This window comes from Rhodococcus sp. IEGM 1408 (genome assembly GCF_033142235.1).
Taxonomy (GTDB): Bacteria; Actinomycetota; Actinomycetes; order Mycobacteriales; family Mycobacteriaceae; genus Dietzia.
In genome coordinates this window covers 228,030-284,120 of record NZ_JAWLRW010000005.1, presented here as the reverse complement: position 1 = coordinate 284,120, position 56,091 = coordinate 228,030, and the positions used below count along the sequence as shown (strand labels likewise).

Below are 56,091 nucleotides of genomic sequence, written 5' to 3'. Positions count from 1 at the left end.
TGCGGTGCAAGCACGCCGCCGCGCTCATGCTCTACGCGGGCGCCGAGCCGAGCAGCGGGGTGGACGCCGGCGCGGAACCCGTGCCCGAGTGGCGGCAGCGGGTCGAGGAGGCGCTGCACGGGCTGGGGTCCGAGCCCCCACAGCGGGAGTCCGAGGTCTACGGACTGCAGTTGTCGGTGGTCGCGGACGAGGACGTGGACGACGACTGGGCCGGTGGGCTCCGTCCGGGGCTCGGCAACCGGCTCCGCGCGCGGATCGTGGTCCCGGGCCGGGGCGGGCGGTGGAAGTCGGCGGGCGTGGAATGGGACCGGCTGCGCTACGGCTGGAACGGGGAGATGACCGCCGCGCAGACCAGCTGGTTCCGCGCCATGGACGCCCTGGCCCGCAGCCGCCGCCAGGCCAGGGTCTGGCTGGACCTGTGCGACGCCGAGGTCCCCGCACTGTGGCCGCTCATCTCCACGGCGGCGGAGGCCGAGGTCGAGATCGTCCCCGATGACGGCCTGCACGACGTCCGGCCCGGGCCGCCCCGCCGCGTGGGCCTCACGGCGTGGTCGCCCGACGGCCGGGACGTGGTGGTGACCGCCGCGGCGGAGTTGCTGCCGGACTCGGACGGCGACCGAACGATGCCCGACGACGACGAGGAGCTCAGCAGCCCGCTGCCGGGCGCTCTCGTGGGGGAGCGCGGGGACCTGGTCGCGGTGGTCCGGGACAGGGTGCTGGAGCTGAGCCCGGTCGGCCGGCTCGACCCCGGGGTGGCCCGCGGTCTGCGCGGCTGGCAGCAGCTGACCATCCCGGACGAGGCCGTGCCGGAGTTCTGCGGCGAGTTCCTCCCGGGGTTGGTCGACGCCTTCCCGGTGGTCGATCGCGTCGGTCGGCTGGAGCTGCCGGAGCCGGACCGCGTCGAGTTCGAACTCGTCATCCGCCGCTACGCGGGCCCCGACTCCGCGGGCGGGCCGGACCTCGTCGTGGAGTGGTACCGGCTCGACGTGCTGCGGATGAGCGACGGCACCGAGACCGTGCGGCGCCGGCCCCTGACCGTCCTGGACCTGGGCGACGCCGGACCGATCACGGCGGACCCGGATTCGCTCGACCTCGCGGCGCGGGTCGAGGCGACCGACTGGGGGTGGGTGATAGAGGCCGCGCCCATGCGGGTGACCGGCCACGACGCCGCGGTGCTGCTGGCCGACGGGGTGGCGGACCTGCGTGCTCTCGACGGCGTCCGGGTGACCGTGCGCGACGGGGTCCCGGAGATCCGCCGCGCGAGCGAGGGGCCGCGGATCAGGGTGGCGGCCGAGGACGACCGGTCCGGGATCGACTGGCTGGGACTGTCGGTGGGCGTGACCGTCGAGGGGCGCCCGGTGCCGTTCGCGACCGTGTTCCGGGCGGTGGTGAGCGGGCAGGCGGAGTTCGTCACCGACGACGGTGTGCTGGTTCCCGTGGACCTCGAGCGCTTCGGTGAGCTGCGCACCCTGCTCGACGAGGCGCTCGCGGCCTCGACCGCGCGGGCCGGGCAGGCCGCGGGCGGGGGCGACATCCGGATCGGACTGGGGCAGGCCGGGTTGTGGTCGGACCTGGCCGAGCTGGCCGACGATCTCGCGCCGCCCACCGGGCGGGCCGCGGCCCTGCTCGAGCTGGCCTCGGACACCCCCGAGCCTGTCCCGGTCCCGGCCGCGTTGCAGGCCGAACTGCGGCCGTATCAGCAGCAGGGGTTGGACTGGCTGGCGATGCTGTGGCGGCACCGGATCGGCGGGATCCTGGCCGATGACATGGGTCTGGGCAAAACGGTCCAGTCACTCGCGCTGATCGCGCACGTGCACGAGACCGCCGGCTCCCCGCCGGGGCCGTTCCTGGTGGTGGCGCCCTCGTCGGTCGTGCCCAACTGGGAGGCCGAGGCCCGGAGGTTCGTGCCCTCGCTGCGCGTGGCGCGGCGGTCGTCGACGCAGTCCAAGTCGGTCACCACGGTGGCCGAGGACGCCGCCGCCCACGACATCGTGGTGACCTCCGCGACCGTCCTGCGGCTGGACGCCGGGGCGTATGCGGGAATCGAGTGGGCCGGGGTGATCCTGGATGAGGCGCAGCAGGCCAAGAACCCCACGTCCAAGCTGTTCGCGGCCCTCGCCGGTCTGCGGGCGGATTTCCTCCTGGCCGTCACCGGCACGCCCATGGAGAACAACCTCACAGAGCTGTGGGCGGTCGCGGCCCTGTCCTGCCGCGGGGTGCTGCCCGACGCCAAGGAGTTCCGGACCCTGTTCCGCACGCCCATCGAGAAGCACGGCGACGCCGAGGCGTTGCATCGGCTGCGCCGCCGACTGCGGCCGTTCCTGCTGCGGCGCCGCAAGGAACTGGTGGCGAGCGAGCTGCCCCCGCGGACCGATGCGGTGATGGAGGTCGAACTCTCGGCCGCGCACCGGCGGGTCTACGAGCGTGAACTGGCGCGGCAGCGGGCGTCGCTGCTGGCGCTGCTCGACGACTTCGACTCCAACCGCATCACCATCCTCGCCGGGCTCACGGTGCTCCGCCGACTGTGTCTGGACCCGTCGCTGGTCGACCCCGCGCACGCATCGATCCCGTCGGCCAAGACCGACGAGCTCATCACCTCGTTGCGTGAGGTCGTGGCCGAGGGGCACCGGGCGCTCGTGTTCAGCCAGTTCACCACCTACCTCGACACGGTGGTCGACAGGCTGCGCGCGGAGGGCATCACGGTCGCTCACCTGGACGGCAAGACCACCGACCGGGCCGGCGCGGTCGGCGAGTTCACGGAAGGCGGCGCCCAGGTGTTCTGCCTGAGCCTCAAGGCCGGCGGCGTGGGCCTGAACCTGGTGGGCGCCGACTACGTCTTCCTGCTGGACCCGTGGTGGAACCCGGCCACCGAGGCCCAGGCCGTGGACCGGGCCCACCGCATCGGGCAGACCCGGCCCGTGCTGGTCTACCGGATGGTCGCCCGCGACACCATCGAGGAGCGGGTCGTGGAGCTGCAACACCGCAAGGCCCAGCTCTTTGCCTCGGTACTGGACAGCGGCGAGCACTTCTCGGCCGCGCTCACGGCCGACGACCTGCGGGGGTTGTTCGACTAGCGGTGATGTCGTCAGGCGGGCTCGGCGAGCGCCAGCCCGGCCGCGACGGCCGCCCCGAAGAGGGCGGTGTCCCGGGAGGGCGAGTACACGACGCGGGGGACCGAGACCGAGATCGGGAGCGACTGCAGCTGCTCCGCCACCGGGCCGTGCAGTGCCTCGCCGAGGCCCGCGACGATCCCGCCGGTGAGCAGGACCGTCCGGGGCCGGAACAGCTGCACGGTGTCCACGAGGAAGGACCCGAGCCGGTAGGCGTAGATCTCGGCGGCGCCGTCGCCGTGTTCGCGCTCGAGGTCGTACAGGCCGTGCCCGCCGAGCGCCCACCAGGCCTCGGTGTTGGCGCCGTCGCCCACCAGCCGCCAGTGCCCCAGGTCCCAGCCGGTGTGGCCGCACGGGTGGATGAGCGCGCCGTGATGGTTGAGGGCGCCGAAGCCCAGGGAGGCGCCGAGGGAGATGGCGATCCCGCCGTACTCGACGTCGGGGAGCCGGGTCAGGGCGAGCGCGTGGGCGTCTCCGTCGCCGATCACCGAGACCGGGGTGTCGAGCAGGCCCAACAGTTCGGTGCGGAGTCCACCCTCCGCCCACGCCGCGGCCCGGGAGGCCTCCACGCGACCCCGGTCGGCGTCGATGCGGCCGTTGATCGAGACCCCCACGCCGGCGGGGGAGGGGTCGACGGCGAGGATCGCCGAGGCGAGATCGTCGGCGGTGGCCACCTCGACCCCGTGGACACCCACGACCTTGCCGTCGATCACCGCGCCGATCCGGGTGCCACTACCGCCGATATCCACGACGACGCCGTTCCTCATTGCCCCACCTCTCGCTCCACAAGGTCCATTGTGGCGAAGATCCGGGGGCGGCGGAGCGCCAGGTGTTCCCGGGGGTCAGGTCGACCCCGTCCGGGTGACGACCCGATCGCGCCCGACTCAGTCGCATCCGACGAGGTGGAGCGCGAACCGATCGCCGTAACCGAGGGTCAGCTGGGGGTACGACCCCGGCCTCTCCGCCATGATCTCAGGCCGGTGCTCGACCGCGTGGTCGATTCCCACCGCGTGCATGAGCTCGTGCATCGTCAGTGCGCGGGTCCACGGGTCGCCTGGAACCGGGTTGATCTGGTCCGGCCGGAGCGTGACGGACCCGTGCCGGATCAGGCCCTCGGGCCAGATGGTGGGGCCACCGACACCCGCGATCTCCGGGTCGTCGAACATCGGATGGTCTCCGTAGTTCACGGAGATGGCGCCTTCGCTCTCCCTGTTGTCCCGGGAACCGGGTCCGGCGTACCGGAGGGGCAATCCACTGGCGGACGCGAGCGTCTCGACCGCCCAGACCAGATCCGTCCCGCTGCCCGGTGGCGCATCGAATGACCACACGGGGATGTCGTGCTCGCAGGGCCAGTGCGGGATGTAGACGTCGTCGGTGATCTCTACTGCGAAGTCGACTCCGGGGACCAACCCCGCCGGCGGCGAGTAGTCGTCGAAGCGTCGCGGCGACCACTGTCCCTGGTGGGGCACCGGTGCGCCCGGGGGCGCGTTCCGGGTCAGACCGGCGTCCCCCGTCGACAGGGAGAGGCCACCCGCCTGACCGGACAGTCTCGCCGCGCCGGCGCTGAACGCGGCGACAGTGTCCCGGTGCTGCTCGGGGACGACCTTGTCCAGAAGAAATGGAGAGGAGCCGACGATCGCCAGGCTGAGGACCACGGGCACGGCGAGCGCCACGAGGTAGACGAGGAAGGTGACGACCGATGGGGCGGCGCGTCGATACGAGTTCTGGTTCACGAGGCTCCGAGTCGGACGGCACTGGCTACCGGCGGTACGTGGAAAAGAACGGACAGCTCGGTCACGGTGCCTGCCTGGGGTTCACGGGTGACGGTCAGCGCGGAGCGGACCGCCCAGTCGGATAAGAGACTACTCATATGACGGCGGCGCCCAAGGGGTCACCTGCCGCCCACTCTGGTCATCTCCTCTAGGCCTGTGTCGAGGATCACAGTGGGGGACGGTATGCCTCGACTGCCGGGGACGTTAGTAGTGGACATGACCACATCTATCGAGAACGACATCCTGCTGCAGCTCGACGAGCAGGCCCAGAACCTGCTCTTCCGCGAGGCACGGAGTGCCAACGCCTTTACTGACGAGCCGGTGACCGACGAGCAGATCCGCGCGATCTTCGACCTGGTCAAGTGGGCTCCGACCTCGATGAACATCCAGCCGCTGCGAGTGGTCGTCCTCCGCTCGGAGGAGGCCAAGGCCCGGCTGGTGCCGCTCCTCGCCGAGGGGAACCAGGCCAAGACCGCTGCTGCTCCGGCCGTGGCCCTGTTCGCCGCCGACGTGGACTTCCACGACGAGCTGCCCAAGCTCTTCCCCCACTTCCCGGGTGCCCGCGACCTGTTCGCCGGTGACGAGGCTGCGCGGGCCAGCACCGCGGAGCTCAACACCGGGCTGCAGATCGGCTACGCCATCCTCGGTATCCGCGCCGCCGGCCTGGCCGCGGGCCCGATGACCGGCTTCGACGCGGCGGCGATCGCCGAGGAGTTCTTCCCGGACGGCCGCCACCGCGTGCTCGTCGCGATCAACATCGGCAAGCCGGCCGAGAACGCCTGGTTCGACAGGCTTCCGCGGCTCGAGTTCGACGAGGTCGTCGAGACGCTCTGACCTGCCGTTCTGACACAACTCCATAAGCGCGACCCCGCCTGCCTCCCCCGCCGCCGCGGGGGAGGCAGGCGTCGTTCGGGGCGGCCGCCCCGCCCGGATCGGCCTCGCACAACTTGAGCGGAATAGACTCAACCCGTAAGGGGTTACATCTATTGTCCGGCCTCACCACGGTCGAGTATTGACTCAAATACGCTCAACATCACGTCAGCGAAAGGATCGGTCGATGAGCCAGTTCAACCCCACGACCAAGACCCAGGCGGCCCTGTCAGCCGCCGTCCAAGCCGCCTCCGCGGCGGGGAACCCGGATGTCCGTCCGGGGCACCTGCTGGTGGCATTGCTCGAGCAGCAGGACGGGATCGCGGGGCCCCTGCTCCAGGCGTGCGGGATCGACCCGCAGCTGGCGCTCACCCAGGCCAAGAACCTCACCGCGAGTTACCCCAGCGCATCCGGCTCGGGACTGGCCGCCCCCAACTTCAACCGCGACGCCCTCGCCGTCATCAGCTACTCCCAGACCCTCGCCTCGGAGATGGGGGACTCCTACGTCTCGACCGAGCACGTCCTGGTCGGCATCGCCGCGGGCCACGCCGGTGGCGACGCGGCCAAGTTGATGACCGAGCTCGGTGCCACCGAGGACACCCTCAAGCAGGCCTTCACGGCGGTCCGCGGTACCACCCGCGTGACCACGGACAACCCCGAGGACCAGTACCAGGCGCTCGAGAAGTACTCCACGGATCTCACAGCGCGGGCCCGCGAGGGCAAGATCGACCCCGTCATCGGCCGCGATTCGGAGATCCGGCGCGTGGTGCAGGTGCTGTCCCGGCGCACCAAGAACAACCCTGTCCTGATCGGCGAGCCCGGCGTCGGCAAGACCGCCATCGTCGAGGGGCTGGCCCGGCGGATCGTCGACGGCGACGTCCCGGAGTCGCTCAAGGGCAAGACCCTCCTCTCGCTGGACCTCGGGTCCATGGTCGCGGGTGCCAAGTACCGCGGCGAGTTCGAGGAGCGGCTCAAGGCCGTGCTCGACGAGATCACGGCCTCCGAGGGGCAGATCATCACCTTCATCGACGAGGTCCACACCATCGTCGGCGCCGGCGCGTCCGGTGAGGGTTCGATGGACGCGGGAAACATGATCAAGCCGATGCTCGCCCGCGGTGAGCTGCGCCTGGTCGGCGCCACGACGCTGGACGAGTACCGCAAGTACATCGAGAAGGACGCCGCGCTGGAGCGCCGCTTCCAGCAGGTCTACGTGGGGGAGCCGAGCGTGGAGGACACGGTCGGCATCCTGCGCGGGCTCAAGGAGCGGTACGAGGTGCACCACGGCGTGCGCATCACCGACTCCGCGCTGGTCGCCGCGGCCACCCTCTCCGATCGCTACATCACCCAGCGGTTCCTCCCCGACAAGGCCATCGACCTGGTCGACGAGTCCGCGAGCCGGCTCAAGATGGAGATCGACTCCCGGCCGGAGGAGATCGACGCCGCGGAGCGCATCGTGCGCCGCCTCGAGATCGAGGAGGTGGCGCTGCAGAAGGAGACCGACGCCGCGTCCAAGGACCGGCTGCTCGCGCTCCAGGCCGAGCTCGCGGATTCCAAGGAGAAGCTGGCCGAGCTCACCGCCCGGTGGCAGAACGAGAAGACCGCCATCCAGGGCGTGCAGAGGGTCAAGGAGGAACTCGAAGCGCTGCGCACCGAGTCCGAGAAGGCCGAGCGTGACGGCGACTACGCGCGGGTCGCCGAGATCCGCTACGGCCGGATGCCCGAGCTGGAGAAGCAGCTCGCCGTGGCCGAGGAGAGCGACGTCGCCTCGAACGCCATGCTCAAGGAGGAGGTCGGGCCGGAGGACGTCGCCGAGGTGGTCTCCGCGTGGACCGGGATCCCCGTGGGCAAGATGCTCCAGGGCGAGACCGAGAAGCTGCTCCGCATGGAGGACGACATCGCCAGGCGGGTCGTCGGCCAGCGCGACGCCGTTCAGGCGGTCTCCGACGCGGTCCGGCGCGCGCGGGCCGGGGTCGCCGACCCCAACCGGCCCACCGGCTCCTTCCTCTTCCTCGGCCCGACGGGCGTGGGCAAGACGGAGCTGGCCAAGGCGCTCGCGGAGTTCCTGTTCGACGACGAACGGGCCATGGTCCGCATCGACATGAGCGAGTACTCGGAGAAGCACAGCGTTGCGCGGCTGGTCGGTGCCCCTCCCGGGTACGTCGGCTACGAGGCCGGCGGCCAGCTCACCGAGGCGGTGCGCCGGCGTCCGTACACGATCGTCCTGCTCGACGAGGTCGAGAAGGCCCACCCGGACGTCTTCGACATCCTGCTGCAGGTGCTCGACGACGGTCGCCTCACCGACGGTCAGGGGCGCACCGTCGACTTCCGCAACACGATCCTCGTGCTCACCTCGAACCTGGGCGCGGGCGGTTCGCGGGAGCAGATGATGGACGCGGTCAAGCGCGCCTTCAAGCCGGAGTTCATCAACCGGCTCGATGACGTGGTGATGTTCGACCCGCTCAGCGAGGAGCAGCTCGAGCACATCGTCGACATCCAGATCGACGAGCTCGCGCGGCGACTCAAGGGGCGGCGACTGGTCCTGGAGGTCGACGACGCGGCCAAGGGGTGGCTCGCCCGCCGCGGTTACGACCCGGCCTACGGCGCGCGTCCGCTGCGCAGGCTGGTCCAGCAGGCGATCGGCGACAAGCTCGCCCGGGCCCTGCTCGGCGGCGACGTCCGGGACGGCGACACCGTCCGGGTCGCGCTCGCCGAGGACGGGGAGTCGCTCAGCCTGAACTGATCCGTCTAGTACCGAACGGGCCCGATCACCCCCGTGGTGGCCGGGCCCGCTTCGCTACTCCCGAGCGTCGATGACGAACGGGAGTCCGGCGGGGAGGATCGCGGCGTCTGCCGTGACAAATTGCAGCCTCTCGACGCGAGCCTGCGCCACGAGCATGTGGTCGAACGGGTCCCGGTGCGGAAGAGCCGTGGTGTCGACGGCAGCCACGTGGGCTGCCGATACGGTCAGCTCCACCAGCCCCGCGGCGAGAACCGCATCGGAGAAGCCGCCGGGCAGCTGCAGCTTTCCGCCTGGGGGACCAGGTCCGCGATGGGGCGACCGGCGTCGCCCGCCGCCCCTGTGCCGAGGTTGTTCGGTCGGTCTGGTCACCGCCCGATCTTCCGTGGGGACCACCTCGTCGTCGTACGGACTATCCTTGCCACGTGACCAGAGAACCCGCCCCCGCCCCCGCCACCAAGGTCAGTCCCCTCCTCGTCACGGCGCGTGAGCTCATCAGCGACGTCGCAAACCTGCCCACCCCCGTCATCCTGGACGTGCGCTGGCAGCTCGGCGATACCCGCGGCCGGGAGCACTACTACTCGGGCCACATCCCCGGCGCGCAGTACATCGACCTGTCCTCCGACCTCGCGGGTCAGCGCAACGTGCGGGAGGGCCGCCACCCGTTGCCCTCGCCCGAGGACTTCGAGACGTCGCTGCGCCGCGCCGGGGTCAACAACGACGACCGCGTGGTGATCTACGACGACCTGGGCAACACCTCCGCCGCCCGCGCCTGGTGGCTGATGCGCTGGGCGGGCAAGGAGAACGTGTTCCTGCTCGACGGGGGCCTCAAGGCGTGGATCGCCGAGGGCGAGGACCTGGCGGTGGGGCCGGGCAACCCGGTCGAGCGCGGCGACTTCACCTTCGAGCTCGATCACATGCGCACGGCCGACATCGACGAGACCGAGGCCAGCCCCGCCCGGGGCGTGCTGATGGACGTCCGCAGCCCCGAGCGCTACGCCGGCCGCACCGAGCCGATGGACTCGCGGGCCGGCCACATCCCCGGTGCCATCAACCTGCCCACCGCGTCCTTCCTCGACGACCGCGGTCGGTTCCTTCCCGCCGAGCGGATCCGGCAGATGCTGGCCGACATCGGGGTGACCAGCGGCCAGGACACGGTGGTGTACTGCGGATCCGGGATCCACTCCTGCCACGCCCTCGCGGCCATGGAGGTGGCGGGGCTCGAGGCGGGGCGGCTGTTCCCGGGGTCGTGGTCGCAGTGGTCGGCGGATCGCAAGCGGCCCATCGCGATCGGCGAGTCCCCCCGCTAGATCCCTCCAGGTCCGCACAGCGCCGCGGTGCCTGGCGGGGAACCCCGCCGCCGCTGACTATCCTCGGTGGATATGGTCCTGTTCTGGTTCCTCCTGGCTCTCGTGCTGCTCGCGGCGGCGCTCGTCCTCCTCCGTCTCGACTCGAGGCAGCGCGGCTCCGGGCGTGAGACACCCCCGGCGGTAGGTGTCGGCCCGTCGGGGGAGAAGGGCGGGACCGGCGACGACGACGAGGTCCCGCCCGTCGCCGCGCCGGCGGACGAGGTCGACGACGCCCCGGGCGCGCAGCGCCAGGAGCCCGGGACTCCGCAGCTCGCGCCGTTCCAGCAGGCAGCTCGCACTTCCGACCAGCCGCAGCCGGACGCCGATCGGCACGCCCACGGCGCCCGTCCCGCGGCAGGAGCCGAATCCGGGGACGCTGACGCATCCGATCAGGCCGAGGTCGATCCCGTCGTCGACGACGCGGCTACCGCGGATTCCGCTGTTGCGGTCGAATCCGCTGCCGCCGACCCGGCTTTCACGGACCCTGCTGTCACTGACCCGGTTGCAGTCGACCCTGCCGTGGTCGATCGAGCTGCCACCGACGCCGCCGCCGTCGATCCTGCTGAGCCCACCGCCGAGCCGTCCCCGCGTCTGCTCGACCGGGTGCGCGCGTTCCTGCCCGCCCGCCGCCAGACCGGGCGCCTCCCCGAGGCGACGCCGGAGGCCGCCCCTACCGATCCTCTCGCCGGTTCGCCCGTGGTGCGCTGGCTGGAGGACCGTGAGTTCGAGCCGACCCCCACCCCGGCGCCGGAGTTCCGGCACGGGGACTTCGCCGGCGGGCTGAGCGCTCTGGGCACGGTCTCGCACGGGATGTTCCGGGGTCGCCGCGCGATCATGGGCGTCACCGGCGGGCGCACGGTCCTGGCGCTGCGCCGCGACACCGCCTCGGACGTGGTGCTGGACCTCAGCCGCCCCGATGTCGACGCCGAGCCCGGCTTCCACGACGCCGGTGAGGTGGCGGCGCTGGAGGCGCGGACCTCGGACTACGGGCGGCTCGACCTGATCGACCGCGAGCGCCTGGCCGACGCCGTCCGCGACGTGCCCGCCGACGTGCGCCGCGTCTGGGCCGAGGGCGAGTGGCTGGCCGCCACCGTGGACGGGGTGAACAACCCCTCGACCTGGGACGATGTGGTGATGGCACTCCACGCCGCGGCGGATGTGCTGGCCCCGTTCCCGCCGATCGGTGGCCGGGCCCGCGCGCTCCCCGCCGAGATCGACCCCGGGTCGCCCGGCGCGGCCGCCGGCCCCGAGGCCGATCCCACGGTGGGGATGGGCGGTGAGGTCGGCACCGGTGCGGCCGCGGCCGGCACCCCCGCGCGCACTGCTCCGCATCGGGAGGACCGGGCGCAGGACGACACGGAGCACGAAGCAACAGAGCACGAAGCAACAGAGCACGAAGCGCCGAGCGGTGAGGACCTCGACCCGGGCACCGCGAGCTCAGAGCCGGCCGACTCCTCGGCTCCCGAGCCTGAGTCGCGGCGGGCGGGCCACCTCCGTCTGGTTCCCGACCGCACGGGCGTGCGTGATCTCTCGGACGTTTCGGTGGTGGCCGACCGCGGCGACCAGACCCACGATCCCGCCACCGGCGATCCCGCTACCGACCACCCCGCCACCGATGAGGCCCCCGGTGGTGACGAGCAGTCAGCTGCGGAGCCGACTGTCGAGGCGCCTCTGCCCGAGGAACCCGATCCCTTCGGCGAGATCATGGAGCCCTCCGGCCCCGTGCCCGAGCGCGGCGACGTCGCGGCCGATCACCTGGCGTCTCGGCCGCCGCTGTCCCGGCCCACCCGCGGCGCCGGGCACGCCTACCCCGAGGACGCCTCGGTCCCGCCGCTCGCCGCCGGCGTTACCACGGGCGGGGCCGGCATCAAGCCGCTCGGCTCGGAGGATGACGAGGATGAGATCCGCACCGAGGTCGAGCGCTTTGACGCCGCCCGCATCGACGGCGGCTCGGACCTGGACACCGGGTCGGGCGGCCGGCACTCCCAGCCGGCGCCGGAGGAGACTCCCGTCTGGCTGCGGCCCGACGTGACACCGGAGCCCCCGCGGGCCGGCAGCGGTCGGCACCGGCGGGCGGCGGAGGACCCGGACGAGGTGGACGCGACCGACGAGTCAACCGCGACGGACGTCGGCCGCGAGCGCCCCGGCGCCGAGCCGGACGTCGAGACGACGACCCGCATCCAGCTCCCGCCGGACATCCGGGACTGACCCGGCCAGAGCCGAGGACCCGTCCGCGCAGCCTGCGCGGACGGGTCCTCGGCTCTGCGGGATGGGGTCAGCTGGCGGAGCTCAGCAGCCCGGTGACGGTAGGGCTCGACAGCGGGGCGACGTCGTAGCCGACCAGGTCGGTCAGGCTCGAGATGACCGGGTTGGTGAGGGACCCGAGATCGAGCGAACCGGTTTCGGGCTGGGGGGCGACGGTCTCGCCTACCGTTCCCGCGACCACGACCACGGCCGGGTTCTGGGTGGACCCCTTCCAGTCGTTGTAGTCGAACCAGATCGTCACCAATTCGACGGTGTACCGGTGGGTGCCCGTCCGGTCGGCGCGCTCGATCTGGTCGGTCGGGAAGGCGATCGAGGTCCCGGTCGCCGGCATCGAGACGGGTTCGCCGACGGGCAGTGCGTCGCGGTAGAGCTGGACCAGGGTGCCCGCGGGGAAGTTGAGCCCGGGTCGGACAAAGGTGGCCGTGACGTTGACCGGCAGCGACTCCGCGCCGAGCTGGCCGACGTCGGCGCGGACGGTGAAGTTCGTGTTCCAGAACACCGTGGGCTTGTCCGTGAGGGTGAGGACGATGGTGTCCTGGCTCGGGCTGATGTTCCCCGTCACCCCCAAGTACTCGGCGATGACTGTCCGGGGCTGGTCGGGCTCACCGTCCGGGATGCGCGGGAACGTGTGCTGGATGGTGGCGAAGCCCTGGGCGTTCGGGCTGGCTGTACCGATGACCAGGTTGGTCGCCTGATCCCGGAAGGTGACCGACCCCTGCGTGATCTCAGCTGCGGTCGCGTACGGGGCCGCGACCTGGGCCTGGAGCGTGACAGGGAGGGATGAGTCGGCGGTCTGGTCGCCGCCGACGATGTTGGTCGTCGAGTCGAGCACGTTCGGTGCGACGTCCGCGACGGTGGTCACCGCGAGGCGGGCCGCGTTGTCACTGACCGCGCACTCGACCTGCGTTCCGTTGCCCGTCGCAGCCGTGTGACGGACGTACTGGAACTGGGCGGTTGCCGCCGTGCCCGGAGAGACCGCGCCTGCTCCGGGGAGTCCGAAGACCACCTCGGCCCCCGGCGTCAACGGCGCACGCATGGTGAAGTCGACCTTGGGGAGGCGGAAGGGGGTGTTGGCCGCCTGGACCTGGAGTCCGGAGTTGACCGAGGTACCGGTCGAGCTGCCGAACTTGGCGGAGGTACCGCCCCAGATCCGGAGGGCGTTCTGGTCGGCGGCGGTGACCTTGGTGGTCGGGTTCACGCGGGTGATCGCGGCGGTGCCGGCCGTGAATCCCGTCTGGCCACCCGCGAGCGTGTGGGTGAGGTTGGTCACGTTGGACGGCAGCTGGATGTCGTAGGTGATCCGGCCGGCGCGGTGACCCGTCTGCATCTGGCCCGGCTGGATCGAGACGTCGAAGATCTCGCCCGGCGCGACGGTCTCCGGGTAGGTGACCGTGACCGCGTTGGTCCAGGTGGCGGCCCCGCCGATGTTGTTCGGACTGGACTGGGTGCAGGTGTAGGTGAGCGAGGCGGTCTCGGTCACCGGAGCGGGAGGCTCGGTCTGTGCGGTCGCGGAAGGGGCGAGCGCCAGGGTGGTGGCGAGTGGTAACGCGGCGCCGGCCATCACCGCCAATGCGCGTGTGAAAAACATAGAGAATCCTTATCTTTAGGGGTCTCGGCCGGATCACGAACGTGCCCGTGGAGTCCCGGTCGGCGGCCCCGGAAAGGGCCTTCGGCCGCCTGTGCGTGTGCTGAGCGAAGGGTATGACGCTAGAAGTGTGACATAAACCACTCGGCCAATCCAGTGGGTGAGGGGTCGAAAAGAATGGTGTGTCCAGTTCGGGGACGGCAACCCCCGCTGTCCAACCGTCTCTATGCGCAGGTAAGCGCGGTCTCTCACGGATCGATCGCGCCGTGACGGGAGTTGCAGTTGGTAACTAAGTGAAATATCTCCTTATGATGTTATTGAAATGAGACAATAAGTCCTCCGTAATCGGCGTGTGGGCCATGTCACACTGGACGGGTCTACAACTTCGGGATGGGACTGGCCGGCACGCCGCCGAAGCGTGGTGCGGATCCCCCCCAGTTCTCAGCCTATGTTTAAGGAGTTCACCCAATGGCACGCTCGTTGCACCCGTCAGTCAGGGTCGCGTCTCTCGGCCTGGCCGCGGCTTTCGTCGTCGCCGCGGCACCGACCGCCGGCGCCCAGATCCCCGGCAACAACCCGCGTACGACGATCTATCCCGTCGATGACACCCGCATCCAGCTCGCGGTGGACCCGGTGGATCTCGCCACCGGGACCGTCCGCGTGGTCATGCAGAACAACACGGCCTCGACGCTCAGCTGCACCGGTCTCAACAACGGCCCGGCGGCCACCGTCACCACCGCCGAGGTGGTGGCCAGGTCGGTCGACTTCTACAGCCGGTACCCGCAGTCCCAGCTCGCCGACCTCACCCTCAACCTTCCCTCTGCGGCGGGAGGTGCCCAGACGATCCCGATCGGGTCCGTGCAGACCCAGCTCGGCAGCGCAGGGGAGTTCATCAACCCCGAGTGGGCCGCGTTGTCGGCGAACGGGGACGCGCTCGAGAAGGCCCGGCTCGCCGGCCACTACGGCGTGGCGGGAACGAACATCTCCATCCCGGCGACCCAGGCCTTCACGCAGGTGGTGCGTCTCGAGCACGCCGTGGAGGGCCCCCGTGCGGATTTCCAGACCGGGGTCTTCATGACCTGTGCGGTCGGCGGCCAGCGCTACGCCTTCCACGCCTACGAGGGTGAGGTGAAACCGGTCTACGGAACAGAGGGATCGACGGGCAGCCTCGCCGGCGCCGGCCTGGGCAGCTGAGCGAAGTCCGTCGACAGTGCGTCCGCATCCAACGCAACAGAACGCGACCGGTCCCTCGGGGAGCCGGAATGACAGGAGTAATGAAGACATGAACTCAACCACCACCGCCGCGACACGCGGAGCCGTCGCGGCCGCCGCCGCGTTAGCTCTCGTGGCCGGGGCGACGCCGGTGTCCGCACAGGTTCCCGGCGGAGGCTTCGGGGGATACGTCGTCAAGGTCGACGACACCTCGCTCGTGGTCACCGTGGCCGACAAGGGGGAGACCCCCACCCAGGTGACCGGGACCATTCAGAACACCACCGACGCCGGATTCCGGTGCGAGGTCCCGCAGTTCACCATCAGCGGGCAGAACACCGCGCTGGGCTACGGCCAGGTCACCACGGCCGCCGCCGCCGCCGAGGTTCGCGAGTACTACCGCACCAACGTCTTCACCGGCCCGTCGGACACCAACGCCAACGGCGATCTGGTCTCCCTCGGCTCGCTCTACGACGTCTTCCCGAGCGGCAGCGCCATCGGGTCGGCCGAGACCGCTACCCGCACCGCCCACAACGAGGCCCGCGTGGCCGGTCGGGCCGGAGACCCGAGGGTCGGCAACGCGCTGCAGTTCACCGTTCCGGCCGGGCAGATGGTCGACTATGCGGCTCAGCTCGGGCCGTCATCGACGGGGGACCGCGGTCAGTGGCGCGCCGCGGCCGTGTTCATGTGCCGGAACACGGAGACAAACGACTGGTATCTCTACACCGGCCTCGAGAACATCGAGGACCCCGACCCGGCTCCTGAACCTGAAAGCACCGGCAGCCTCAGCTCGGGCTCCCTCGGTTCGTGAATCCCGTAGACCAACACTTCAAGGAGTCTCATGTCCACCTCTAGAGCCCTCAAGGGCCTCGCCGTCGCGACGGCGGGCGCCGTCCTCACCCTGGGCGGAGCCGGCCTCGTCAACGCGCAGGGGACCGTCATCGTCAACAACGCGGGAATGGATGTCGACGTGGTCAACGTCGACCGCGCCACCGGAACCGTCACGGTGACCATGACCAACAACCTCGGGTTCACCGTCTACTGCGAGACGCCGACCCCTGACACCGCCAACCGCTTCGGTGGTTCGGTCGCCAGCGCGCCCGTCGTCGAGATGTCGGCGGAGTACTACGAGCGATTCCAGAACGTCAAGGCCGAGATGGTGAGCATCACGGCCTCGGGCTCGACCATCACGATGCCGCTCTGGCCCCTGGAGCAGTTCCTCCCCCAGGGCAGCCTGGGGGCGATCGCCGGAGACGCCGTACAGCTCCGGTCCCAGATCTCCGCGGCGAACACCAAGTCGAAGGTCGACGGGCTGTTCGGCACCACCACTGCGTTCGCGTTGGCGAACGGCGCGAATACCACGCGGACGATCACGCTCGGGCCGGCCGCCACCCAGCCCAGGGGTGAGGACAAGATCGGGTTCTTCACCATCTGTGCCAACTCCACCAACTCCGCCGGCGCCCAGGGTGCCGGTCAGCTCTACGCCTGGTCGGCGTTCGAGGAGGGCTGGCCGCCCCCGGTCGTCATCCCCGAGGAGGAGGGCACCCTCGCCAGCGGTTCGCTGGGGTCGCTGGGGAGCAGCGGGGCCGCCCCCGTCGATCCGGAGCCCCCGGTCGACGAAGGGCCCCCGATCGTGGACGGCGGGGATCCCCTGGATCCCTAGCGAGAACCTCTCTCGCACGTGTCGGACGAGGACGGGTCGGTTGCTCGAGGCGACCGGGCCGTCCTCGACCGTCGTGGTCCGCGTCTAGAGTCGACAGCGTCACCGCAGCCGCCGTCGAACTCGCCGCCAGGCGATACGAGGAGTCCCATGTCCGCCCCCACCACCGCCGATGCGGCCGCCCGCGCACGACTCGCCGAGCTGGTCGCCGAGCTCGCCGTTGTCCACGGCCGCGTGACCCTCTCCTCCGGCCGCGAGGCGGACTACTACGTCGACCTGCGCCGAGCGACCCTGCACCACGAGGCGGCCCCGCTCATCGGGCGGCTGCTGCGCGAGCTCACCGCGGACTGGGACTTCGACGCGGTCGGTGGGCTCACACTCGGGGCGGACCCGGTCGCCACGGCGATCATGCATGCGCCCGGTCGGCCCATCGACGCGTTCGTGGTCCGCAAGGAGGCCAAGAAGCACGGGATGCAGCGCCGGATCGAGGGCCCGGACATCGTGGGTCGGCGGGTCCTCGTCGTCGAGGACACCACCACCACCGGCAACTCGCCGCTCACCGCGGTGACCGCCCTGCGCGAGGCGGGCGCCGAGGTGGTGGGCGTGGCGACCGTGGTGGACCGCGCCACCGGCGCCGATGACGTGATCCGCGCCGAGGGCGTGGAGTACCGGGCCCTGCTCAGCCTGACCGATCTGGGACTGGAGTGATCATGAGGACAACCAGCACGACGACGACGAGGACTTTCCCCACCGGCCTGACGCAGGCGCTCAAGGAGCGGGTGCTCGCGCTCACGGACGTCGCTAGGCCGGAGGGGCCCGCGTTCCTCGCCGCCGCAGCGGGCACGGAGGTCGCCAAGGCTGTCGACTTCGGCGCACTGGAGAAGCTGTGCAAGCCGTTGATCGTGCCGGCCGCGCTGGCGATCGCGCTGCGTGATGGAGGCTTGCGGGAGGGTCGACTCTCGCCGGTCGACACCGCCCTGCTCGCGGCCACGGGCGCTGCGTACACGACCGGCGACGTGATCCTCATGCTCGGTGAGGGTCATGCCGGCCGCTCCTCGACGCGGCTCGTCTCGGGGGCTGCCGCGTTCGGGGTGGGGCACCTGGCCCTGGGGGGTCTGATGCTCCGGTCGGGATTGCGGTTCAAACCGCTGCAGGTGGCACTCCACGGGGTGATCGCCGGCTCCGCGGGCGCGGTGCTGCTGGCCGAGGACCGCTCCAACGCGCCGCTGGCCGCGTACGGCGGGTTGCTGGCCGCGTTGTCCGCCCTGGCGACCTCGGTCGACCGTCGCAACGGCCCCGCGGCCTCGGTGCTGGCGGTGGCCGGACCGGTGTTCCTGTTGAGCGACGCGCTCATCCTGGTCCGACGCAAGACCGAGGGCGGGTCTGTGCTCGCGCGGGCGCTGGATGTCGGTGTGATCGACACTTACGCCACCGCGGCGTTGCTGCTGCTCACGGGCACGGCCGCCGCTGCGCGCACGGCCGGGCGAGTCTCATGAGCGGGGCGAGCGGGTCGCGGTCCGTCCTGATCACCGGCGCCGGCCGCGGGATCGGCGAGGCCACCGCACGTCGGTTCGCCGACGCCGGGTACCTGGTCGGGGCCTACGACCTGGAGCCCTGCGAGTGGGCGCGAGGCGATGACCGCTTTGTCACCGGGTCGTTGGACGTCACCGACCCGGCCGCATGGGAGGCGGCTCTGGCGGAGTTGACGTCCCGCTCGGGAGGCGCACTGGACGTCCTGGTCAACAACGCGGGGCTGCTCTACGGCACGCCGTTCATGGACGCGAGCTACGCCCGGGACTCGGCGCTGGTCGACGTCAATGTCAAGGGCGTCCTCTACGGCTGTCGCGCGGCGTATCCGTACCTGCAGAAGGCGTCCGCTCCGACGCTGATCAACCTCTGCTCGGCGTCGGCGATCTACGGCCAGGCCGAGATGGCCGTGTACTCGGCGACCAAGTTCGCCGTCCGCGGCATCACCGAGGCGCTGGACCTGGAGTGGGGACCGCAGGGCATCCGCGTGTGCTCGGTGTGGCCGCTGTACGTGGGCACCGGGATGCTCGAGGGCGTGAACACCGCCGGGATGCGGAACATGGGCGTGAGCCTGACCGAGGGAGACGTGGCCGAGGAGGTCCTCGACCTGGCTCAGCAGACACAACGCGCCCCGGCCGGCCTGCTCGGCCGGATCCGCGGCGTCCTGGGGCGCGAGGTCCACCGCCCGGTCGGCCGGCAGGCCAAGGCCATGTACTTGGCCTCGCAGGTCGCGCCGGGACGATTGATTCGACTGTCCAACAAGCGCCTGACCTCGTGAGCGGAGCCGCTGCCGGCGATCGTCCCGCGCCCGGTTCCGGTCCCGGCGCCGACCCCACCGCGCGGCCCACGGGCGTCGCCGGGGCCGAGGCGATGGATCCGGCGGCCGGGCCGACCGAGTGGGGCGACGGGCTCGTCGGCGTCGGGCCCTGGGGCGTCGAGCACCCCGGCGAGCCGCGGCCGACGGGCGAGCACTGGGATCCCGACCTCCTCGACGCCGGCGACCGACGTAACGTGGTCGACCGGTACCGCTACTGGCGCCGCGAGGCGATCGTGGCAGACCTCGACACCCACCGTCACCCGTTCCACGTGGCCATCGAGAACTTCGGTCACGACGCCAACATCGGCACGGTCGTGCGCACCGCCAACGCCTTCCTGGCGGCGGAGGTGCACATCGTGGGGCGGCGGCGCTGGAACCGGCGCGGAGCGATGGTCACCGACCGCTACCAGCATCTGCGTCACCACGAGGACGTGGCCGCTCTGATGGACTGGGCCGAGTCCGAGGGGCTGCCGGTCGTCGCCGTCGACAATCTCCCCGGCGCCGAGCCGCTCGAGACCGTCCGGCTCCCACACGACTGCGTGCTGCTCTTCGGCCAGGAGGGGCCCGGGGTCAGCGACGACGCCCGACGGCGGGCCGCGAAAACCGTGTCGATCGCCCAGTTCGGCTCGACCAGGTCGATCAACGCGGGCGTGGCGGCCGGGATCGCGATGCACTCGTGGATCCGCGAGCACGCGGGGCCACCCCGGGACTGACGGCGCTACGGCGCTACGGGGCTACGGACCTTCGGCGCTACGGCGCTACGGCGCTACGGCGCTACGGTGGGGCGGCGCTACGGTGGGGCGGTGGCCCCCACCGACCTGCCGGACACCCTCCGGTTCTCCCTGTTGGACCGGACCCGCACCCGCCACGGCGAGCCCCACGCCGACGCGCTCGAGGCCACCCTGCGACGCGCCGAGCACGCCGACGCGCTGGGCTTCCACCGCTTCTGGACGGCAGAACACCACGCCGTTCCCGGCATCGCGAGCGGGAGCCCGCCCCTGCTGCTGGCCGCCGCCGCGGCGCGCACGCAGCGCATCCGACTCGGCTCCGGGGGCGTGATGCTCCCCAATCACCGGCCGCTGGTGGTCGCCGGGCAGTTCGCCATGCTCGAGGCTCTGCACCCGGGTCGTATCGACCTCGGGGTGGGCCGGTCCCTCGGGTTCACCGCGCCGGTCCGCGAGGCGCTCGGCGTCGCCGAGTACGACACCGAGGCCTTCGCCCGCGACATCACCGCCGTCCAGGACTTCCTGCACGGCCGAGGTCCCGTCACCGCGCTGCCGGTCGTCCAGACCCCGCCCCCGCTGTTCGTGCTCGCCACAGGTCGAGGCCTGGAGGTCGCGGCGCGGGCCGGCCTGCCGGTGGTCGTCGGCGGCCCACGACTCCTGGCCGACCCGGCGCCGCTGGACCGCTACCGCGAGCAGTTCCAGCCGAGTGCGGCGGCGCCGGAGCCCTATGTGGTGGTGAGCCTGGAGGTGATGATCGCCGACTCGACCGCGGCGGCGAGGGAGCTGCTGCTGCCGGAGGCGTGGGCGATGGCCGAGTCGCGGAGCACCGGGGCGTTCGGGCCGCTGCGGTCGCGTCAGGAGATCCGGGCCATGACCCTGCGTCCACAGCAGCTCCGGCGGATGGACGAGTGGATAGCCGGAACCGTCCACGGCGACGCCGAGCGGGTCGCCGGAGAACTCGCTGACCTCGCCGGACGCACAGGGGCCAGCGAGATCATGGCATCCACTTCGACGTACGACCGCGACGACCTCGCCCGGGCCGACTCGGCGCTCGCGGAACTGCTCCCCGGGTAGTCGGCTCGCCGGGCGGGCGCACCGGGCCGGCCAGAGCCGCGGCTGTCTATTGCTTTTCGATAGTTTGAGGTCGATACTCGATCCATGGCAATCGAAAGGCGGGCGGTCCTGCCGCTCCGAGTGTTCCTGGTCGTGCTGTTCGCGGTGCTGGTCCTGTTCCAGGTGATGTCGCTGCCGGGGCAGTTCGCCCACATGGCCGAGTCCTCCCCGGATGCCGCGCACCTGCGGTGGCCGCTGACGGCGGTGTCGATCTACTGGGTGGTGTGCATCCAGGTGGTGGTGGTGGCCACCTGGAAGCTGCTTTCGCTGGTCGAGTCCGACCGCATCTTCACCGAGGCATCGCTGGTGTGGGTCGACGTGATCCTGGGGGCGATCGTCGCCGCGTGGGCGATGCTGGTGCTGGTCCTGGTGCTCGTGGGCATCAATGCGGACGATCCCGGACTGCCGCTGCTGCTCTTCCTCGTCGTCGTCATCATCACTGTCGCGGCACTGCTCATGGTGGTCATGCGCGCGCTGCTCCGGCAGGCGACCAGCCTGCGCTCCGAGATGGACACGGTGGTCTGATGCCGATCGTCGTGCGGATCGACGTGGAACTCGCCAGGCGCAAGATGAGCGTCGGTGAGTTCGCGGAGCGGGTGGGACTGACCCCCGCGAACGTGGCGGTGCTGAAGAACGGGCGCGCGAAGGCCGTGCGGTTCAGCACGCTCGAGGCGATGTGCCGGGTGCTCGACTGCCAACCCGGCGACCTGCTGGAGTGGGTGGACGAATGAGGAACGCGGTGCGGTTCCTCGTGGCGTTGATCGCGACGCTGCTCGCGCTGGGTGTGGGCGGAGCGGCCATCGTCTACGGCGGCGCGGACGACTCCCCGGGACTGCAGGGGATCGGGGTGATCGTGGTGATCGGCGCGACCGTCGCCGCACTGCGCTGGCAGGACGGCAGCTGGCAGGGCGGCAGCTGACAGGGCGGTCGGGACGGCTGCCCGAGATCCGCGGTCAGGCGGCGGGAGTCGCCGGCCCGTTGCGGACGCGGGCGATGAGCTTGGGGCCCGCGGTGATGAGCATCGGCAGGACCGAGACCAACACGATCCCGATGAGGATCAGGTCGATGTGCTCCTTGATGAAGTCGAACTGCCCCAGCCACGCGCCCAGCGCCGTCACGCCCGCGGCCCACAGCACAGCGCCCACGGCGTTGAACGAGACGAACACGCGGTAGCGCATCCCGGCCATGCCGGCGACCAGCGGCGCGTACGTCCGCACGATCGGCACGAAGCGGCACAGGATGATCGTGGCCGGTCCCCACTTCTCAAAGAACTCGTGGGCCTCCCTGATGTAGGCCTGCTTGAAGATCCGCCCGTCGGGCCGTTCCCGTAGGTGGTGGCCCCACTTGTTGCCGATGAAGTACCCCACCTGATCGCCGAGGAACGCCGCGATCGGAGCCGTCGCCAGGACCACCCACAGCGGGGCGAAGGGGCTGGACTGCTGGGTGAGCAGGCCCGCGGTGAACAGCAGTGAGTCACCGGGCAGGAACGGGAACAGCAGACCGGACTCGATGAAGACGACGGCGAGCAGGGCCGGGAGGATCGCGTTGCCGAACGGACCGTCGCCGGACAACCAGAACTCCGGGTCCATGAATCCGGGGCCGAGAGCCAGGACGTGCTGGGCCTGTTCGGCCAACAGATGGGTGTTCACGACGGGAATGCTAACCGTCTCCTCCTGGGAATCGGCTGAAGCCGGGCCCCCGTCGATCCGGGTGGGGCCCGCGACCACCGGGTACCTCGTAGGATGGGGGAAGTCTCAGCGTCGACAACTGGAGGATCCTCAATGCCTATCGCCACCCCGGAGCAGTACAAGGACATGCTCGATCGGGCCCGCACGGAGGGTTTCGCCTACCCGGCGATCAACTGCACCTCCTCGGAGACCATCAACGCGGCCATCAAGGGCTTCGCCGACGCCGGGTCGGACGGCATCATCCAGTTCTCCACCGGTGGCGCCGAGTTCGGCTCGGGCCTGAACGTCAAGGACATGGTGACCGGCGCGGTCGCACTCGCCGAGTTCGCGCACATCGTCGCTGAGAAGTACGACATCCTGGTCGCGCTGCACACCGACCACTGCCCCGAGGACAAGCTGGACACCTTCGTGCGCCCGCTCATCCAGATCTCCCAGGAGCGCGTCGACGCCGGGAAGAACCCGCTGTTCCAGTCGCACATGTGGGACGGCTCGGCCACCCCGCTCGACCGCAACCTCGAGATCGCCGCGGAACTGCTCGAGAAGACCGCCAACGCCAAGCAGATCCTCGAGATCGAGATCGGCGTCGTCGGCGGCGAGGAGGACGGTGTCGAGAACGAGATCAACGAGAAGCTCTACACCTCCCGTGAGGACTTCGAGGCCACCATCGATGCGCTCGGCGCCGGCAACACCGGGCAGCGTTACCTGCTCGCGGCCACCTTCGGCAACGTCCACGGCGTCTACAAGCCGGGCAACGTCAAGCTACGCCCCGAGGTGCTCAAGATGGGCCAGGAGGTCGCGGTGGAGAAGCTCGGCCTGAACCAGGGCGACCTGCCGTTCGACTTCGTCTTCCACGGCGGCTCGGGCTCGGCCAAGAGCGAGATCGAGGAGGCGCTGACCTACGGCGTCATCAAGATGAACGTCGACACCGACACCCAGTACGCGTTCACCCGCCCGATCGCGGGGCAGATGTTCGCCAACTACGACGGCGTGCTCAAGGTCGACGGCGACGTGGGCAACAAGAAGTTCTACGACCCGCGCTCGTACCTCAAGAAGGCTGAGCAGGCCATGTCCGAGCGGGTCGTGGAGGCATGCAACGACCTCAAGTCGGCGGGCAAGTCCAAGGGCGCCTCCGCCTGAGTCGGCACCGTCACCCGGAAGGTCAGGACGGGCCGGCCTCAGCCAAGCGACACCAGCGGCGTCTCTCCTTCGAGGAGGGGCGCCGCTGGCGCGTCTGCGTCTGAGTTCGCCGGCCTCAGCCGGGCTGATCGGTCTGCGGGACCGCGCCCATGCCGACCCCGGTCTCGCACACCTTCCAGGCGCCGTCCTCGTCGAGCATCCGCACCTGCTCGGGCTCGCCGTCTCCGGATTCCGATTCCACGGTGGCGGTCGCGGCATCGCCCTCGACGTCGACCCCGGTGACCTTCAGGTCCTGCGGGAACGACCCGGCGATCGACTCGCGGAGCATCGCGTCCAGGTCGGCGCCGGTCTGCGCACCGGAGGCGGTGATCGAGTCGACCAGGTCCTGCGGCACCCGGTTGGCAGCGCAGAGATGGGTGTTGAACTCTGAGAAGGATTCGGAGTCGGTCATGGCACGCAAGGTCTGCTCGACCGCACGCTCGGTTCGGGCCGACGACGACATCGGCCCGGCCGCGAAGATCCAGGCCAGTGCGGCGAGCATCACGACGACCACGACAACCGCGGCGATGAGCGCCCCGCGGAGACCGCCCCGGGGACCGCCCTGACGGCCGTCCCGCCGGCCAGCGCTTGTCGGGCCCCCGGGTTCGGGGTCACCTGTGGGCGGCTGCTGGCTCGTCGTCGTCATCCATCACTCCCGGTACCTGCGTCGCGGCCCCGGACGGGGCGCATCGACCCGCCACCGTAGCGGACTCGGCCGGGTACAGCGCAGCAGCCGCTCACGCGGGGACCCGCCGGTCAGGGCAGCAGGCCGGCGGGCTCCAGCTGATCGGTGCCGTGACGCACGCGCCAGCTGGCCATGGGGTACGCGCCGCTGGCAGGGTCCTCGCGTGAGACCACGGCCCAGTAGTCGGCGTGCGCGAAGTCTTCCGTGAACTCGAGCACCGCGAAGCCGTGGCGGTCCAGATCCACCCAGCGCACGTGCCGGTTGAGCCCGGTGAGCGCCCCCTGCGCGGTGAGCGAGAGTCCGTTGCCCTCGGGGAGAGTGATCATGTCGTCGATGTTGTTGCTGGTGATCGACGGGGTGACGAACTCGACCGCGCCGACGCCCGCGCCGGGGTAGTCGGCCGGCTCGACCGGGACCTCGCAGGCCCACGAGGTGTGGATGTCGCCGGTGAGGAAGACGGTGTTGCGTCCTCCGGCGCCGCGGATCACGTCGAGCAGGCGGCGGCGCTCCCCGGCGTAGCCGTCCCACTGGTCGGGGTTGTAGGTGATGCCCTCGCGCGGGACGCCCAGCAGTTCGGTCAGCGCGGCGGTGGTACGCGGCTCGAGCGGCGGCAGGAGCACGGGCGTGATCATCACCGAGTTGCCGATGACGTTCCAGCGGGCGGTCGACGAGCTCAGGCCGCGGGCCAACCAGTCGAACTGCTCGGCGCCGGTCATCGTGCCCGTGGTGTCGACCGCGCGGCCGTCGAACCTGTCCGGCGCCTCGGTGCGATAGGAGCGCAGGTCGAGCATGCTCAGCTCGGCCAGCGACCCCCAGCGCAGGCGACGGTAGAGGTGCCCGCCGTCGCGCAGGGAATCGGGCCGGACCGGCATCCACTCGAAGTAGGCCTGCGCACTGGCCGCCTTGCGGTCGGCGTACGACCCCTCGTGCGGCTGGTGGTTCTCGGCGCCGTCGGCCCACGAGTCGTTGGCCACCTCGTGGTCGTCCCACGTGCAGATCCACGGCACGTGCGCGTGCAGAGACTGCAGGTCAGGGTCGGTGCGGTACTGCGCCAGGCGGGTGCGGTAGTCGGCCAGCGAGACGATCTCGTGCGGCGGATCGTGCGGGCGGACCGTGCCGGACTTGCCGGCGTACTCACCGCGGCCGTACTCGTAGATGTAGTCGCCCAGCTCGATGATCGCGTCGAGGTCCCCGCGGGCTTCGAGGTGGCGGTAGCCGGAGAAGTACCCGGCCTCCCAGTTGGAGCAGGACACCACCCCGACGCGCCAGCGGCCGGTCGACGCGAGCACGCCGTCGGCGGGGGCGGTGCGCGTGCGGCCGGTGCGCGAGATCTGCCCGAGGGCCCGGAAGCGGTAGTGGTACCAGCGGTCGGGCGCCAGGCCGGTGCAGTCGAGCTTGGCGGTGTGGTCGCGGCCGGCGTCGGTGACGAGCGACCCGGACCGGACGATGCTCGCGAAGCCGGGGTCGAGGGCGACCTCCCAGCTGACGACGACGGGGGCGCCCAGACCCGAGCCGGGAGCAGCCTCCGGGGAGGGCGTGACCCGCGTCCACAGGATGACGCGGTCGGCCATCGGGTCGCCGGACGCGACGCCGTGCCGGAAGACGCCGTCCGCCCCGCCCCCGCCCGGTCCTGCGGCAGCGGAGGCCACCGTGGCCCGGCCGGCCAGAGCACTGGTGCCGGCCGCCGCGCCGGCGAGCGCGCCCGCCCTGAGCAGGGTGCGGCGGTCGACGCCGGCGGGGGCGCGGGCGGGTTCGGGGGAGGAGGACACAGTCATCTGCCCAGTTTGACGGGTTCCCAGGTGGGAAGGAGGCGAAAGCGCGCCAGTGGTCACCGGCTGTTCAACCGTGTGAATTCAAACTGCGCGTGATCCACCGCGCGTCATCATCCCGGTGTGTCCGTCGCGAGCCTCTCCGCCGAGGGATCGGTCCCGTCGAGGATCGCTTCCAGCTCGGACTTCGCCGGCGTGGAGAGATATCGCTCGAGGGAGTCGTCCAACTCCCGGAGCCACGGGGTGTGGTGCGTGGAGGCGACGGTGCCGGTCAGGACGGACCGATACGACTTGTCACGGTAGGTCAGGATGTTCTCGTACTTCTCGCCCTTCCAGGCCAGGAAGATCCGCACGACCTCGTCGAGGTCGAACATCGGGTAGTCCGTCGCGTCGATCAGGTCCCTGACGTAGTCGGCCTGGAAGCGCACGTCATCCGCGTCCCCGCCCAGTTCCTGGAAGCGATCGCGCCACGTGCGCATGTGGGCGGCCCGCTGCTCGGCGGAGGGCAGCGGGGTCCGGCCGAGGATCAGGTCGCGGACGTACCAGGCCTGGGCGTCGAACATGTTGAACGTGAACCACTGATCCTGGGCGCCCAGGTAGAAGACCCCGGGGTTCTCCTGCCACACCACTCCGCGGTACAGGTCGGCGGGATAGATGTTGTTGGGGGACCGCAGGGCCAGCTCCGCGGGGAGGAACGGATACTTGTGCAGGTAACCGGTGCACAGGATCACCGCGTCGAACTCGCGGGTATCACCGTCGGAGAAGCGCACGGTCCCGCCCTCGAAGTGGTCGACGAGAGGCAGCTCCTCCATCCCGTCCGGCCAGTCGTAGCCCATGGCGCCGGTGCGGTAGGAGATGGTCACCGACCGGGCGCCCATCTTGTAGGCCTGCACCCCGATGTCCTCGGCGGAGTACGAGGCGCCGATCAGCAGCACGCGCTTGTCCGCCAGGTTCTCGGCCCCGCGGAAATCGTGGGCGTGCTGCACCGAACCCGGGAAGGTCTCGATCCCCTCGAACTCCGGGACGTTGGGGAAGCTGAAGTGGCCGGTGGCCACGATGATCCTGTCGAACTCGGAGGAGGAGGTCGTACCGGAGCGCAGGTTCTCCACCGTGACGGTGAAATTGTCCTGGTCGCGGTCGTAGTCGACCCAGCGGACCGCGGTGGAGAACTGGACCTCGTCCTTGAGGCCGGACTTGCGCACCCGGCCGTCGATGTAGTCCCACAGGGCCGCGCGGGGCGGGTAGGAGGAGATCGGTCGGGCGAAGTGCTCGTCGAAGGTGTACTCGGCGAACTCCAGGGCTTCCTTCGGGCCGTTGGACCACAGGTTGCGGTACATGGAGGAGTGCACCGACTCGCCGTACCTGTCCGTGCCCGAGCGCCAGTCGAAGTTCCACTGGCCACCCCAGTCGTCCTGCTTCTCGTAGGTGACGATCTCGGGGATCTCGGCCCCGGCTCGTTGCGCTGAGTCGAAGGCGCGCAGAGCGGCCATGCCGCTCGGTCCGGCTCCGATGATCGCGATTCGCTGTCTAGACACAGATGTCCTCCCGGCCGTTGTCGGCCTCACTTCGTTGCTCGTCAGACCAACCGGTGGAGGCACCTCCGACGCGGGCACGTGAATCCGCGTTCTGGGCCTCGACACCGGGTCCGCGATTCGACCCCGGAGCGGCGGTCTCTTCCCGACCCGCCGCAACGTGAGAACGGCACCCCAGGCGGGGCGCCGCATGCCTTTCACCTTAGCAAATGCCCTCCGTGGCAGGGGTGGAGCCAACTAGTGGACAATGGCCGTCATGACCCAGTTCGGAGATCTCCTCGGCCCCCCGCCCACCCGTCTCACCGGCGATCCGGAGGCGGAGGACGCCCTCGCCGCCGGTGAGGACCCCCGCACCGTGGCGGCCTCACACCCGGCCGCCTCGATCGGCTGGGCGGAGCTCGCCGAGCGCGCGCTCGACTCCGGCGACGCGGTGACCGCGTACGCGTTCGCCCGCACCGGCTACCACCGCGGCCTGGACCAGCTCCGCCGTCACGGTTGGAAGGGCTTCGGTCCGGTGCCGTACGACCACGTCCCCAACCGCGGCTTCCTGCGGAGCGTGGCCGCCCTGGCCCGCGCCGCGCAGTCGATCGGTGAGGAAGAGGAGTACATCCGTTGTCTGGACCTGCTCAATGAGTCAGACCCGCACGCCGCCGCGCCTCTCGGCCTGGCGTGACCGACTCGACGCCCGCGCACTAGGCGTCTACGCCGCGCTGCCGGTTCCGCTCAGGACGCGGGCCCGGCGGCTCGGCTATGCCTTCCTGCCGATCCTGCAGTGCGGTCTGGCCGCGGGGCTGGCCTGGTTCCTCGCGCACGACGTGCTGCGGCACAGCGCCCCCTTCTTCGCACCCATCGCCGCCGCCATCGCGCTGGGAACCGGCATGGGGCGCCGCGTCCGTCGCGGGATCGAGCTGGTGCTCGGGGTCGTGGTGGGGGTGGGGCTGGGCGACCTGCTGATCAGGCAGATCGGCTCCGGTCCGTGGCAGATCGCCGTGGTGGTGGTCCTGGCCATGTCGGCGGCGGTGTTCGTGGACCGCGGCGCGATAGTCGGCACCCAGGCGGCCTCGTCGGCGATCCTCGTGGCCACCATCCTGCCGCCGGGCAGCGTGGGCGGCTACGAACGGATGCTCGACGCGGCCGTGGGCGGCGTGGTGGCGTTGACCGCGATGGCGCTCATGCCCGTCCACCCGCTGCGCCGCGCCCGACGCGAGGCGGCGTCCCTGCTGGGGGTGGCGTCGTCGGTGCTGGCCGAGGTCTCCGACGGACTGGAGATGCGGGACTCGGACCTCATCCGATCCGCCCTGCAGGAGGCCCGCGGTACGCAGCCGGCGATCGACGCGATCTCGGAGCAGCTCGCGGGGGCCCGCGAGCTGGTGCGGATCTCGCCGTTCTACCGGCGGCGCCGCCCGGAGGAGATCGAGCTCACGGGTGTGCTCAATCCGCTGGACAACGGCATCCGCAACATCCGGGTGCTGGCCCGCCGGGCGATCGTGGCGGTCGACGACCAGGTGGACGTCCCGCCGGTGCTGAGTTCGCTGATCGGCGGGCTGGCCGAGGCGCTCGAGTTGCTCACGCAGCGCATGGCCGCGGACCCCGACGCCCCCACCGACGCCGCGGTGCACCGGGCGCTGCGCGCGGTGGCGTCCCGCGCCAAGCGGGAACTGGTGTCGGGGTCGGGCCTGGCCGAGATCGTGATGTTGGCCCAGATCCGGTCGATCCTGGTGGACATGATGCAGGTGGCGGGTCTGAGCAAGATCTCGGCGCTGGCGACGCTGCCGCCCACCGTGTCCACGCCGGCGGTGGAGCCGGAGCTGCTGGAGGAGTTGCCCGAGCCGCCCGATCGGCCGGCGCCGGGGATTCCGCCGCTCAGGGCGACACGAGCCTCCATGGCTCGGTATGACGATAAAAGGTCGTCCTCTTGACCGCTCGTCGGCCGGTCACGCCGTCGCGGGTGATGACCCCCGCCTCGGTCCCCAGCTGGACCGCCCGGGCCGGTAGCCACGACCGCCTGAGCATCCGGCGGGGTCGCGCGGCGGTGGCGCGGACCCCGGGCATCGCGGGGGTCGGGCGGACCGTGAGGGTGCGGATCTCCCCGGAGAAGACCCGCTCGTCGTCGGCGTAGGCCTCGCCCACCAGCGGTGCGCCCTCGGGGCCCGTGACAGTCGCTTCGCCAACCAGGACGGTTCCGGTCTCGTCGCGGACGAGCGGCACCTCGCGGGCCTCGCCGCGCACCGCGAGTTTGGCCGCGGCCGAGCCGGTGGGTAGGTCATATGCGCGGGTCACCGGGGTGGGATCCTCGGCGATGTACGCGACCTCCACGTCCAGGTTCTCGGTGCGCATCAGTCGCGTGAGCAGGGCGGCCAGTCCGGCGTCCGTGCCACAGAGCAGGACCCGCCTCCGGGTGCCGACCCCGGTGAGTGCCCGGTTGATCTCCTCCGTGGTGGGGATCTCGCTGCATTCCATTCGAGTCTGCTCCACCAGGACGGTGGGCACCGGAGCCGAGCCGCAGCGGATGACGATCATGTCTCCATCATGACCTCTTCCGGTCGGCTGGGGCGAACCTGGGGCAGGATGGGTGGGGTGCGCCGTATCGACCTGAACTGCGACCTCGGGGAGGTTCGCCGGGGGACCCCGCGCTGGTCGGCGTCGCTGGCCGCGCGGTCGGGGGCGGATCCCGGCGACGTCGCGCTGCTGGACGTGGTGACCTCCGCCAATGTCGCGTGCGGCTTCCATGCGGGTAACCGGCCGACCATGATGGCCACCGCTGTCGCGGCCGCTGAGCGGGGAGTGGCCCTGGGCGCGCACCCGTCCTACCGCGACGGGGCGAACTTCGGGCGCGTCCATCACGAGATCTCCCGCGACGAGGTGGCCCGGCTGGTGCTCTTCCAGCTGGTCGAGCTGGACATGGCCGCCCGCCGGCGCGGGACCAGGGTCCGGTACGTCAAACCCCACGGCGCTCTCTACAACCGCATTGCCCGCGATGCAGAGCAGGCCGCGGGTGTGGTCGACGCCGTGCTGCGCTACGCCGGGTCGGCCGACGAGGAGCCCCTGCCCATCCTCGGCCTGCCCGGATCGGTCGTGCTCTCCCTCGCTAGCGCTGCCGGGGTCACCGCGGTGGCCGAGGCGTTCGCGGACCGCGGTTACCGGGCCGACGGCACGCTACTGCCGCGCGACCAGCCGGGGGCGGTGCTCACCGACGTCGAGGAGGTGGCCGCCCGGGTGCTCGCGATCGCGCGCGGCGAGGAGATCGCGGCGTCCGGCGGGTCCCAGGTCGTGGTCCCTGCCGCGTCGGTGTGCGTGCACGGCGACACCCCGGGCGCGCTGGACCTTGCGCGCGGTGTGCGCGCCGCGCTGGAGGCGGCCGGGGTGGAGGTGGCACCGTTCGTGGCCGCGTCTGTCTCCACGCCCGGTCCGGCCGGCGGGTCGGGCGCAGGGTGACGACGACGAGGATCCTCCGCTGCGGAGAAGCTGCGCTGTTGCTCGAGTGTGCTGATCTGGCCGGGGCCGTGGCCCTGGCTCGGAGGGTCGAGCAGCTGCGACCGGCCGCACTGGACGTGGTCGCGGCGGCCCGCACCGTGCTGGTGACCACGCGCGACTCCGCTGCCCTTCCCGAGCTGCGTCGGCGGCTCGAGGCGCTGCTGGCCGAGCGCCCTCCCCGTCCCGGGGACCCGGGGGATGCGGCGGCAGGTGCGGGTGCGGGGAGTGAGGCCGCTGGGCGCGAGGTGACGATCGACGTCCGTTACGACGGCCCCGACCTGGCCGACGTCGCGGAACTCGCGGGCCTCTCCCCGCAGGCGCTGGTGCGACAGCACACCTCGATCACGTGGTTGGCGGCCTTCGGTGGGTTCGCGCCCGGCTTCTTCTACCTGGTCGACGAGCGCGAACTGCGCGGCGCCGGCTCTGATGATCCCGCCACGTATTCCGGCGCGGGAGCCGAGGGCACCGCCGCGGGCGACAGCCCCGCCGAGCCGCCGTCGCCGGTGCCCCCGTCGCCCGGGCCGCTGCCGACCGTGCCGCGGCTGGCCTCCCCGCGGGAGCGGGTCCCGGCCGGGTCGGTGGGGCTGGCCGACCGCTTCTGCGCCGTCTACCCGGGCGCCTCGCCCGGCGGCTGGCGACTGCTCGGGACCACCGATTCCGTGCTGTGGGACTCCGGCCGGTCCGCCCCGGCGCTGCTGGCCCCCGGGATGAGGGTGCGGTTCCGGGACGCCGCGTCGTGAGCCTGATGGTCCTGCGGGCCGGGCCGTCTGCGCTGGTGCAGGACCTGGGCAGGCCGGGGAACGCCTCGCTCGGGGTGACCGCCTCGGGCGTGGCCGATCGCGCCGCCGCCGCGCTGGTCCTGCGCTGCCTGGGGACCGACCCCGCGGCCGCGGTGCTCGAGGTGTTGCTCGGTGGGCTGGTGGTCATGACGGACTCCCCGGCAGTCGTGGCGGTGACGGGGGCGCGGGGCCTCGTCGTCGTCACCACCTCCTCCGGTTCCAGGCGCACCGCCGCCACCGGTGAGGTTCTCCGGTTGGAGGCCGGGTGGACGCTGGAGATCGGTCGGCCCGACGCCGGGGTCCGCAGCTACCTGGGCGTGCGCGGGGGGATCGAGGCGCCGCTCGTGCTGGGCAGCCGTTCGCGCGACACGCTGTCCGGCCTCGGGCCGCCGCCTGTGGTAGCCGGCGATGTCCTTGCGGTGGGCGGCGCCGTGGTGGGCCCCTGGGCGGAGGGCTGGCATGCGGCGGGCGTGCCGGAGGTGGGTGGCGGTGCGGGCCCCGTGGACTTGGACGTGATGCCCGGTCCCCGCGACGACCTGTTCCCTCCCGAGGCGTGGGAGGTCCTGGCCGCGACCGGGCACGTCAGCGGGCACGCCGATCGGGTGGGGGTGCGCATCGATCCGGCCCGGCCCGTGCCCCGGCGCTCTTCCGACGAGATCCCCAGCGAGGGGATGGTGCGCGGCGCCGTGCAGATCCCGGCCGACGGCTCGCCGGTCGTGTTCGGACCCGACCATCCGGTGACGGGCGGCTACCCGGTGATCGGGGTGCTGACCTCGCGATCCGCGGACCGGATCTGCCAACTCCTGCCGGGAACGCCGGTGAGACTGCGCAGGCTGCGGGGCTGACCGACTAGGGTGAGAGCGCTCAGACGACTAATCTGGAGCGCTGGTGTGCGCGGAATCACCAGAAGGTGTCCGTCCCTCACCGTCTATACGACTCTTCAGAGGTGAAAGCGAACCATGCCAGCGATCGTTCTGATCGGCGCCCAGTGGGGCGACGAGGGCAAGGGTAAGGCCACCGACATCCTCGGCGGCCGCGTCGACTACGTGGTCAAGCCCAACGGCGGCAACAACGCAGGCCACACCGTGGTGGTGGGCGGCGAGAAGTACGAGCTCAAGCTCCTCCCCGCCGGGATCCTGTCGCCGAATGCCGTGCCGGTGATCGGCAACGGCGTGGTGGTCAACCTCGAGGCGCTCTTCGAGGAGATCGACGGGCTCGAGGCCCGCGGCGCCGACACCTCGCGCCTGCGGATCTCCGCCGACGCCCACCTGGTCGCGCCGTACCACCAGGCGCTGGACAAGGTGACCGAGCGATTCCTGGGCAAGAAGGCCATCGGCACCACCGGCCGCGGCATCGGACCCACCTATGCCGACAAGGTCTCCCGCGTGGGCATCCGCGTGCAGGACATCTTTGACGAGTCGATCCTGCGCCAGAAGATCGAGGGGTCGCTGCACCTCAAGAACCAGATCCTGGTGAAGATCTACAACCGTCGGACCGTCGAGGTCGAGGAGATGGTCGAGTACTTCCTCGGCTACGCCGACCGGCTGCGGCCCATGGTCTGCGACTCCATGCTGATGCTCAACCAGGCCCTCGACCGCGGCGAGTCCGTGCTCATGGAGGGCGGGCAGGCCACCATGCTGGACGTGGACCACGGGACCTACCCGTTCGTCACCTCGTCCAACCCCACCGCCGGCGGCGCCTGCGTGGGCGCGGGCATCGGGCCCACCCGGATCACGCACTCGCTGGGGATCGTCAAGGCGTACACCACGCGCGTGGGCGCCGGGCCGTTCCCCACCGAGCTCTTTGACAAGTGGGGCGAGTACCTGCAGGTCACCGGCGGTGAGGTGGGCGTGAACACCGGCCGCACCCGGCGTTGTGGCTGGTACGACGCGGTGATCGCGCGCTATGCCGCCCGCGTCAACGGCTTCACCGACTATTTCCTCACCAAGCTCGACGTGCTCACCGGTATCGGGGAGATCCCGATCTGCGTGGCCTACGAGGTCGACGGCGTGCGGCACGACGAGATGCCCATGACGCAGACCGATTTCCACCACGCCACGCCGATCTACGAGACCATGCCGGGCTGGGAAGAGGACATCACCGGCGCGCGCGTCTTCAGCGACCTGCCGCCCGAGGCCCAGGCCTACGTCCTGCGGCTCGAGGAGTTGGCCGGCTGCCACATGTCGTACATCGGCGTGGGGCCGGGGCGCGACCAGAACGTGGTGCGGCGCGACATCCTGGGGTAGACGAGCAGGCGGGCACACGACGCGTGTCAGGCAATCGGTCGAATACGCTCTCGTGTGGGTGAGGTGAGAGCATTATTACCTTTCACGAGGTCGGCTTAGCTGCTGCCTCCCCCTCGAAGACCGGAGAACCCATGCGTCCCCTCACCCGACTCGGCGTCGCCGCCGTGGCGACCGCCCTCGCCTCGGCAACCGCACTCACCGGATCGACCCTCGCCAACGCCCAAGGCCCTGGCACGGTGTATGACAGCCCCAGCAGAGTGAGCGTTAGCGGCACGGGCGCCACCACCACGGTCTCCTACACCAACAAGTCGGGCATGGACCTGGACTGCGTTGCGTACGTTGGCAAGGAAGCTCTGATGCTGGACGTCCAGGTTGCCATCCAGCTGCAGTTCTCGGGTGAAGCGTTGCCCGAGGGGTTCATGGATAGGTTGATCGACGCGGCGGAACAGGGCCAACTCGGCCTCGTCGAAGGTGTGGTCGAAGACGGCGGGACCGCCGAATTCACGGTTGCCGAGAACGGCCTGGGCGCCTTGCTCACCGACGGGTCCTTTTCTCCGGTCGCCGTTGCGATCTGCTTCGCTACCGGCAACGAGTACGCCGAGGTGGAGACTTCTGTTGGCGGTGTTCCGGCCGGTCTCGGTTCGCTGGACTCCGCATTGACCGGCCTGGGGAGCTCGGGTTCGGTCGCTCGGACGACGGGTTCGCTCGGGAGCTGACAGACCGACTGACCTCAATAACGACCTAACCCTCGGCCTCTGCAGAGGCCGGGGGCGGGGTCTTGTGGGTCGGGTCAGAAGGGCAGGCCTGGGATCTGCAGTAGCTTGATCGCCCCTGCGGCCACCCCGGCGCCACTGCGAGCGTGATCGAGATCCCGAGGCCAGCACCGACGATCAGGCCGGCCCGCACATGACATACGTCAGGTAGTCGGCCGGAAATGCTCTCATCGCGGGTTAGGTAGGAGCACTATTAACTTTCACGAGGTCGGCCTAGCTGCCGTCTCCTCTCAAAGACCGGAGAACCAATGCGTTGCCCCACCCGACTCGGCGTCGCCACCGCGGTCGCCGCCCTCGCGTCAGCGATTGCGCTCACCGGAGCCGGCGTGGCTGGAGCGCAGGGCCTTCCCGGCACGGGAAGCGTCGCCGGAGATAACTTCACAATGAACTCCCCGTCGACACTGACCTCGACCCGCACGGCCCAGGGCGTCACTGTCGCCTACAAGAACAAGACCACGAGCTCGCTGGTCTGCACGGGTATGTCTGCTCCTGCGGAGGTAATCGGGGTCGTCGACGCGCATGTGAAGGAGTACGGGGAACGGAGCCTCACGGACGCGGCGATGGGCGAGCTGCAACCGAAGGTCGCCGAGCTGGAGGCCGACGCTGCCGTTGCCGGGCGCATGTTCGGCCTCAACGCTGACGGCTCGGTGTCGGGTGGGGGCATGCCCTCCTCTCCCGGTAGCGGTTCCGAGTTCATCGAACCGGGCGCGTCCGTGACGTGGGTGGTGCCCGCGCCGTCCGGGTACACCGCTGAGGCATTGCTGGTCTGCGTGGAGCCCGATATGACACCCGTGTCGCTCGGAGAGGTCTACTCCTATGCGGAGTACGTCTCGACCCCAGGCAGCGGTGGGCTTTCGGCTCGCTCGAGACCCTGATTCCCGCATTCGGTTCCTAGCAGTGGCTGTCTGACGGTAATCCCACGGTCGGTTAGGCCGATACTGTGGACTTGCGACCAGGTGTCCGACCGGCCACCGGAACCCGACGCTCGGAGCACCCTTGTCAATGTTCAAGAAGATCGGTATCGCCGTCGCGGTCTCCGCGCTCGCATCAGGGACCGCGCTATCCGGTGCCGCGATAAGTCACGCTCAGCCGGTCGAGTTGACGCCAGTGTTCGCCAGTCCCAGCAGCGTCAGCGTGAGCGGGAGGGGTGGGGACTCGGCTGTCACGTATACCAACAGGTCAGGCCGCGATCTGGTGTGCGGTACCTACCTCGGGCCGGGCCGGTTGATCGGTGACCTCTACGACTTCATCCGAACGATGCCGGTCAACACCGGCCTGACACCGGAGCTCTCCGCCCGACTCGAGGTGGCGTTGCAGCAGGGCAGGGTCGGAGTCCTCAGCTTCCTCGTCGAGGACGGGCAGACGACCGTCACGGAGACCGGACCTGATGGCCAGGACAGCGGCAGCATCCTCAGCGACTCGTCGTTCGACCCGCACGCGTTGGCGATGTGTTCTTCGATCGGTGACGTCGAGGAGATCGACTACGCGGAGGTCGAGGTGTCCCCGGGGGTCGGTGTGCCGAGCGGGTTGGGCTCGCTCGACGCCGCCCTGACCGGTGTCGGGAGCTCGGGCTCGGTCGCCGAGACCACGAGTTCGCTCGGCGGCTGACCACCAAGGGTCACAGCGGCCTGTCAGTCCAGGTGGCTGAAGGCGTTGCGCACGGCGGCCACCGCGTCGTCGACCTCGAATCCCGCGCCCGCCGCCAGCTCCGTGAACTCCTCGGCAGCCCGGGCAAGAGCAGCGGCAGGCAGGTCTGCCGCCGAGACGAAGGTCCCCGAGCGGCCGCGACCCTCGAGTACTCCCGACTCCTCAAGTTCGCGATAGACCTTTGCCGCGGTGGCGGTGGAGATCCCGACCTCGTCGGCGAGGGTTCGCACGGCGGGAAGCCGGGTCCCCGGCGTCAGCTGCCCACCCTTGACGGCGTCGAGGATCTGCGTCTTGAGCTGACGGAACGGCGGTTCGGCCGAGGCGGGGTCCACGACCAGCGCCACCCCGCCCACCCGGGAGCCACTGCCCGCTGCGCGTGGGCGGTCGCCCGGCGCGCGAGAAGTGGCCCCCGACTCGCTCATGCTCAGGCCCAGACCTGATCGATCGCGGTCGCCTCGCGCGGCGGCGCGACCGGCGTCGGGGCCGGGGTCCGTGAGAAACGCGGGGCGGGCGACGGGCCCACGTCCCCGGCGACCTCCACGAAGGTCTCGCGTGCCTTGAGGTGCGGATGGTCCAGCGCCTCGGTGTAGGTCAGGACCGGGGTGGTGCAGGCGTCCGTTCCGTAGAACAGCTCGGCCCACTCGTCACGCGGCTTCTCGGCCAGCTTGCCGGCGATGAGCTCGCGCAGCTCGTCCCAGCGATCGAAGTCGAACTGTCCGGGCATCCCCTCGCCGTCGATACCGAGGATGCGAGCGAACTCCGCGTAGAACTGCGGCTCGAGGCAGCCCACGGCCATGAACTTGCCGTCGGAGCAGGTGTAGACGTCGTAGAACGGGAACCCGGTGTCGAGCATGTTGGTCCCGGCCACGTCCGACCACTGGTCGCGGGCGCGCATGGCCCACTGGAACTGACCCAGCACGGAGGCGCCGTCGGTCATGGCGGTGTCGATGACCTGGCCCTCGCCGGAGGTGGCGCGCTCGATGATCGCCGCGAGGATGCCCTGGATGAGGAACATCGACCCGCCGCCGAAGTCGCCGACCAGGTTGAGTGGCGGCACCGGCCGCTCGCCTTTGCGGGCGGTGGCGTTGAGGTGACCGGTGAGCGAGATGTAGTTGAGATCGTGGCCAGCGGTGTGGGCGAGCGGCCCGTACTGGCCCCAGCCGGTCATCCGGGCGTAGACCAGCCGCGGGTTTGCCTCCAGGCACTCGTCCGGGCCGAGTCCCATGCGCTCGGTGACGCCGGGGCGGAAGCCCTCGACCAGGACGTCGGCCTTGGCGATGAGGGCCCGCACCTGCGCGAGGCCGTCGTCGCTCTTGAGGTCGGCCTCGACGACGGTCCGGCCGCGACGGGTCACGTGCGCCCACCCGTCGACGGACTTGGCCAACTCGCCCGGGCGCATGACGGTGACGACGTCGGCGCCCAGGTCCGCGAGCATCATGCAGGCGTGGGGACCGGGGCCGATGCCGTTGAGTTCGACGACGCGGATGCCGGCGAGGGGGCCAGAGGAGGAATTGGTCACAGGTGTGCCTTTCGTGTGGCGTTCCCCACACGCTATCGCTTCGCCCCTTCACGGGTCGGAGGTAGGTCGCTGTGACTGCTGTGGCCCGTGTGGCCAGCGGCGATAACGGAACGAGGGCCTTGTGGAAAAGCCTCGAAGTTTCCGCCGCTTACGTGAGACGAAGATGTGATCTATGTAACACTCTTCTCAGGCCTTTCCCAGAACGCCTGCCAAAGTCGTCGCCGAACTCCAAGTGGTGGCGTCCCCTCACTTCAAGGAGTACTTATGTCTTCATTCAAGCGAATCGCCGCCGGCGCCTCAGCGTTCGCGCTCGCGTCCGGAGCGGTCCTCGCGGGCGCCGGGATCGCGGGAGCCCAGGGTTCGTCCGAGATCGCGGCGGGCCTCGGGCTCGCGGCCACCGCGCTCAACGGGCCGGTGTCGGTCGCCGGAAACGATGAGGGTGGCCCGACGGTGACCTACATCAATGAAACAGCGGCGGCCCAGAACTGTGTCGGCTTCACACTGCCGTATGCCGCGATCGCAGCGGCGGGCATCGACCCGAGTGGCCTGGACCTCACCAATCCCGCGACGGCGGTGCTGATCGGCCAACTCGAGGCGACGGGTGGGGTCTCTGTCCTCGGGGCCGATGACGACGGCGGGCCCGACGCGTACGTGGCCGCCACGGCCAACGGTGGCGTGATGGGTGCCGTCGGCGGTCTCTTTGGTAACCCGCAGGTCGACGTTGACATTGCTGTGGCCGCCGGCGAGAGCGTGGTCTGGACGGCCCCGTCGCCGGTCACGCCGGCTGCTGCCGTGATCATCTGCGCGCCGCCCGCCGGCGAGCAGGCCCCGGTCGTCAGCTTCGGCATCGACAAGCAGGTCGTCGTGGACCAGATCAACGGGACGCTGCCGGGCGGTTCGATCGGCACCGGCAGTGTGAGCGGCGGCAGTGTCGGGATCGGCGCGAGCCTGCTCGGCTCGCTCGGCGGCGGAGAGGCCGCCCCCGAGGCCGACCTCGACGTCGACGTCGACCTCGAGGCCAACAGCGGCAGCGCGGGCAGCGGCGCCGACGCCGACGCCGTGATCGACGTGAACGCGCTGAACAACTGACCGACCAGCATCACCCCGCAATACCCGTCCGGGCCCGGCACCCTCCATGGTGCCGGGCCCGGACGTCTGTTCAGCCGCGTTCCGGCCGTTGCCGCAGGTCTACTAGCGTGGGAGCCATGACCGCAGCGCACGATCCCCTCGCCCCGCCCACCGTGGACCGCTTCGGGACGCCCGGCACCCCGACCGCCACCCGCGTGATGCTGCTCGGCTCGGGCGAGCTGGGCAAGGAGGTCACGATCGCGCTGCAGCGGCTGGGTGTCGAGGTGATCGCGGTGGACAGGTACGCCGGCGCCCCCGCCCACCAGGTCGCGCACCGCTCCCACACGATCGACATGACCGACGCCGACGAGGTGCGCCGGGTGGTCGAGCTCGAGCGACCACAGGTGATCCTGCCGGAGATCGAGGCCATCGCCACGGCTGCGCTGGCGCAGATCGAGCAGGACGGACTGGCCCGCGTCGTGCCGACCGCCCGGGCCGTCCAGCTGACTATGGACCGCGAGGGCATCCGCCGCCTCGCCGCCGAGGAGCTGGGCCTTCCCACCAGCCGGTACGCCTTTGCCTCGTCGCTGGAGGAACTGCAGGCGGCGTGCACCGAGATCGGGTTCCCGTGCCTGGTCAAGCCCACCATGTCGTCGTCGGGCAAGGGCCAGTCCTCCCTCCACGGTCCCGATGACGTCTATGCGGCGTGGACCTACGCGCAGTCCGGCGCGCGGGTCGCGGGGGCGCGCGTGATCGTGGAGTCGTTCGTCGACTTCGAGTACGAGATCACCCTGCTCACCGTCCGCAGCGTGGACCCGGAGACGGGGGAGATCCGCACCGACTTCTGCGAGCCGATCGGCCACCGGCAGGAGCGCGGCGACTACGTGGAGTCGTGGCAGCCGCAGGCCATGACGCAGGACGCCTACGACTCGGCGCGGTCGGTGGCGGCGCGCGTGACGGGAGCGCTCGGCGGGGTGGGCGTGTTCGGCGTGGAGCTGTTTGTCAAGGGTGTCGACGTCTACTTCTCCGAGGTCAGCCCGCGCCCGCACGACACCGGACTGGTCACGCTGCGCAGCCAGGTCCTCAGCGAGTTCGAGATGCACGCCCGCGCGGTCCTCGGCCTGCCGGTGGTCACCACCATGGCCAGCCCGGGCGCCTCCGCGGTGATCTACGGCGGTTCGGGGATCGGTGACGGGGCCGGGAGCGGGACGGCCGACGGCGTGGGCTTCGAGGGCATCGGTTATGCGGGCGTCGCGCACGCGCTCGCCGTGCCGGAGTCCGAGCTTCGACTCTTCGGCAAGCCTTCCGCCAGCGAGTTCCGTCGCATGGGAGTGGCCGTGGCGACCGCCGAGGACGTGGAGACCGCGCGCGATCGGGCCCGCGAGGCCGCCTCGCGTGTGACGGTCGTGTGGTAGGAGGTGCCGGTGGTCGTGGGTCGGTGGGGAGGCGTCGCCGGATGACGACGACGAGGAGTCTCGGCGAGGAGGCCCGCGGCCTGCCCCGCGAGCCCACCGCGCGTTGGATCCTGGTGCTGGTCGCCGGGTTGGTAGCGGTGTGGCTGGCCGTGCTGGCCTGGCAGGTTCAGGTCCTGCCCGAGCGGGTGCCGACGCATTTCGGTGCCGGCGGGGTCCCCGACGGGTGGTCGAGCAAATCCGGCGCGATCGCGTTCTCGACGCTGGGTCCGCTGCTGTTCGCGTTGCCGCTTCCGCTGATGTCGTTGCTCGTCCTGCGCTGGCCGGCGGGGATCAACGCCCCCAACCGGCAGTGGTGGACGGCCACCGCGCCGCGGCTGCGTCGGTTCGAGCGGCTGCTCCGGGAGGACCTGTGGCTGATCGCGGCGGTGATGCTGGTGATGTTCATCGGCATCCAGGTGGGGATCTCCGAGGCCGCGCGGACCCCGGAGGGCCGGATGCCGGGCGTGTGGCTTGTCGGCCCGGTGACCGTGGTGTTCGTCGGCACCGGCGTGGTCCTGGCGAGGATGTTCGGCAGCCGCTACGCAGAGCAACCCGACCTCGGTTGACCGGCCTGTGGATGGTCGTCCACCCCATCCACAGCCCCCTCTCGCGGGCCTGATTCCGGCGCGCGACAGCCCTACCGTGGCTCTCGAGCGGCACTGGGATCTGTGCGGGAGGGAAGTGTGGTCGATGGCGGGTTCGGGGGCAGGGGCGGGATCAGGGGCGGAGGCACGGCGGGCGGTGTCGGGTCCGGTGGCGTCGGCGCTGCTGGCGTTCGAGCAGGTGGCCGTGGCGGCGGAGGCGGGCCGGGTGCGTGAGGCCGGAGCCCGGGTTGCCGAGCGGGCTGGGGAATTGATCGCGGCGCTCGAGGAGGCGTCGGCCGCAGCGTCCGGTGTGCAGGCCGGAGTGTCGGGTGGGTTGCTCAGCGGGCCGGCGCTGGCCGAGTGCGCGGAGCTGCTGGCGCGGCGGGCGCGGGCCGTGGCGACTGACACCGAGGGAATCGCGGGAGAGATGGAACGGGCCTCGGGCCTACTGGCCGAGGCCGACGAGGAGGGGGCCCGCCGTGTCGCCGGCGCAGGGGGCTGAGGCGTTGGCGATGGCGTCGGTGATGACGTTGGTGGTGGCCGTGGACCACGCCGAGGACCGGGCCGCGTTGACGGGTCGCGAGACAGCGGACGCGGCGGATGACCTGGACTCGGTGGCGCGTCGACTCGGCGGGGGCGATCCAGCCGGGGGGAATGCAGCTGGCGGAGCAGCCGCCGGCGGCGAGTGGTCGGGTCGCTCGGGTGGGCAGGCTCGCAGGCGCGTGGGGGACGCCGCTGCCGAGGCCAGGATGCTCTCCGGCGCCTGCCTCTTCCTGTCCGACGTTCTGCGGGTGGAGGGTTCGAGGCTGGCCAGGGCGCTGATCCACTGGAGTGACGACGCGCGGGTCGGTCGCGCGTCGGGGGACACTACCGAGGTCCAGGTCCAGGTCCAGGTCCAGGTCGAGGCCGAGGTCGAGGACGCTGATCGAGGGCTGGTGGCACGCCTACGCGAGGCCGCCGATTCCCTGGCCGGTTACACGGACGCCGCGACCCGGGCGTGCCTCGATCTGGCGGGTTCGACCGACGACGACCCCCGGGCCATCGCGGAGCAGTGGCACTCCCTCGCTCCGGCCGATCGCGAGCGCCTCGCCCGAGACCACCCGGAATTGGGTTCGGTCGCAGGGCTCTCGTCGGCCACCCGGGACGCGCTCAACCGGACGCGGCTGCGCAGGCTGCTCGATGCGGGCGGGACAGGCGCGGGCGGGGCCGGTCCCGACGAGGCCGTGGCCCCGGGTCTGGCCGCGCTGGCCGCGCACCTGGCCGAGGACCCGCGGCGGCACCTGCTGTCGCTGCACGCGGACGGCCGGGCGGTGGTGGCGAGTGACGATCCGGATGGCGCGGACCGGGTGGTCACGTTGATCCCCGGGACTGGCGCGTCGCTGGGGTCGATCGATCGCACCGCCGAGCGGGCAGCGGCGTTGTGTGAGGCCGATGATGCTGCCACCGGGTCCTGCGTGGCGGTCTCGTGGCAGGGATACCTCGCCCCCGCCGATGCCGTCGCGGCCGGCTTCTCAGCGGCACCCGCCCGAGCCCACGCCGGTGACCTGCGGGACTTCTCGGCGGGACTGGACGCCGTCGAGAGCATGGACGGCCACGACGCCCCGCACGCGGCGGTGGGGTACAGCTACGGCTCGGCGGTGCTCGGGGCGGCCGCGGCGGACCCGCACGGGTTGGCAGCGGACCGGATGATCCACGTGGGAAGCCCCGGCGCCACGGTCGATTCGCTGGCCGAGCAGTGGACAGACGAAGCCGGCACCGCGCGGCCGGCCCGGCCCGATGAGGTGGTGGGCGTGGTCTCGCGGTGGGACCCGGTTCCCTGGTGGTCGATCACGGAGGTCCTGGGCGGGCGGCCGGGCACGGAGGAGTTCGGCGGGTTCGCGGTGGACGTCACCGAACCAGATGCCCAGCCAGCGCAAGGAGTCCCGGGGCTGGACCAGGTGCGCGGCGCGCACTCGGCCTACTTCGATCCCGGGACGGTGTCGCTGGAGGAGATCGGTCGGCTCGTGGCCGGTACCGATTGACCCGAGAATCCGGGGTAGCGGTCTTGTCGAGAGCGAGGAAGGGGCCGTCAGCGGCGGTTGGGCTGGGACTCCAGCGCCGCGGCGAGCATTTCCTCACGGCTGCCGAGCTTGGTGCGTTCGCGGCCCGAGGCCTCGCCGAGCGAGCGCTCGCTGGTGTCGATCGCGGCCCAACCCGGGCCGTCGACCACCGTCACCCCGCGCTCGGCCAGCAGGTCGCGCACGGCCTGAGGGTCGGTGGCGGTGGGCGCGAACAGGGCGCCCGCCTCGAGGTCGGCGACCAGCAGGTTCACCGTGTCCACCGCGCAGTGCCGGTTGGTGCCGATCACGCCGGTGGGTCCGCGCTTGACCCAGCCGGCGGTGAACAACCCCTGGACCGGCTCGCCGCCGGGCCCGGTCAGCACGCGCCCGCCGTCGTTGGGGATGGTCGAGGTGGCCGGGTCGAAGGGCACGCCGTCGAGCGGGTCCGAGCGGTATCCGACGGCCTTGTAGACGGCATCGACGGCGATGTCCTCGCACACTCCCGTGGCGCGCACCCGCGTCCCGTCCGGCTCGGTCCGCTCCAGGCGCAGGCCGGTCACGCGGCCGTCCGTTCCCAGCACTTCGACGGGACTGCGGTGGAAGCGGAAACGCACCACCCGCCCGCCGGCCGAGAGCGCGGCGGCCTCGGCGGCGTCGGCCGACGGATGGCCTGTCTCCGCCTGCGCGGCCGCCCACTTGGCCAGCTGATCGCAGACCTGCCCGGCACGACGATCATGCTCGAGGTGATCGCGCGCCTCGTCGTCGTACTCCAGGTCGGCGGTGTCCACCACGATCGTCAGACCCTCCACCTTCCCCATCTCCCGCAGCTCCAGCGGGGTGAACTTGGCGTAGGCGGGGCCGCGCCGACCGATCACGGACACCACCCGGGTGGCGCTGGTGCCGAAACCCTCGCGGACGTGCGCGGGGATGTCGGTGGCCTCGAGCTGCTCGGGGGTGCGCACGAGCATCCGCGCGACGTCGAGCGCGACGTTGCCCACGCCCACCACGGCGGCGCGGTCGGCGGTCAGCGCCCAGTTGCGCCTCGCGTCGGGATGACCGTCGTACCAGGTGACAAACTGTGCGGCGCCGTAGGAACCCTCGAGGTGTTCGCCGGGGATGCCGAGTTCGCGGTCGGCCAGCGCACCGGTGGCGAAGATGACCGCGTGATACAGCCGCGGGACGTCCTCCAGGGTGAGGTCGCGGCCGAACTCGACGTTGCCGAGGAAGCGGATGCGCGGGTCGGTGACGATCGACTCCAGCGTCCGCGCGATGCCCTTGATGCGCGGGTGGTCCGGCGCGACGCCGTGGCGCAACAGGCCGTACGGCACCGGGAGCCGGTCCAGGCAGTCCACGACGATGTCCCGCTCGTGCTGATCGGCCCATGCGAGAAGCGACTCGCATGCGTAGACCCCCGCGGGACCCGATCCGACGACTGCCACGCGGACTGGGAAATCTGAGGGGGTCGTCATGATCCGATCGTCGCACAGACGCGGCGCCCGGGGGCCTCGACCTGACCGAACCGCGGCTGGGGGAGCATAATCGTGTTTCATGAGCGACTTCGTCGGGGATCTCGACCCGCAACAGGCCTGGGATCTGCTGGCCTCCGACCCGGACGCCGTTCTGGTGGACGTGCGCACCAGTGCCGAGTGGCAGTGGGTCGGCGGCGCCGATCTGTCGGGGTTGGGCAAGCACACGCTGGGAATCGAGTGGATGACCTCGGCGGGCGAGCCAAACCAGGGGTTCGTGGAGCAGCTCGGCCGGGCGGGCGTGGGACCCGAGACGCCGGTGTTGTTCCTGTGCCGCAGCGGGCACCGCTCCTCTGCCGCCGCACGCACCGCGGCCGCCGCGGGATACGGTCCCGCCTACAACGTGGCCGAGGGCTTCGAGGGCGATCCCGACCCGCAGGGCCGCCGCGGCACCGTCAACGGGTGGAAGGTCGCGGGCCTGCCCTGGCGGCAGTCCTGACCGTCGGCGCCCCAGGCCCCGCTAGTTCTGAACACCGCTAGTCCCGACACGCACCACCACCAGCACAAGAAAGCAGCGATGAAGAACAACGAGCTCCCCGACGGCCTCCACCCCGACACCCTGGGGGTCCGGGCCGGGCAGATGCGCACCGGCTTCGAGGAGACCACCGAGCCGATGTTCCTCAACTCCGGCTACGTCTACGAGACGGCGGAGGCGGCTGAGTCGTCCTTCAACGGCGACATCCAGCGCTTCGTGTACTCCCGCTACGGCAATCCCACCGTGGCGATGTTCCAGGAGCGGCTGCGGCAGATCGAGGGCGCTGAGGCGTGCTTTGCCACCAGCTCGGGGATGTCCGCGGTGTTCGTGGCCCTGGCCGCGCTGTGCCGCAACGGCTCGCGGTTGGTGGCCTCGCGGGCGCTGTTCGGCTCCTGTTACGTGATCTGCGCGGAGATCCTGCCGAGCTGGGGCGTGGAGACGGTGTTCGTGGACGGCGCCGACCTGGACCAGTGGCGCGAGGCGCTCAGCGAGCCCACCGACGCCGTCTTCTTTGAGACCCCCTCCAACCCCATGCAGGAACTGGTGGACGTCCGCGCGGTGTGCGACCTGGCCCACGCAGCCGGTGCACAGGTGGTGGTGGACAACGTCTTTGCCACGGTCCTGCACCAGAAGCCGCTCGAGCTGGGCGCGGACATCGTGGTCTACTCCACCACCAAGCACATCGACGGCCAGGGCCGCGTCCTGGGCGGCGCCGTGCTGGGCACCGAGGAGTACATCTCCGGGCCCGTGCAGAACCTCATGCGTCACGCTGGCTTTGGCATGAGCGCTTTCAACGCCTGGGTGCTGCTCAAGGGCCTGGAGACCATGGGCCTGCGCGTCGAGCGGATGTCGGCCAACGCGCTGGAGGTGGCGCAGTTCCTGGAGTCACACCCGGCCGTGGACTGGGTGACCTACTCGATGCTGCCGTCCCATCCGCAGCACGAGCTGGCCCGGGCGCAGATGTCCGGCGGCGGGTCGGTGGTGACGTTCGGGCTGAAATTCGACGACGACGAGGTGGACGGCGGCAAGAAGCGGTGCTTCTCGCTGCTCAACGCGCTCGAGGTCATCGACATCTCCAACAACCTGGGCGACGCCAAGTCCCTGGTGACCCACCCCGCGACCACCACGCATGCGTCCATGGAGCCGGAGGCCCGCGCCGCGGTGGGCATCGCCGACAACGTGGTCCGCCTCTCGGTGGGGCTCGAGTACGCCGGAGACCTCATCGAGGACTTGCGTCGAGGGCTAGCCTGAGCCTTATGCGGTCACATGGTGGCGCGTCGCGGACCCGGGTGGCGGTCATGCCGGCAGCGCATCCCGCCGTGCGGCGCATCACAGGGCTCGACGGCCTGGACCACATCGAACTGCTGCCGCTGCGACCGGACGCCGTCAGAGGCGAGACCCGCGCCGACGCCGCTCCCGCCGAGCAGGTCGCGAGCGACGAGCTCCCGGACGGGGTTCGTCGCGACGAGGTTCACCCCGGCGGGGATCCGCTGTGGCACATCGATGTGGCCCATGTGCACTTCGGCTACGACTACCTGGACGCCGAGAGCGCCGACGACATGGTGGCGTACCTCGCCGATGCCGGGGTGCCGATGGTGCTCACCGTGCACGACATCGTCTATCCGTCCCACGAGGACGACGCGCCGCACCGCGACCACACCGCGACCCTCGTGGAGGCCGCCTCCCGGGTGATCACGCTCACCGAGGTCGCGGCGCAGGAGTTGTGGGTGCGGTGGGGCGTCGAAGCGGTGGTCGTGCCGCATCCGCGACTGCTGGACGAGCCCGAGATCTCCACGGCCATCCGATCCGGCCATCACCTGCGCGGCGGTGACGGCACGACCGTGGTCGGGGTCCTGCTCGAGCGCATGGGGGAGAACATCGAGGGCCCCGAGCTGCTCGATCTCCTGGCACCGGTGGCGAGCGGTCGACAGAGCGCGCATCTGCGGATCGTGGTGGAGGCGCAGGCCTGGCGGGACGCGTGTGGCGAGGACCGCGAGAGCGGCGGGCACCATCTGGTAGCCGAGCTGGCCGCGGAGGGCGACTGGGAATCAGTGCGCCTAGTGCGCTACGAGGCGCTCGATCTGGGGCCGGTATTGGCCGAGTTCGCCGCGCTCGACGTGTGCGTTCTCCCGTATCGGTTCGCCACCCACTCCACGTGGCTGGAGCTGTGTCGCGACCTGGGTGTGGCGCCGGTGTTCCCGGCCGTGGGTTGTCTGCGGGAGCAGTGGTTTGACCGCTGCGACCCCTCCGAGCACTCCGGCGAGGTGTACGACCCCCGCGATCCAGGCGCGCTGACGTGGGCCGTTCGCACCGCCATCGACGAGCCGCGGGGCGTGCCGCCGCGCGTCGAGGGGGCGGACCCGGCGGCCGTGATGGCCGCGCACGAGCAGGTGTACCGGAAGGCCGCCCTCGGCTGATCGGGCTCTGCGCGCTCAGGCCCTGTCCACTCAGGAGGTGGCGTCGGCGCGGGTGATCTCCACGGGCCACGCCAAGGTGAGCATCGAGTCCGGGGCGGGGGAGCTCGAGTCCATGCTCAGCTCCAGACACACGGTCACGGGTTGTCCCGGGGTGGTGCGGGTGGCGCCGGGCAGGACCAGGGAGCCGTCGACGGTCGGGGCGTCCACGGGTTGGGGTCGGGTGCCGTCGCCGGCGAGCACGCTGGTGGCCCCAGCGGCGAACGTGGGTGCGGCACACGCGCCCTCCAGGGCGGCGACCGCTCGGATCCTCACCGCGGCGGCCGCAGCGGGATCGCCCTCGGCCAGGACTCCTTTGCCAATCGCCACGTGGGCATCCGAGCGGGAGTCGACGCTGGTCCGCAGGGTGAATGGCTGGTAGACCGAGCGATCACGCAACCCGGAGGTGTCCACCCGGACGGGGAAGTGCCCGCCGTAGGACGAGACCGGTGCGGTCCAGGTGGTGCCGAAGTCGGTGGAGGCCTGCACGGACCACGTGGAATTGCGCAACGCCGACTCCTGGGCCAGGACGTCATCCCGGTGGTCCTGCATGATCACGGTCCCGCCGAGGGTGCAGACGGAGGCGGCACCGAGGGCGATCAGCGCGGTGGCCGCGTGCTGGATCCTCATGAGTCCTCCGAACACTTGATTTCACGAAAACCGTTCCGGGGGAACGTTCCTCGGAGCGGGCCGAGCCCGCAGTGAGCTTTCGATCTATCAACACTATGGCCGGGGCGGGCGGAGTCGTTACACCTCGCCCCGACGATTGGCCGTGGCTCGCCGGGTTCCCACCCGTGGCAGCGGCGTGTCGAGGCGTGCGTCAGCGGATGGAGACGACCATGCCCGTTTTCTGGGTTGTGCCGCATCCACTGGTTCGAGGTGCCGTCGTATCGCCGCGACGAATCATCGCTGGCCGGAATAATCGCCTTGATGCTCTCTTCGTGACTGAACGAGTAGTTCCGAGTGGCCAGTTCGTCTGCGAGTTGCAGGGTGCTGCCGGAGTCGTTGATCACCGCAGAGGACGAGCCATCAGCGAAACACTGGGCGGTGGACCTGAACCCGGCGACAGTCACGCGGGCGACTGTGGACGAGGCATCGGACGCGGCGATCGAGTACGTGTACCCGAGGGTGTTCTGATGGGCCACTAATCGGGGCGACGGAGCGGGATTGCCGAAGCAGGTCGTCGTGGTCGCGGTCAGGCTCGTCGGCTGCGGGTAGGACATCCAGTGTGACGCCCGTGCGATCTCGAGGTCTCCGCCCGGGCCGGTGATATATCGCCCCATCCAGAATTTGTCCGTCACCTTGCGGGGAGGGACGATTTCGGGGGAGACCTCGCTGACACTGCTCAGGTTGTCATCCGCGCCGGCGGCCTGCGAACCGAGCAGATTGGCCTCACCGGTCTGGAAGTTGCCATCAGCGAAGACTCCGTCCGACCACGCGGCCAGGGTCACTGCGGCGCCGAGGCCCAGGACCACGCCGCCGGCCAGAATGGCCTTGCGCTCGCACTTGCGGTCCAGCTGCGTCTGCTGGGCTTCGGGAGTGAGGGGAGTCGTTGGCGATCAAGAAACGCGCTCTTCCGTTGGGGCCACCAGACGGGCCCTTGAGGGGGTGGGGTGTGTCGCCCTCGTACGGATTTTCGGACGTGATCGATACCGGGCTGTTATTACTAATTAAGCGAACCGTTATGGAGATCTGTGATTCATATAGGGTTCTACCTGCGACGCTGAAGGTAGAGGGCCAGGCTGATCGGTCTGAATTTCATGGTGGCCAGCGGATTTGGACGTGAGGTTCACATATTTTTCTTATGTTTTTAACAGAATTATTCGAGATCAAATCACACAGGTGCCGAGCCTCCAAGTCGGGACGGGGTTCGGGGGTGCACTGGCATACTCGTGCGTAGTGACCCGGCCGAGGTGTCGGCGATTTCGCACACACGTACACCACAAGGAGCCCCTATGTCCCCCGCCCTCCCGCTCAAGCTCGGATACAAGGCCTCGGCTGAGCAGTTCGGCCCGCGCGACCTGGTCGAGTACGCGGTCCTGGCCGAACAGGCGGGGATGGATTCGGCCACGGTGTCCGACCACTTCCAGCCCTGGCGCCACGACGGCGGCCACGCGCCCTTCTTCCTGGCGTGGATGACCGCGGTGGGGGAGCGCACCGAGCGGCTGCAGTTGGGCACCTCCGTGCTCACGCCCACCTTCCGCTACAACCCGGCCGTGCTGGCCCAGGCGTTCGCCACCATGGCGTGCCTCTACCCGGGCCGGATCTTCCTGGGCGTGGGCACCGGCGAGGCGCTCAACGAGATCGCCACCGGTCATCAAGGTGAGTGGCCCGAGTTCAAGGAGCGGTTTGCCCGCCTCCGCGAGTCGGTCCGGCTCATGCGCGAGTTGTGGACCGGCGAGACCACCAGCTTCGAGGGCGATTTCTACACCACCAAGGACGCCTTCCTCTACGACGTGCCCGACGACGGCGTGCCGGTGTACGTCGCGGCGGGCGGCCCGGTGGTGGCCAAGTACGCCGGCCGGGTGGGCGACGGCTTCATCTGCACCTCGGGCAAGGGCATGGAGCTCTACACCGACAAGCTCCTGCCCGCCGTCGAGGAGGGCGCGAAGATCAACGACCGCGACTCCGCAGCCATCGACCGGATGATCGAGATCAAGATCAGCTACGACACCGACCCGGACCTCGCCCTGGAGAACTGCCGCTTCTGGGCGCCGCTGTCCCTGACTCCGGAGCAGAAGCACTCCGTCGACTCCCCGCGCGAGATGGAGCGCCTGGCCGACGAGCTGCCCATCGAGCAGGTGGCCAAGCGCTGGATCGTGGCCTCCGATCCGGACGACGCCGTCGAGCAGGTCAAGCAGTATGTGGACGCGGGACTGAATCACCTGGTCTTCCACGCGCCCGGCCACGACCAGAAGCGCTTCCTGGACCTGTTCAAGGCCGACCTCGAGCCGCGGCTGCGGGCCCTTGCATGACTGACGAGAACGCCGTGACCGCAGGGGGCTCCGTCCCGGGCCCGGACAAGGCCGACCTCTCCGGCCTCGAGGGGATCCTCGAGGGCGCCGACTCGGTTCGCGTCCTGCGCTATCCGCACGAGACCGAGCCGGATGAGGAGGGTGAGACCACGGAATGGCATTGCGACATCGTCGTCGTCGACAACGTCCCCGCGCCCGGGTTCACCACCTACGCCACCGTGGGGGCGCGCGAGCTGCCCACCAACGTCACGACGCCCGACGGGCGGCAGATCCGCAGTGAGTTCGTGACCGTCGGCCGCACCGGGCACCGCGCGATGGCCGACGTACTGGACGCCTGTGCGCTGGCCATCGCCACCGGCTCCATCCACGTGGCGCCGGGCGCGGTGATCCCCAACGCGGTGGGGCTGGTCGACTCCGGGCGGCGCTGCGAGCACCTGGTGCTGACCCCGCCGTTCCTCTGGCCCGAGCTGCAGGTGGTGGACGAGACCGGCGGCCCCGACGGCACCGGGCCGCTGCTCACGCGCCTGCAGGCCGTGCCCATCACCACCGCCGAGATGTCGGTGGTCGGCCGCGACGGCGCCGATGCGTTGTTCGCGATCCTCGACGCCGCCAACGCCGACGTCACCAACCCGGATCGCCCGAGCGTGGTGTGAGCATGGCGCTGCCCCGGGCGACCACGTCCTTCGCCGGCCCCGGCGGCCGCGCCGTGCGCCTGCTCGACACGGCCGCCGGGCGGATCATCATCGAGGCCACGCCGCGCGGGATCGCGCGCCTGGAGCAGGTGGGGCCCGAGGTGGGGATCGACGAGGTGGGGCCTGACCAGCCCGGGACGTGGTTCGACGTGAAACATTTCGACGACGACGACAACCAGGACAACGACGACGACGACAACCCGGACAACGACGACGACACCGACGACGACGAGGTGCGCGATCCCGACCCCGGCGCGGCGGCGGGGCTTCTGGCTCGCTTGGCCGATCAGCTCGAGGCCTACCTCGCCGGTGAGCGGCGTGAGTTCGATGTCCCCGTGGACTGGGCGGCCGCGGGCGTGCACGATGAGTTCTCGCGCGAGGCGTACCGCGAGATCCAGCACATCCCCTACGGCGAGACCTCCAGCTACGGTCAGATCAGCATCGATGCCGGCCGGCCCCGCAACGCCCGTAGAGTGGGGCGTTTGTGCACGCTGGTGCCGGTGCCATTTGTCATCCCCGTCCACCGGGTTATCCGCGCAGACGGCGGGATGGGCAACTGCCCCGAATACCGCCTGCGGCTCCTCGAGCACGAGCGGCGTAACCTCGCCGCCGCCGACCCGATCGCCTTCGCCTGATCTAGCGCGTAGCGGTGTGAAGTGTCGTACGGCGTGGCTAGGGTGGCGGCAGCCCGACCGCCGTCGAACCATCCTGGGGGATCCCATGACAGTCGGAGACGTCACCACCGAGACGCGCAACACCGTGCCGCACACCGCCGAGCCGCGCACCGGGTCTGATCCGCGGCCAGGCCGTGGCGCCAGCCCTGGGATTGATCCGCGCGCCCAAAGCGCGGCCGAGCGGTTCCTGCAGGTCCGCGGACTCACCGACCTGCTGGCGTCCCGGCTCAGCGCGGAGGACCAGATCCCGCAATCCATGACGGCCGCGAGTCCCGCCGCGTGGCACCGCGCGCACACCACGTGGTTCTTCGAGGAGTTTGTCCTGGGCGGGCTGCCGGGATATCAGTCGCCCGAGCCGATCTTCCGCTTCCTGTTCAACTCCTACTACGAGGCCGTCGGCCCGCGGCAGCCCCGGCCTGAGCGGGGGCTGATCACCCGCCCGTCGGTGGCGGAGATCGGGGCCTTCCGGGCGCGTGTGGACGAGGCCGTGGTGGCGGCGCTCGAGGCGGGCCGGATCGACGAGCGCGGGCTCGAGCTGCTCGAACTGGGCTGTAACCACGAGCAGCAGCACCAGGAGCTGATGCTCATGGACGCCAAGCATCTCTTCGCCCACAACCCGACCGACCCGGTGTATATCGAGCGGGACGCCGACCCCGCCGTGGCGGCGCCGGGGGAGACGGACTGGCTCGTCGTCGTCGAGGGGGTGGCCCAGGTGGGCGCCCCGGATCCCGCGCGCGGCGCCGGGCTCCCCAGCGACGAGTCCTCCCACGACGGGTCCACTCACGACGGGTTCTCCTACGACAACGAGCGCCCGCGCCACCGCGTGTGGATCCCCGGCGTCGAGGTCGCCACCCGCCAGGTCACGGTGGCCGACTGGAAGCGGTTCATGGCCGACGGCGGCTACCTCCGCCCCGAACTGTGGCTCTCCGACGGCTGGGCCACCGTGCGGGCCGAGGGCTGGGACGCGCCCGGCTACTGGCGGCGCGAGGGCGGCGGGCCCGCAGGTGTGGCCTCGGCCGCCGACGGTGAGTGGACCACCTTCACCCTGTCGGGCCGGCGCCTGCTCGTGGATGCCGAACCCGTCTGCCACGTCTCCTTCTACGAGGCCGACGCCTACGCCCGCTGGGCCGGCGCGCGGTTGCCCACCGAGTTCGAGTGGGAGGTCGCCACCGCCGGCTGGGAGGTCGGCGATGAGCTCGACCCCTCCCGCTGTCACCCGCGCGTGGCCGCCGAGCGCGCGATCGGCGGCGTGTGGGAATGGACCTCCAGCGCCTACCTGCCGTATCCCGGGTTCGTCACCGAGGAGGGCGCGGCGGGCGAGTACAACGGCAAGTTCATGTCCGACCAGCACGTCCTGCGCGGCGGCAGCGCGCTCACCCCGGCAGGCCACACCCGGCCTACCTACCGGAACTTCTTCCCCGCCGCGTCCAGGTGGGCGGCCACGGGCCTGAGGCTCGCGCGGTGACCGCGGGCGCACCGCGCGGGGAGACGACCGAGACCACTACCAGTTCGACGACGACGACGAGCTCCGCCGCCTCCGATGCCGCAGCCCTGGAGTCGGACCTGCGCGAGGGGTTCTTCGACGACCCGCCCACCCTGCCGCCGCGGTGGTTCTACGACGAGAAGGGCAGCCTGCTGTTCGACCAGATCACCAGGCTGGACGAGTACTACCCCACCCGGGCGGAGGCCGAGATCCTGCGGGCCCGCGCCGGGGACATCGTGGGCGCGGCGTCGACGATGGTCGAACTCGGGGCAGGGACCTGCGAGAAGACGCGGGTGCTCCTCGATGTGTTCGCGGGGGGTGCTGGCGCGGGGGGTGCTGGCGCGGCGGGTGCTGGCGCAGCGCGGTTCGTGCCCGTGGACATCAGCACGGAGATGCTCTTCGAATCCGCGCGAGCACTCGCCACCGAGTACCCGGGCCTGCGGGTCGATCCGGTCGTCGGCGACCTCACCGCTCTCGACGGGCCACTGCCGGGCGAACCGGGAGGGCGGCTGGTGCTGTTCCTCGGCGGCACCGTCGGCAACTTCGATGAGACCCAGCGCGCCGCGTTCTTTGCCATGTTGCGCGGCACGATGAGCCCGGGCGACCGCCTGGCGCTGGGATTCGACCTGGTCAAGAGCCCTCAGCGGCTGGTGGCGGCCTACGACGACGCCGCCGGCATCACCGCCGAGTTCAACCTCAACATGCTCGACGTGATCGGCCGGACCGTCGACTGCACGGGCCTCGATCGCCGCGACTTCCGGCACGAGGCGGTGTGGAACGCGGAGGAGAGCCGGATCGAGATGTGGCTGCGCGCAGTGCGCGATGTGCGAATCGACTTCCCGACGCTCGGGCGCGGGCGAGACCTGGCCGCAGGGGAGGGCATCCGCACCGAGATCGCCCGGAAATTCAAGCCTGACGCCCTGGTCGACGAGCTGGCGGATCACGGCTTCTGCGGTCAGGCGGTCTGGTCCGATGAGTCCGGCGACTTCGGGCTGGCCCTCGTCGTCGTCGACCAGGGAGCCTGACCTCTGGGTGGGCTGTCGACGCCAGATTCGTGTCGTACGTGTGTTCTATAATCTGAAGCATGGAACAGGGAGTGTGCGGCACGCACGATGCGGTGGGGCAGGGGCCGGAAGCGGCCCCGCTCGCCGACGTTCTCGCGCTCCTCGAGGCCGCCGTGGAGACCCTGTGCGGGGTCGACTGGTCAGACCATGACGCGGAGGCGCTGGTCGACGCCGTGGGGCGCGCCGAGATCGTGGCCCGCAGGCTCGAATCGGCAGGCTCGCGGGCGATGGCCGAGTTGGCAGCGCTGCACCGGCATAGGGGTCGGTCCGCCGGGGGAGTCGCGGCGATGCTGGGGGAGAAGCTGGGCCTGGCCAGAGGCGTGGTGCACGGGCGGATCGAGGCGGGCGGACGGCAGGCCACCCCGGCCGGGCGGGCGGCAGCGGGCGGGGAGATCACTTCCGAACACGAGCGGATCATCGCCAAGGCCGTCTCCGGGCTGCCCGGAACGCTGGGCGGGGCGGCCACGACCCGGTTCGCCGAGGAGCTCACGGAGTTCGCGCGCACGGTCGCTCCGGCTGAGCTGCGTGCGGAGGCGGCGCGACGAGTCGCCGTTATGTGCCCCGACCGCGGGAAGGACCGCGAGGAGCACCAGGAACGCCAGCGCTCGGCCCGACTCGGCGCGGTCCGTCCGGACGGCACCAGCACCCTCAACGTGACGCTCACACCGCGGGCCCGCGCGCTGGTGGAGCGGGCGCTGTGCGACTTCGGCGGACCAGGCAGAGTCGTGGCCTGCGAGCCCGGGTCGGACGAGCGCACCCCGGAGCAGCGGGCGCACGACGCGCTCGTGCACCAGTGGGCCCTCGGCTCGACCGTCGACCCCGCCCGGCCCAAGGGCATCGCCACCATCGTGGTGCGCGTGACGCCGGAGCAGCTCGACGATCCCACCGCGCTCGTGGAGACCGACTCCGGCACCCAGCTCAGCGTCCGGCAGGCAGTCTCCATGGCCGGGACGATGCCGTGGTTCGTCTCGCTGCTGCGCGACGGCCGCGAGGAACTGCACCGGATCGACGTCGACGCCCACCCCGACCGCCGCCTCGCCTCCGCGATCCAACGACTGGTCCTCTACGCCGCACACGGAGGATGCACTTTTCCCGGATGCACGGCACCGGCGAGAGGATGTCAGTTCCACCACGTGGAGGAGTGGTCGCGAGGCGGGCCCACCACCGTTGGCAACGGCGCGCTGGGCTGTCCGGTGCATCACGGCTTCGTCGGAGACGGCCCCTCCGCGTGGAAGACCGTCGTGAATCCGGGCTCCCCGGGGCGCTGTACATGGCTGCCACCCGGGGTCGACAGGCTCACCGATGTGTGACGACCGGTCGCCCACAGGCGAGAGCGGCGGCGCGGGCCGGAGTGGGGAAGACGCGCCCGCACGGGGTGTACGAGGTGTGCCGGACGGCTCGCACTGTCAGAATGCCCACGTGCCTGATTCCCCCGTTTCCGAGTCTTTCTCCCCTGAGTCCGCCGCACCCACGATCCCGTCCCCGGTGACCTCGAGCCCTCTCTCGTCGTCCGCGGTCTACGTCGCGGCCCCCGAGGGCGACACGGGGAAGTCGACCGTCGCGCTGGGCCTGCTGCG

At 70.8% G+C, this 56,091-nt stretch carries 55 protein-coding genes (2 of these 55 running past the window's edge); 41 read left to right on the top strand and 14 right to left on the bottom strand.

Annotated features, from left to right (window positions below; translation table 11 throughout):
- Window positions 1-3,074: the 3' portion of a DEAD/DEAH box helicase gene (locus R4P08_RS10615; protein WP_317813788.1), read on the top strand. The gene continues 253 nt to the left of window position 1, outside the view; only the last 3,074 of its 3,327 coding nucleotides appear in the window; its start codon lies beyond the left edge, outside the window; its stop codon occupies window positions 3,072-3,074.
- 11 nt (window positions 3,075-3,085) lie between these two features.
- Here R4P08_RS10615 and R4P08_RS10610 read toward each other — a convergent pair whose 3' ends face one another.
- Window positions 3,086-3,877 (bottom strand): ROK family protein, encoded by a 792-nt coding sequence (locus R4P08_RS10610; protein ID WP_317813787.1) that lies wholly within the window; start codon window positions 3,875-3,877, stop codon window positions 3,086-3,088.
- A 117-nt stretch (window positions 3,878-3,994) separates the two neighbouring features.
- The gene (locus tag R4P08_RS10605) at window positions 3,995-4,843 is read right to left on the bottom strand and encodes a hypothetical protein (RefSeq protein ID WP_317813785.1); all 849 of its coding nucleotides are present in this window, start codon (window positions 4,841-4,843) and stop codon (window positions 3,995-3,997) included.
- A 255-nt stretch (window positions 4,844-5,098) separates the two neighbouring features.
- On the opposite strand from R4P08_RS10605, the gene R4P08_RS10600 reads away from it, so the two are divergent.
- Complete coding sequence (locus R4P08_RS10600; protein ID WP_317813784.1) at window positions 5,099-5,716, top strand: malonic semialdehyde reductase; 618 nt, start codon at window positions 5,099-5,101, stop codon at window positions 5,714-5,716.
- A 223-nt stretch (window positions 5,717-5,939) separates the two neighbouring features.
- Window positions 5,940-8,492 (top strand): ATP-dependent chaperone ClpB, encoded by a 2,553-nt coding sequence (clpB, locus tag R4P08_RS10595; protein WP_317813783.1) that lies wholly within the window; start codon window positions 5,940-5,942, stop codon window positions 8,490-8,492.
- A gap of 54 nt (window positions 8,493-8,546) precedes the next feature.
- Here the strand turns inward: clpB and R4P08_RS10590 are convergent, their stop codons facing one another.
- Entirely contained in the window at window positions 8,547-8,861 is a 315-nt protein-coding gene (locus tag R4P08_RS10590; protein ID WP_317813782.1) for a PIN domain nuclease, read from the bottom strand.
- Between the two features lie 53 nt (window positions 8,862-8,914).
- Here R4P08_RS10590 and R4P08_RS10585 point away from each other — a divergent pair, with 53 nt between their 5' ends.
- On the top strand, window positions 8,915-9,799 hold the full coding sequence (locus R4P08_RS10585) for a sulfurtransferase (RefSeq protein WP_317813781.1): 885 nt from the start codon (window positions 8,915-8,917) through the stop codon (window positions 9,797-9,799).
- Between the two features lie 72 nt (window positions 9,800-9,871).
- Window positions 9,872-12,046, top strand: coding sequence for a hypothetical protein (locus R4P08_RS10580; RefSeq protein WP_317813780.1), 2,175 nt, complete (start codon window positions 9,872-9,874; stop codon window positions 12,044-12,046).
- A gap of 67 nt (window positions 12,047-12,113) precedes the next feature.
- On the opposite strand, the gene R4P08_RS10575 is transcribed toward R4P08_RS10580, so the two are convergent.
- On the bottom strand, window positions 12,114-13,691 hold the full coding sequence (locus R4P08_RS10575; RefSeq protein ID WP_317813779.1) for a hypothetical protein: 1,578 nt from the start codon (window positions 13,689-13,691) through the stop codon (window positions 12,114-12,116).
- 465 nt (window positions 13,692-14,156) lie between these two features.
- Here R4P08_RS10575 and R4P08_RS10570 point away from each other — a divergent pair, with 465 nt between their 5' ends.
- The 11 genes from R4P08_RS10570 to R4P08_RS10520 all read left to right on the top strand — a co-directional run bounded on the left by R4P08_RS10570 (window position 14,157) and on the right by R4P08_RS10520 (window position 21,658).
- Complete coding sequence (locus R4P08_RS10570) at window positions 14,157-14,882, top strand: hypothetical protein (RefSeq protein ID WP_317813778.1); 726 nt, start codon at window positions 14,157-14,159, stop codon at window positions 14,880-14,882.
- 88 nt (window positions 14,883-14,970) lie between these two features.
- Window positions 14,971-15,708, top strand: coding sequence for a hypothetical protein (locus R4P08_RS10565; RefSeq protein ID WP_317813776.1), 738 nt, complete (start codon window positions 14,971-14,973; stop codon window positions 15,706-15,708).
- Between the two features lie 30 nt (window positions 15,709-15,738).
- On the top strand, window positions 15,739-16,560 hold the full coding sequence (locus R4P08_RS10560) for a hypothetical protein (protein WP_317813775.1): 822 nt from the start codon (window positions 15,739-15,741) through the stop codon (window positions 16,558-16,560).
- 147 nt (window positions 16,561-16,707) lie between these two features.
- On the top strand, window positions 16,708-17,265 hold the full coding sequence (gene pyrE / locus R4P08_RS10555; protein ID WP_317813774.1) for an orotate phosphoribosyltransferase: 558 nt from the start codon (window positions 16,708-16,710) through the stop codon (window positions 17,263-17,265).
- 2 nt (window positions 17,266-17,267) lie between these two features.
- Entirely contained in the window at window positions 17,268-18,053 is a 786-nt protein-coding gene (locus R4P08_RS10550) for a lysoplasmalogenase family protein (RefSeq protein WP_317813773.1), read from the top strand.
- Window positions 18,050-18,862: an SDR family oxidoreductase gene (locus R4P08_RS10545; RefSeq protein WP_317813772.1), complete on the top strand. Its 813-nt coding sequence runs from the start codon at window positions 18,050-18,052 to the stop codon at window positions 18,860-18,862. Before R4P08_RS10550 ends, R4P08_RS10545 begins: the two co-directional genes overlap by 4 nt.
- A 92-nt stretch (window positions 18,863-18,954) precedes the next feature.
- Complete coding sequence (locus R4P08_RS10540) at window positions 18,955-19,614, top strand: RNA methyltransferase (protein WP_317813827.1); 660 nt, start codon at window positions 18,955-18,957, stop codon at window positions 19,612-19,614.
- A gap of 90 nt (window positions 19,615-19,704) precedes the next feature.
- Window positions 19,705-20,700, top strand: coding sequence for an MsnO8 family LLM class oxidoreductase (locus R4P08_RS10535; RefSeq protein ID WP_317813770.1), 996 nt, complete (start codon window positions 19,705-19,707; stop codon window positions 20,698-20,700).
- Between the two features lie 84 nt (window positions 20,701-20,784).
- Complete coding sequence (locus R4P08_RS10530; RefSeq protein WP_317813769.1) at window positions 20,785-21,264, top strand: DUF2975 domain-containing protein; 480 nt, start codon at window positions 20,785-20,787, stop codon at window positions 21,262-21,264.
- Window positions 21,264-21,470: a helix-turn-helix transcriptional regulator gene (locus R4P08_RS10525; protein WP_317813768.1), complete on the top strand. Its 207-nt coding sequence runs from the start codon at window positions 21,264-21,266 to the stop codon at window positions 21,468-21,470. The genes R4P08_RS10530 and R4P08_RS10525 overlap by 1 nt, the downstream gene beginning before the upstream one ends.
- The gene (locus R4P08_RS10520; protein ID WP_317813767.1) at window positions 21,467-21,658 is read left to right on the top strand and encodes a hypothetical protein; all 192 of its coding nucleotides are present in this window, start codon (window positions 21,467-21,469) and stop codon (window positions 21,656-21,658) included. The genes R4P08_RS10525 and R4P08_RS10520 overlap by 4 nt, the downstream gene beginning before the upstream one ends.
- Before the next feature lie 34 nt (window positions 21,659-21,692).
- Here the strand turns inward: R4P08_RS10520 and R4P08_RS10515 are convergent, their stop codons facing one another.
- Window positions 21,693-22,328 (bottom strand): DedA family protein, encoded by a 636-nt coding sequence (locus R4P08_RS10515; protein WP_317813825.1) that lies wholly within the window; start codon window positions 22,326-22,328, stop codon window positions 21,693-21,695.
- A gap of 192 nt (window positions 22,329-22,520) precedes the next feature.
- Between R4P08_RS10515 and fbaA the strand changes: the two genes are divergently transcribed.
- On the top strand, window positions 22,521-23,564 hold the full coding sequence (fbaA, locus tag R4P08_RS10510) for a class II fructose-bisphosphate aldolase (protein WP_317813766.1): 1,044 nt from the start codon (window positions 22,521-22,523) through the stop codon (window positions 23,562-23,564).
- Window positions 23,565-23,679: 115 nt separating this feature from the next.
- Here fbaA and R4P08_RS10505 read toward each other — a convergent pair whose 3' ends face one another.
- From R4P08_RS10505 to R4P08_RS10495, 3 genes are all read right to left on the bottom strand, one after another.
- On the bottom strand, window positions 23,680-24,249 hold the full coding sequence (locus R4P08_RS10505) for a hypothetical protein (RefSeq protein WP_317813765.1): 570 nt from the start codon (window positions 24,247-24,249) through the stop codon (window positions 23,680-23,682).
- A 110-nt stretch (window positions 24,250-24,359) separates the two neighbouring features.
- Window positions 24,360-26,063, bottom strand: a complete 1,704-nt coding sequence (locus R4P08_RS10500; RefSeq protein ID WP_317813764.1) for an alkaline phosphatase D family protein — start codon at window positions 26,061-26,063, stop codon at window positions 24,360-24,362.
- 107 nt (window positions 26,064-26,170) lie between these two features.
- Window positions 26,171-27,592 (bottom strand): NAD(P)/FAD-dependent oxidoreductase, encoded by a 1,422-nt coding sequence (locus R4P08_RS10495; RefSeq protein ID WP_317813763.1) that lies wholly within the window; start codon window positions 27,590-27,592, stop codon window positions 26,171-26,173.
- A gap of 253 nt (window positions 27,593-27,845) precedes the next feature.
- On the opposite strand from R4P08_RS10495, the gene R4P08_RS10490 reads away from it, so the two are divergent.
- Both R4P08_RS10490 and R4P08_RS10485 read left to right on the top strand, forming a co-directional pair.
- Window positions 27,846-28,262: a DUF3151 domain-containing protein gene (locus R4P08_RS10490; protein WP_317813762.1), complete on the top strand. Its 417-nt coding sequence runs from the start codon at window positions 27,846-27,848 to the stop codon at window positions 28,260-28,262.
- Window positions 28,219-29,508, top strand: coding sequence for an FUSC family protein (locus R4P08_RS10485; RefSeq protein ID WP_317813761.1), 1,290 nt, complete (start codon window positions 28,219-28,221; stop codon window positions 29,506-29,508). The genes R4P08_RS10490 and R4P08_RS10485 overlap by 44 nt, the downstream gene beginning before the upstream one ends.
- Here the strand turns inward: R4P08_RS10485 and R4P08_RS10480 are convergent.
- The gene (locus tag R4P08_RS10480; protein WP_317813759.1) at window positions 29,453-30,109 is read right to left on the bottom strand and encodes a hypothetical protein; all 657 of its coding nucleotides are present in this window, start codon (window positions 30,107-30,109) and stop codon (window positions 29,453-29,455) included. The two genes, R4P08_RS10485 and R4P08_RS10480, sit on opposite strands and share 56 nt — an antisense overlap.
- Window positions 30,110-30,118: 9 nt before the next feature.
- Between R4P08_RS10480 and R4P08_RS10475 the strand changes: the two genes are divergently transcribed.
- From R4P08_RS10475 to R4P08_RS10445, 7 genes are all read left to right on the top strand, one after another.
- Entirely contained in the window at window positions 30,119-31,024 is a 906-nt protein-coding gene (locus tag R4P08_RS10475) for a 5-oxoprolinase subunit PxpA (RefSeq protein WP_317813758.1), read from the top strand.
- Complete coding sequence (locus R4P08_RS10470; protein ID WP_317813757.1) at window positions 31,021-31,803, top strand: 5-oxoprolinase subunit B family protein; 783 nt, start codon at window positions 31,021-31,023, stop codon at window positions 31,801-31,803. The genes R4P08_RS10475 and R4P08_RS10470 overlap by 4 nt, the downstream gene beginning before the upstream one ends.
- A gap of 5 nt (window positions 31,804-31,808) precedes the next feature.
- A complete protein-coding gene (locus R4P08_RS10465) occupies window positions 31,809-32,687 on the top strand; it encodes a biotin-dependent carboxyltransferase family protein (protein WP_317813824.1) in 879 nt (292 codons plus the stop codon).
- A gap of 114 nt (window positions 32,688-32,801) precedes the next feature.
- Window positions 32,802-34,088, top strand: a complete 1,287-nt coding sequence (locus R4P08_RS10460; protein ID WP_317813756.1) for an adenylosuccinate synthase — start codon at window positions 32,802-32,804, stop codon at window positions 34,086-34,088.
- Between the two features lie 131 nt (window positions 34,089-34,219).
- A complete protein-coding gene (locus R4P08_RS10455) occupies window positions 34,220-34,804 on the top strand; it encodes a hypothetical protein (protein ID WP_317813755.1) in 585 nt (194 codons plus the stop codon).
- 440 nt (window positions 34,805-35,244) lie between these two features.
- Window positions 35,245-35,736: a hypothetical protein gene (locus R4P08_RS10450; RefSeq protein WP_317813754.1), complete on the top strand. Its 492-nt coding sequence runs from the start codon at window positions 35,245-35,247 to the stop codon at window positions 35,734-35,736.
- Window positions 35,737-36,055: 319 nt separating this feature from the next.
- Window positions 36,056-36,469 (top strand): hypothetical protein, encoded by a 414-nt coding sequence (locus R4P08_RS10445; protein WP_317813753.1) that lies wholly within the window; start codon window positions 36,056-36,058, stop codon window positions 36,467-36,469.
- A 23-nt stretch (window positions 36,470-36,492) separates the two neighbouring features.
- Here R4P08_RS10445 and R4P08_RS10440 read toward each other — a convergent pair whose 3' ends face one another.
- Together R4P08_RS10440 and R4P08_RS10435 are read right to left on the bottom strand one after the other, a co-directional pair.
- Window positions 36,493-36,930, bottom strand: coding sequence for a GntR family transcriptional regulator (locus R4P08_RS10440; RefSeq protein ID WP_317813752.1), 438 nt, complete (start codon window positions 36,928-36,930; stop codon window positions 36,493-36,495).
- 2 nt (window positions 36,931-36,932) lie between these two features.
- Complete coding sequence (locus tag R4P08_RS10435) at window positions 36,933-38,027, bottom strand: CaiB/BaiF CoA-transferase family protein (protein ID WP_317813751.1); 1,095 nt, start codon at window positions 38,025-38,027, stop codon at window positions 36,933-36,935.
- A gap of 264 nt (window positions 38,028-38,291) precedes the next feature.
- Between R4P08_RS10435 and R4P08_RS10430 the strand changes: the two genes are divergently transcribed.
- From R4P08_RS10430 to R4P08_RS10410, 5 genes are all read left to right on the top strand, one after another.
- Window positions 38,292-39,116, top strand: coding sequence for a hypothetical protein (locus tag R4P08_RS10430; RefSeq protein ID WP_317813750.1), 825 nt, complete (start codon window positions 38,292-38,294; stop codon window positions 39,114-39,116).
- Window positions 39,117-39,232: 116 nt separating this feature from the next.
- Window positions 39,233-40,510 (top strand): formate-dependent phosphoribosylglycinamide formyltransferase, encoded by a 1,278-nt coding sequence (gene purT, locus R4P08_RS10425; protein ID WP_317813749.1) that lies wholly within the window; start codon window positions 39,233-39,235, stop codon window positions 40,508-40,510.
- 41 nt (window positions 40,511-40,551) lie between these two features.
- Window positions 40,552-41,115 (top strand): DUF1648 domain-containing protein, encoded by a 564-nt coding sequence (locus R4P08_RS10420; protein WP_317813748.1) that lies wholly within the window; start codon window positions 40,552-40,554, stop codon window positions 41,113-41,115.
- A gap of 124 nt (window positions 41,116-41,239) precedes the next feature.
- Complete coding sequence (locus R4P08_RS10415) at window positions 41,240-41,635, top strand: hypothetical protein (protein ID WP_317813747.1); 396 nt, start codon at window positions 41,240-41,242, stop codon at window positions 41,633-41,635.
- The gene (locus tag R4P08_RS10410; protein ID WP_317813746.1) at window positions 41,613-43,154 is read left to right on the top strand and encodes an alpha/beta hydrolase; all 1,542 of its coding nucleotides are present in this window, start codon (window positions 41,613-41,615) and stop codon (window positions 43,152-43,154) included. Before R4P08_RS10415 ends, R4P08_RS10410 begins: the two co-directional genes overlap by 23 nt.
- A gap of 47 nt (window positions 43,155-43,201) precedes the next feature.
- Here R4P08_RS10410 and R4P08_RS10405 read toward each other — a convergent pair whose 3' ends face one another.
- Window positions 43,202-44,641, bottom strand: a complete 1,440-nt coding sequence (locus tag R4P08_RS10405; protein WP_317813745.1) for an FAD-dependent oxidoreductase — start codon at window positions 44,639-44,641, stop codon at window positions 43,202-43,204.
- Window positions 44,642-44,720: 79 nt separating this feature from the next.
- Here R4P08_RS10405 and R4P08_RS10400 point away from each other — a divergent pair, with 79 nt between their 5' ends.
- From R4P08_RS10400 to R4P08_RS10390, 3 genes are all read left to right on the top strand, one after another.
- A complete protein-coding gene (locus tag R4P08_RS10400) occupies window positions 44,721-45,137 on the top strand; it encodes a rhodanese-like domain-containing protein (protein WP_317813744.1) in 417 nt (138 codons plus the stop codon).
- A gap of 78 nt (window positions 45,138-45,215) precedes the next feature.
- Window positions 45,216-46,424, top strand: a complete 1,209-nt coding sequence (locus tag R4P08_RS10395) for an O-succinylhomoserine sulfhydrylase (protein WP_317813743.1) — start codon at window positions 45,216-45,218, stop codon at window positions 46,422-46,424.
- 5 nt (window positions 46,425-46,429) lie between these two features.
- Complete coding sequence (locus R4P08_RS10390) at window positions 46,430-47,590, top strand: hypothetical protein (protein WP_317813742.1); 1,161 nt, start codon at window positions 46,430-46,432, stop codon at window positions 47,588-47,590.
- Window positions 47,591-47,620: 30 nt separating this feature from the next.
- Here R4P08_RS10390 and R4P08_RS10385 read toward each other — a convergent pair whose 3' ends face one another.
- Window positions 47,621-48,256 (bottom strand): hypothetical protein, encoded by a 636-nt coding sequence (locus tag R4P08_RS10385; RefSeq protein ID WP_317813740.1) that lies wholly within the window; start codon window positions 48,254-48,256, stop codon window positions 47,621-47,623.
- Entirely contained in the window at window positions 48,253-49,113 is an 861-nt protein-coding gene (locus tag R4P08_RS10380; protein WP_317813823.1) for a SipW-dependent-type signal peptide-containing protein, read from the bottom strand. Before R4P08_RS10380 ends, R4P08_RS10385 begins: the two co-directional genes overlap by 4 nt.
- A 468-nt stretch (window positions 49,114-49,581) precedes the next feature.
- Here R4P08_RS10380 and fgd point away from each other — a divergent pair, with 468 nt between their 5' ends.
- The 7 genes from fgd to pta all read left to right on the top strand — a co-directional run.
- Entirely contained in the window at window positions 49,582-50,601 is a 1,020-nt protein-coding gene (gene fgd, locus R4P08_RS10375; RefSeq protein WP_317813739.1) for a glucose-6-phosphate dehydrogenase (coenzyme-F420), read from the top strand.
- A complete protein-coding gene (locus R4P08_RS10370) occupies window positions 50,598-51,254 on the top strand; it encodes a suppressor of fused domain protein (protein ID WP_317813738.1) in 657 nt (218 codons plus the stop codon). The genes fgd and R4P08_RS10370 overlap by 4 nt, the downstream gene beginning before the upstream one ends.
- A gap of 2 nt (window positions 51,255-51,256) precedes the next feature.
- Window positions 51,257-51,928, top strand: a complete 672-nt coding sequence (locus tag R4P08_RS10365; RefSeq protein WP_317813737.1) for a methylated-DNA--[protein]-cysteine S-methyltransferase — start codon at window positions 51,257-51,259, stop codon at window positions 51,926-51,928.
- A gap of 85 nt (window positions 51,929-52,013) precedes the next feature.
- Entirely contained in the window at window positions 52,014-53,432 is a 1,419-nt protein-coding gene (gene egtB, locus R4P08_RS10360) for an ergothioneine biosynthesis protein EgtB (protein ID WP_317813736.1), read from the top strand.
- Entirely contained in the window at window positions 53,429-54,475 is a 1,047-nt protein-coding gene (gene egtD, locus R4P08_RS10355) for an L-histidine N(alpha)-methyltransferase (protein ID WP_317813734.1), read from the top strand. Before egtB ends, egtD begins: the two co-directional genes overlap by 4 nt.
- 59 nt (window positions 54,476-54,534) lie before the next feature.
- The gene (locus R4P08_RS10350; RefSeq protein ID WP_317813733.1) at window positions 54,535-55,824 is read left to right on the top strand and encodes an HNH endonuclease signature motif containing protein; all 1,290 of its coding nucleotides are present in this window, start codon (window positions 54,535-54,537) and stop codon (window positions 55,822-55,824) included.
- A gap of 175 nt (window positions 55,825-55,999) precedes the next feature.
- Window positions 56,000-56,091: the 5' portion of a phosphate acetyltransferase gene (pta, locus tag R4P08_RS10345; protein ID WP_317813822.1), read on the top strand. The gene runs 2,056 nt beyond the window's last position; the window shows 92 of its 2,148 coding nt (coding positions 1-92); its start codon is at window positions 56,000-56,002; its stop codon lies off the right edge, out of view.

Coding starts and splice junctions, on each gene's coding strand:
- R4P08_RS10415 (WP_317813747.1), top strand. CDS start 41,240: ATGGCGGGTTCGGGGGCAGGGGCGGGATCAGGGGCGGAGGCACGGCGG.
- R4P08_RS10550 (WP_317813773.1), top strand. CDS start 17,268: ATGAGGACAACCAGCACGACGACGACGAGGACTTTCCCCACCGGCCTG.
- R4P08_RS10525 (WP_317813768.1), top strand. CDS start 21,264: ATGCCGATCGTCGTGCGGATCGACGTGGAACTCGCCAGGCGCAAGATG.
- R4P08_RS10420 (WP_317813748.1), top strand. CDS start 40,552: ATGACGACGACGAGGAGTCTCGGCGAGGAGGCCCGCGGCCTGCCCCGC.
- R4P08_RS10485 (WP_317813761.1), top strand. CDS start 28,219: ATGAGTCAGACCCGCACGCCGCCGCGCCTCTCGGCCTGGCGTGACCGA.
- R4P08_RS10430 (WP_317813750.1), top strand. CDS start 38,292: ATGTCTTCATTCAAGCGAATCGCCGCCGGCGCCTCAGCGTTCGCGCTC.
- R4P08_RS10515 (WP_317813825.1), bottom strand. CDS start 22,328: ATGGACCCGGAGTTCTGGTTGTCCGGCGACGGTCCGTTCGGCAACGCG.
- R4P08_RS10480 (WP_317813759.1), bottom strand. CDS start 30,109: ATGATCGTCATCCGCTGCGGCTCGGCTCCGGTGCCCACCGTCCTGGTG.
- R4P08_RS10465 (WP_317813824.1), top strand. CDS start 31,809: ATGGTCCTGCGGGCCGGGCCGTCTGCGCTGGTGCAGGACCTGGGCAGG.
- R4P08_RS10455 (WP_317813755.1), top strand. CDS start 34,220: ATGCGTCCCCTCACCCGACTCGGCGTCGCCGCCGTGGCGACCGCCCTC.
- purT (WP_317813749.1), top strand. CDS start 39,233: ATGACCGCAGCGCACGATCCCCTCGCCCCGCCCACCGTGGACCGCTTC.
- R4P08_RS10580 (WP_317813780.1), top strand. CDS start 9,872: ATGGTCCTGTTCTGGTTCCTCCTGGCTCTCGTGCTGCTCGCGGCGGCG.
- fbaA (WP_317813766.1), top strand. CDS start 22,521: ATGCCTATCGCCACCCCGGAGCAGTACAAGGACATGCTCGATCGGGCC.
- R4P08_RS10395 (WP_317813743.1), top strand. CDS start 45,216: ATGAAGAACAACGAGCTCCCCGACGGCCTCCACCCCGACACCCTGGGG.
- R4P08_RS10570 (WP_317813778.1), top strand. CDS start 14,157: ATGGCACGCTCGTTGCACCCGTCAGTCAGGGTCGCGTCTCTCGGCCTG.
- R4P08_RS10365 (WP_317813737.1), top strand. CDS start 51,257: ATGGCGCTGCCCCGGGCGACCACGTCCTTCGCCGGCCCCGGCGGCCGC.
- R4P08_RS10390 (WP_317813742.1), top strand. CDS start 46,430: ATGCGGTCACATGGTGGCGCGTCGCGGACCCGGGTGGCGGTCATGCCG.
- R4P08_RS10565 (WP_317813776.1), top strand. CDS start 14,971: ATGAACTCAACCACCACCGCCGCGACACGCGGAGCCGTCGCGGCCGCC.
- R4P08_RS10400 (WP_317813744.1), top strand. CDS start 44,721: ATGAGCGACTTCGTCGGGGATCTCGACCCGCAACAGGCCTGGGATCTG.
- egtB (WP_317813736.1), top strand. CDS start 52,014: ATGACAGTCGGAGACGTCACCACCGAGACGCGCAACACCGTGCCGCAC.
- R4P08_RS10440 (WP_317813752.1), bottom strand. CDS start 36,930: ATGAGCGAGTCGGGGGCCACTTCTCGCGCGCCGGGCGACCGCCCACGC.
- R4P08_RS10500 (WP_317813764.1), bottom strand. CDS start 26,063: ATGACTGTGTCCTCCTCCCCCGAACCCGCCCGCGCCCCCGCCGGCGTC.
- R4P08_RS10540 (WP_317813827.1), top strand. CDS start 18,955: ATGGATCCGGCGGCCGGGCCGACCGAGTGGGGCGACGGGCTCGTCGGC.
- R4P08_RS10520 (WP_317813767.1), top strand. CDS start 21,467: ATGAGGAACGCGGTGCGGTTCCTCGTGGCGTTGATCGCGACGCTGCTC.
- R4P08_RS10450 (WP_317813754.1), top strand. CDS start 35,245: ATGAACTCCCCGTCGACACTGACCTCGACCCGCACGGCCCAGGGCGTC.
- R4P08_RS10385 (WP_317813740.1), bottom strand. CDS start 48,256: ATGAGGATCCAGCACGCGGCCACCGCGCTGATCGCCCTCGGTGCCGCC.
- R4P08_RS10350 (WP_317813733.1), top strand. CDS start 54,535: ATGGAACAGGGAGTGTGCGGCACGCACGATGCGGTGGGGCAGGGGCCG.
- R4P08_RS10545 (WP_317813772.1), top strand. CDS start 18,050: ATGAGCGGGGCGAGCGGGTCGCGGTCCGTCCTGATCACCGGCGCCGGC.
- R4P08_RS10560 (WP_317813775.1), top strand. CDS start 15,739: ATGTCCACCTCTAGAGCCCTCAAGGGCCTCGCCGTCGCGACGGCGGGC.
- R4P08_RS10460 (WP_317813756.1), top strand. CDS start 32,802: ATGCCAGCGATCGTTCTGATCGGCGCCCAGTGGGGCGACGAGGGCAAG.
- clpB (WP_317813783.1), top strand. CDS start 5,940: ATGAGCCAGTTCAACCCCACGACCAAGACCCAGGCGGCCCTGTCAGCC.
- pyrE (WP_317813774.1), top strand. CDS start 16,708: ATGTCCGCCCCCACCACCGCCGATGCGGCCGCCCGCGCACGACTCGCC.
- fgd (WP_317813739.1), top strand. CDS start 49,582: ATGTCCCCCGCCCTCCCGCTCAAGCTCGGATACAAGGCCTCGGCTGAG.
- R4P08_RS10530 (WP_317813769.1), top strand. CDS start 20,785: ATGGCAATCGAAAGGCGGGCGGTCCTGCCGCTCCGAGTGTTCCTGGTC.
- R4P08_RS10490 (WP_317813762.1), top strand. CDS start 27,846: ATGACCCAGTTCGGAGATCTCCTCGGCCCCCCGCCCACCCGTCTCACC.
- R4P08_RS10600 (WP_317813784.1), top strand. CDS start 5,099: ATGACCACATCTATCGAGAACGACATCCTGCTGCAGCTCGACGAGCAG.
- R4P08_RS10575 (WP_317813779.1), bottom strand. CDS start 13,691: ATGTTTTTCACACGCGCATTGGCGGTGATGGCCGGCGCCGCGTTACCA.
- R4P08_RS10370 (WP_317813738.1), top strand. CDS start 50,598: ATGACTGACGAGAACGCCGTGACCGCAGGGGGCTCCGTCCCGGGCCCG.
- R4P08_RS10505 (WP_317813765.1), bottom strand. CDS start 24,249: ATGACGACGACGAGCCAGCAGCCGCCCACAGGTGACCCCGAACCCGGG.
- R4P08_RS10475 (WP_317813758.1), top strand. CDS start 30,119: ATGACCTCTTCCGGTCGGCTGGGGCGAACCTGGGGCAGGATGGGTGGG.
- R4P08_RS10405 (WP_317813745.1), bottom strand. CDS start 44,641: ATGACGACCCCCTCAGATTTCCCAGTCCGCGTGGCAGTCGTCGGATCG.
- R4P08_RS10610 (WP_317813787.1), bottom strand. CDS start 3,877: ATGAGGAACGGCGTCGTCGTGGATATCGGCGGTAGTGGCACCCGGATC.